Here is a 56,745-nt window from a genome sequence, read left to right as displayed (position 1 = left end):
CTTGCGCTGTAGGCGCGCGGCGCTGATGGCCTGCTGGTGGGCCATGAAGCGGTCCCAGCGATCCTGCTTGACGTCGTCCGGCACCGGCTCCAGGCCCAGGTCGTTGGCCGGGGCGCCGTCCACTGGGCTGTATTGGAAGCAGCCGACGCGGTCGAGCTGGGCTTCGGTCAGCCAGTCCAGCAGGTACTGGAAGTCTTCCTCGGTCTCGCCGGGGAAGCCGACGATGAAGGTGGAGCGGATGGTCAGCTCCGGGCAGATCTCGCGCCAGGACTTGATGCGGGCCAGGGTCTTGTCTTCGAAGGCCGGGCGTTTCATGGCCTTGAGCACTTTCGGGCTGGCGTGCTGGAAGGGGATGTCCAGGTACGGCAGCAGCTTGCCGGCGGCCATCAGCGGGATCACGTCATCCACGTTGGGGTACGGGTAGACGTAGTGCAGGCGCACCCACACGCCCATGCTGGAGAGCGCTTCGCACAGCTCCTTCATGCGCGTCTTGACCGGCTGGCCTTCCCAGAAGTCGGTCTTGTACTTCAGATCCACACCGTAGGCGCTGGTGTCCTGGCTGATCACCAGGATTTCCTTGACGCCGGCCTTGACCAGGCGCTGGGCCTCGGACAGCACGTCGCCGACCGGGCGGCTGACCAGCTTGCCGCGCATCGACGGGATGATGCAGAAGGCGCAGCTGTGGTTGCAGCCCTCGGAAATCTTCAGGTAGGCGTAGTGGCGCGGGGTGAGTTTGATGCCCTGCGGCGGCACCAGGTCGACATAGGGGTTGTGGTCGGCCTTGGGCGGGATGACTTCGTGTACCGCGTTGACCACTTGCTCGTACTGTTGTGGGCCGGTGACGGCCAGTACGCTCGGGTGTACGTCGCGGATGGCGTTCTCGGACACGCCCATGCAGCCGGTGACGATCACCTTGCCGTTCTCGGCGATGGCTTCGCCGATGGTGTCCAGCGACTCGGCCTTGGCGCTGTCGATGAAACCGCAGGTGTTGACCACCACGACGTCGGCGTCCTCGTAGGTCGGCACGATCTCGTAGCCTTCCATGCGCAGCTGGGTGAGGATGCGTTCGGAGTCGACGGTCGCCTTCGGGCAACCCAGGGAAACGAATCCGACTTTCGGTGTGGCGGTGGACATCGGCGGCTAACCTCAAACGGGCGCTGGGGGCGCCTCTGATCAAAAAGTGCGCAATTCTAGCGGCGAGTCGTGCGCTTGAACAGCCTGGCGACACGATAGAAAGCAGTGTGGTCGCTGCTGGCTAACCCTCAAGGGTTATTGGTCGGTCTGACGCTTGCCCGTAGGCTCGGTTGCCTAACGATAATCACAAGTAAAAGGTACTGACTCATGGCCGAGCTGGCAGAGCAGGGCGCATCGGCGCCGCCCACACATTCCCGCACGCTCATCGGTTGGGGCCTGCTGGCCCTGGCGGTGGTGTTTGCCCTCTGGATGGGGCCGGTGGAGCGCGGCGAGGCGCCTCATCTGGGTTGGATCAGCCTGTTGCCGACGCTGGCGGTATTGATTCTGGCGCTGAGCCTGCATCGCACCCTGGAAGCCCTGGTCGGCGGTTGCCTGTTCGGTTACCTGATGCTCGATGGCCCGGGCTTCCTGATCGCTTTCGCCGACACTGGCCTCAAGGTCATGGGCAACCCCACCATCGGCTGGATCATTCTGGTCTGCGGCTTCCTCGGCAGCCTGATTGCGCTGCTCGGCCTGTCCGGCGCCACCCAGGCGTTCAGCGAATGGCTGGGTTCCCGCGTCAAGGGGCGGCGCGGCACGCTGCTCAGCGCCTGGGCGCTGGGCCTGGTGATCTTCATCGACGATTACCTCAACGCCCTGGCGGTCAGCGCCTCGATGCGCAAGCTGTGCGACCGCTTCAAGATCTCCCGGCCGATGCTGGCCTACGTGGTGGATTCCACCGCCGCGCCGATGTGCGTGCTGGTGCCGATGTCGACCTGGGCCATCTACAGTGCCGGCCTGCTCGAAGGCAACGGCGTCGCTGCCCAGGGTGAAGGTCTGAGCCTGTACCTGCAGGCCGTACCTTATATGTTCTATGCCTGGATCGCGCTGCTGCTGGTGCCGCTGGTCGGCGCCGGACTGATCCCGCCGCTGGGCCCGATGCGCAAGGCCGAGCAGCGCACCCTCGACGGCACGGCGGTGATCGAGGACGGCGGCCTGGATCAGCCGTCCACCCAGGCTCGCCCGCGATTGATCAACTTCCTCCTGCCGCTGGTGGCGCTGATCGGCTTCACCCTGTACTTCGAGATCGATGCCTTCAAGGGCACGGTCTGTGCGCTGCTGCTGACCATCCTGCTGTACGCCGCACAGCGTCTGGCGAGCCTGCACGAAATCTTCGAATCGGTGCAGAAGGGCTTCCAGAGCATGCTGATGCCGCTGGGTATCGTGGTGACTTCCTTCGTGCTGCAGGACATCAACGACAAGCTCGGCCTGACGCCCTATGTGATCGACTCGCTGAAACCCCTGATGACCGGCAACTGGCTGCCGGCCGTGGCCTTCATCACCCTGAGCCTGATCACCTTCAGCACCGGTTCGTTCTGGGGCACCTTCGCCGTGGCGTTCCCCATCGTGCTGCCGCTGGCCGCCGCACTGGATGCCAGCCTGCCGCTGACCATCGGTGCCGTGGTGTCGGCCGGTGCCTTCGGCAGCCATGCCTGCTTCTATGGCGATGCCACCGTGCTGTCGGCCAAGGGCAGTGGCTGCACGCCGCTGGAGCATGCTCTGACCCAATTGCCCTATGTGCTGATCGCTGCCGCGCTGAGCACCGTTCTGTTCGTCGTTCTCGCCTAAGGAGTTGGTATGCGTCGTACTGCGTTTTTCAGCAAGGAAATCTGCTTCTGGCACGATCCGGGCCCCAGCGGCCCGTTCGACAAGCCGGGTGGCTTCATCCAGCCGCTGCCGGCCGCCGAGCACCCGGAAACCAAGCGCCGCATCCGCAACCTGCTGGATGTCAGCGGCCTGCTGGAGCAGTTGCAGCAACCGCGCAGCACGCCGGCGCGGCGCGAAGACCTTGAGCGCTTTCACACCACGCGCTACCTCGACTGGCTGGAGGCCGAGAGCGCCAAGGGCTTTGGCGATGGTGGCGACTGCGCGCCGTTCCGCCAGGATGCCTACCAGATCGCCTGTCATTCGGCCGGCCTGGCCATCGATGCGCTGCGCGCGGTGCTCAAGGGCGAGGCCGACAACGCCTACGCGCTGACCCGCCCGCCAAGCCACCACGCCGAGCGTGATCGTGGCCGCGGCTTCTGCCTGATCGGCAACATCCCGGTGGCGATCGAGACGGCGCGGGCCGAAGGCCTGGTGCGTCGCGTGGCGGTGGTCGACTGGGACGTGCACCATGGCAACGGCACCGAGCAGGCGTTCTACGACAACGGCGAGGTGCTGACTATTTCCCTGCACCATGCCAACAACTACCCGGTGGATTCCGGCGATGCGAGCGATCGCGGCGAAGGTGCGGGCCTGGGCTACAACCTCAACGTGCCGCTGCCGCCGGGCTGCGGTGGTGGTGCCTACCGCGAGGTGTTCGAGCGCCTGGTGCTGCCGGCGCTGGAGCGCTTCCAGCCGGAGCTGATTGTGGTCGCCTGTGGTTTCGATGCTGCGGCCTTCGATCCGCTGGGCACCATGCTGTTGAGCAGCGCCGACTATGCCTGGATGACCGGCCAGTTGCTGGCGGCGGCCGACCGGCTGTGTGGCGGGCGTCTGGTGATGACCCACGAAGGGGGTTACTCGGAAGGCTATGTGCCGTTCTGCGCCCAGGCCGTGCTGGAAACCCTGTCGGGCATCAGTACCGAGGTGCGTGATCCGGTGCTGGAGGATCTGCAGCGCTGGGGCGGTCAGGATCTGCAGCCGCACCAGAAAGCCCTGATCGACTCGCTGGTGCCACATCTGGACGCGATCAAGGCGGGCTGACATGCTCATCGCATGATGAGTCCGCTACCCGATCTGTCCCCGCTTGCGCCCCTGGTCGCCGCCGTGCGCCAGGGGCGTTTGCTCGAAGTGCTCGACCCCGCCTTGCGGGCCCTGTTTCCCGGTGTCGCCTACGCGCTGTTCCTGTTCCGCCCCGGCTGTCCGCCGATCTGCCTGCTCGACAACCTGGCCGAGACGCGCCGCACCCAGGTGCTCGACCCTTATCTGGGTGGCATGTACCTGCTCGATCCGCTCTACCACCATGCCAGCCGCGGGCCGCGCGAGGGCCTGGCGTCGCTGAGCGAGATCATGCCCGAGGGCTTTCGTCAGTCCGACTACTACCGCCACTACTACAAGGGCATCGCCTTGCATGACGAGTTCATGCTCTGCTGCAACCTGCCGGATGCCGTGCTGGTGCTGTCGATGGGCTGTTATGAGGGGCCGGGGCCGCGTCGCCTGCGCGCCCAGTTGGAAAGCCTGCAACCGCTGCTGACGGCTTTTCTCGTCGAGGGCCTGGGCCCGCTCAACCTGGCCCGGGAGCAGGGCGCCGCGCCGGAGCTGCTGGGTGATCTGGAGGGCAGCGAAGCACTGAGCCCGCGCGAGCAGCAGGTGGCGCAGTTGATCCTGCGCGGCTTCGCCGGCAAGGCGATTGCCCGGCAACTGGGCATCAGCCCGGAGACGGTGAAAATCCATCGCCGTCATCTGTATCGCAAGCTGGGCGTGGCCTCACAGGCCGAGTTGTTCAGCCGCTTCCTGCATAGCCGGGGTATCGAGCGCTAGCGCCAGCAGGGTGCGGTGTCAGCCCTTCAACTGGTTGGCAAACTGCCCCACGGCGTCGACCACACGCTGGGCGCCATCCTGAATCTCGACGATCACCGCGCCGGCCTGGTTGGCCAGGCTCAGGCCCTGCTCGGCCTGCTGGCGGCTGCTGGCCATGCTTTCCACCGCAGTCTGGGCCAGGGCCTGGTTCTGTTGCACCACGTCGACGATCTCCTTGGCCGCCTGGCTGGTGCGCGCGGCCAGGTTGCGCACTTCATCGGCAACCACGGCGAAACCGCGCCCTTGCTCGCCAGCGCGGGCTGCTTCGATGGCTGCGTTGAGGGCGAGCAGGTTGGTCTGGTCGGCAATGCCGCTGATGGTCTTGATGATCGAGCTGATCAGCTGCGACTGCTTGTCCAGTGCCTCGATGCCGGCGGCGGCTTCCTGCACCTGCTCGGTGATCTGGCGCATGACTTCGACGGTCTGGCTGACCACCGTCGTGCCTTTTTGCGCCGTGGCGTCGGTTTGCTGCGAAGTGCTGTAGGCGATGGTCGCTGCCTCGGCGACGGCTTCTTCCTGGTTGACCTGGTCGGTGATCACCGTGGCGAATTTGACGATCTTGTACAGCTGGTCGTGGGCATCGTGTACCGGGTTGTAGGACGCCTCCAGCCAGACCACGCGACCATGGCTGTCGAGGCGCTTGAAACGGCCGGCGACGAATTCGCCACGGTTGAGCTTGGCCCAGAAGTCGCGGTAGGCCTGGGAGTTGTACTCCTCGGGTTCGCAGAACAGACGGTGGTGCTTGCCCTGGATCTGCTCCAGGCGGTAGCCCATGCCGTCGAGGAAGCGCTCGTTGGCGGTGATCACCTCGCCGGCCAGGTTGAATTCGATGACCGCGGTCGAGCGCAACAGGGCGCTGATGATGCCCTGGTGCTCCTTGGCGGTTTCGATGGTGCGGGTCAGGTCCTTGGAGCACACGGTAAAGCCGATTAGCTCCTTGCGGCTGTTGTGCGAGGGTTGCCAGATGGTGCGCAGCCAGGCGTCATCGCCATTGGCCCGGTTGAGGTGAAACGCGCCACTGATGTGCCTGCCCTGTTCCAGCGCGTCCATCAGCGGCTTGAAGTTGGGGTCGCACTTGAAGGAGTCGGGGATCAGGCTGCGCACGTCGCGGCCGATCAGGTCCTCGCGGCGGTAACCCATCTCGGCCAGGAACAGGGCGTTCACGTTCGTGATATGCCCTTTGGCGTCGAGGTCCAGAACCAGCATTTCTTCCAGCAGTGACTCTTTGATCTGGCGCGTGCGCGCGAACTCTTCGCGCAGGCATTCCAACTCTTCCTTGAGACGTGAATTGAATCCGAGCATGTGGGCCACCATTGGGGAATGACTGCGTGTTCCAGCTTTTTCGGCGCAGTTGTGTGTTTCTGAAGGACTACCTGGAAATTTAGCCTAGCAGTGCTTCGTCATGCTGCTCAGTCGTGCCGTGTGCGCTTGAAACGCCCCGTGGGGCAGCCACAGGCTGCCAGTCGAGCGTGTTGGTCTGGCGCAGAGCAGGTGCCCGCTCAGAGCAGCGTGCGGTACTGGATGAAGCCGGAGCGCTCGGCGATGCGGTCGTACAGCTGGCGGCCAACGTAGTTGTCTTCCCGGGTCAGCCAGTGCACCCGTGAAGCGCCGGCGGCACGGGCCTGGGCGTAGACGTGCTCGATCATCCGCCGGCCGATGCCGCTGCCGCGCAGGTTCTCATCGACATACAGGTCCTGCAGGTAGCAGTAGTCGCCGCAGGTCCAGCAGGAGCGGTGGAAAATCCAGTGCACCAGGGCCACGGCGCGACCGTTCTGCCAGGCCAGGGCAGCGTGCATGGGCTCGGTGGGGTCGAGGAACCGTTGCCAGGTCAGCGCACTGGTCTCGCTGGCGATCTCGGTCTTGTAGAAGCGCTGGTAGCCCTGCCAGAGCGGCAGCCAGGCGGCGTGGTCGTCTGCCTTGACGGCGCGGATATCGAGTGGGCTCATGCGGGTTTCCTTGATCGATCAGATGTGCATGCGGGCGGCCAGCTCGCGGTCGCGTGCGTCGCTGCTGTTGAGCAGGGCTTGCTGCACGCCTTGCTGGTCGGCGGCGCTGCGGTTCTGGCCGAGCTTCCACTTGCCTTCCAGGCGGCGGATCGGCAGGGCGAAGCCGACGATGGCGCGCAGCATGCTGTCGAGGTACTCGCGCGGCGCGTCGTCCACTGACCAGGGTTTGGGCTGGCTGGCTTCGTGGCGGTCGCTGAGGCGGCTGACCAGGTTCAGCAGGCGCTGCTCATCATCGAAGATTTCCGCCTGGCCGTAGGCGTGAACGGCGATGTAGTTCCAGGTCGGCACTACCTTGCCGTGCTCGGCCTTGGCCGGATACCAGCCGGGGCTGACATAGGCATCCGGGCCCTGGCAGATCACCAGCACTTCTGTACCCAGAGCCAGCTCGCGCCAGTGTGGGTTGGCCCTGGCCAGGTGGCCGTAGAGCGTGCCGAACTCGCCTTCTTCCTCAACCAGCAGCAGGGGCAGGTGGCTGGCCTGCAGGCCGCTCGGGCCGTGGCTGACCAGGGTGGCCAGGCGGCAAGCGGCGATCTGCCGGTGCAGCTCGTTGAGGTCGTTCTGGCAAAAGGTGGAAGGCAGGTACATGCGGTGGTCCTCTGGCGTGGTGGTGCCATGCTAGGCAGGATATTGGCCTGCAAGAAGATCCATTTTTCGTGACTTCGATGGAGCCAATTCATGAGCCTGCCAGCCCTCTTGCCGGTCGACCTGTCCGGTATCCGCCTCGACCCTGAGCAGGGGCTGGCCCGCCAGCTTTACCAGGAATTGCGCGAGCGCATTCTCGATGGGCGTCTGGCGGGTGGTGCGCGCCTGCCGGCCAGTCGCGACCTGGCCAAGGTGCTGGGCGTTTCGCGCAACACAGTGGGCAGGGCGCTCGACCAACTGTATGCCGAGGGGTATGTGCAGGGCCGGGTGGGCGATGGCACCTATGTGATGGAACTGGCCGGGGTAACGCGGACGCCCCCGCTGGCAAGCCAGCGCCCGGCACATGGCGCGGCCTTGCAGCGGCTGCAGCAGCACCATCTGGCCGCCCCCCTGGAAGGTGCGCCGCGCGCCTTTCGTGTCGGTGTGCCGGCCTTCGACCTGTTTCCCTTCGAGACCTGGGCGCGGCTGTCGGCGCGCTTCTGGCGCAAGCCATCGCCGGCGCGCCTGGGCTATGGCGACCCGGCGGGTGATCTGCAGCTACGCGAGTTGATCGCCGCCTACCTGCGCAACAGCCGTGGCCTGCACTGCGACCCGGCGCAGATCGTGGTTACCTGCGGTGCCCAGCAGGCCATCAGCCTGTGTGCGCAGCTGCTGGTGCAGCCCGGCGACCGGGTGGCGGTGGAGAATCCCGGCTATCGCGCTGCCGGGCATGCCTTCGCCGTGGCCGGCGCCGAGTTGCAGGGCGTTGCCGTGGATGGCGACGGGCTGGATACCGCCGAACTGGAGCGGGCAGGGCGTTGCCGGCTGCTCTATGTCACGCCTTCGCACCAGTACCCCACTGGTGTCACCCTGTCGCTGGCGCGGCGCCTGGAGCTGCTGGACTGGGCCGAGCGCGAGGAGGCCTGGATCGTCGAGGATGATTACGACGGCGAGTACCGTTACAACGGCACGCCCCTGGCACCCTTGGCGGCGCTGGATCGCCAGGGGCGGGTGCTGTATGTCGGCACCTTCTGCAAGATCGCCTTTCCCGCCCTGCGCCTGGGCTATCTGGTGCTGCCACCGCATCTGGCCCAGGCCTTCGCCCGCCGCCGTGCGGTGGACATGCGTCATTCGGAAATCGGCACCCAGGCGGTGATGGCCGAGTTCATTGCCGCCGGGCATTTCCAGCGTCATATCCGCCGCATGCGCAGCGCGGCCCGCAACCGCCGTGATGCTCTGCTGGCCGGCTGGCCAAGCGCGGTGCCGGGATGTGCGCCGCTGCCGGCGGTGGATGCCGGCCTGCACCTGAGCCTGCGCGTCGAGAGTCTGGGCCGCGAGCGCGAGCTGATCAGCAGCGCCGCCAGGGTAGGCGTGGAGTTGAATGCGCTAAGCAGCTACTGGTTGCCGGGCAGCGTCACCGCAGAGGATGAGCGGGCAGGCCTGGTGCTGGGCTTTGCTGCCGTACCAGAGGCGGAGATCGGCGAGGCGCTGCAGAAACTGCGTCGCGCCTGGGCGACAAAGCCGGGCAACACCCAGCCGTAGGAGGGGCCTTGGCCGCGATGCCTTTGCGGCGCAGGTTGCGGTTAGGCAGGCACTGCCCATGGGTGTGGTTGCGCGCCATTAGCGTCGCAGGGTCAATAGGAGTCGTGCCAGAGCGTCGCGGCTGAAGCCGCTCCCACGCGAGTATGTCTGGGATTTTGTGGGAGCGGCTTTAGCCGCGATTACCCCAGTCAGCACCTGACCCTAGTAGGGGCCTTGGCCGCGACTGAGAGAGGGCCTGATCCAGGCAACTGCTCCACCAGCCTGTGCATCGATCAACGCTATTGTTTAGCAATGCTGCAACTGAACGTGTAAAAAATGCGATTTAACTGGCGCTAGAGGGCGTGCGAGTCTCTGTGCTCATGAGTGCTTCCCTTCACGATTCGCTTCGCGTCCGGCTCAGCCCCGGCCTTGGCGCGGCACAACCGCTGGCCTTCTGGGCGCTGTGGCATTGCCGTCATGCCCGGCCACCGGATAGCCGCGCTGTCCAGGCCTGATCAGGCCGCGCCGTCGATTTCGCCAGCCAGTGCTGGCCTTCACCCGGAATCTTCCGGGGTTTCATGGGCTGCCGTGCCCATGACTTCCAACAAGGAACACCTGCATGAATGCCGCCACCCAGCCAGTGATCGCCGCCGCCGAGCGCGCCAAGTCCTACTACAGCGCCACGCTCAACGAGGAAACCAACTACCCGACCCTGCAGGGTCAGGTCAGCGTCGATGTCGCGATCATCGGTGGCGGCTTCACCGGCGTTGCCACTGCGGTGGAGCTGGCCGAGCGCGGCCTCAAGGTGGCCATCGTCGAGACCCACAAGATCGGCTGGGGCGCCACCGGGCGCAACGGCGGCCAGGTCACCGGCAGCCTGTCGGGCGATGCTGCCATGCGCAAGCAGATGCGCAACACCCTGGGCGAGGAGGTCGACGACTTCATCTGGCACCTGCGCTGGCGCGGCCACGAGATCATCAAGAACCGCGTGCAGAAGTACGGCATCCAGTGCGACCTCAGGCACGGCCACCTGCATGCGGCGATGAAACCGGCGCATATGGACGAGCTGCGCGCCTCCCATGCCGAGGCCGTCGAGCGTGGCATGGGCGACGAGGTCAGCCTGCTCGACGCCGAGGGCGTGCGCAGCCACCTGGCCACGGATATTTATCTTGGCGCGATCAAGAACACCCGCAACATGCATCTGCACCCGCTCAACCTGTGCATCGGCGAGGCCAAGGCGGCCGAGAGCCTGGGCGCGCTGATCTTCGAACACTCCGAAGTGCTGGATATCGTCCAGGGCGCCAAGCCTGCGGTGATCACCGCCCAGGGCCGCATTGACGCCAAGCAGGTGCTGCTGGCCGGCGACGTCTACCACAAGCTGGCGCGTAAGCAGCTCAAGGGCATGATCTTCCCGGCCATGGGTGGCATCGTCACCACCGAGCCGCTGGGCGAGCTGGCCAAGGAACTCAACCCGCAGACCCTGGCGGTGTATGACTGCCGTTTCGTGCTCGACTACTACCGCATGACCGCCGACGGTCGCCTGCTGTTTGGCGGCGGCGCCAACTATTCGGGACGTGATTCGCGCGATATCGCCGGCGAACTGCGCCCGTGCATCGAGGCCACTTTCCCGCAGCTCAAGGGGGTCAAGATCGACTTCCAGTGGAGCTGTGCCATGGGCATCGTGATGAACCGCATCCCGCAGCTGGGCAAGCTGTCGGACAACGTCTGGTACTGCCAGGGCTACTCCGGCCACGGCATCGCCACCACTCACATCATGGGCGAGATCATGGCCAACGCCCTGACCGGCACCCTCGGCCACTACGACACCTTCGCCGCCTGCAAGCACATCAAGGTGCCGATGGGCGACGTGTTCGGCAACCCGATGCTGGCGGCCGGCATGTGGTACTACCAGATGATGGAAAAGCTGCGCTAAGCGCAAGCTGGCCGGGCGCCGACCCTAGTCCTGGAAGCCGGGATGCCGGCAACGCCGCTGCCGGATTGCATCCGGCTATGGCGCCGCTGTAGTCAGTCTGCCGGGCGAGGTACATCGAGCCCGGGTCTTTTTCACTGCCGCCAGCCTACGGCCGCAGCAAGGCGGTGAGTTATCCTAGGCGCCCCATGGCGCCCAGGATACCTAGCGATGAAAGCCCAGCTCCTCGAACTTATCACCCTGATCAGCTCCGGTTGCATGACCGACGAGGAAATCGCCCGCATCGCCGACGAAGCCTCCCAGGCCTATGCCGACGCCCAGGCCTTTCTCGCCGCCAACCCGGACATCAACTACGACGATGATTTCCCCATTCCCCTGGGCGAATGGGTGGTGGTCGGCAGCCTGCCGGATACCGTGCTGTTCCAGGCCGACAGCTACGAGCAGTTGCTGCAGCAGATCATCGATTCCTTCGGTCCGCAGGTGAGCTTCAACATCAAGCCCAAGCAGCTGCAGAAAGTGGAGCCACTCAAGGCGCTCAACCGCATCCAGGTGCAGCTCTCGGCGCTGTACAAGGAGAAGGGCGGCTACGTGCTGGTCGACTTCAGCGAGCCGCTGGATGACGAGCTGCAGTGCGTGTTGGTGTACACCAGCGACTTGCCGCGGGTGCTGGAACTGGCGGTGGAGGTCGGCATCTATGCCGCGCCGGCCTATGAGGCGCTGAAAGCCGAGTTGGAATAGGCTCGGTAACACGCTACTCAAGTGCTGTGTTACCCGGGCGGGGTAACTGCAGCGGCATCCGTATTGCGGGATTGAATGAGCCGCTGTATCAGGTGGCGGTAGCGTGCTGCCGTGCTCGTTCTGGCGGGCAGCCCCTTGCTGTGGGGCATGTGCAGAGCGAGTCACTCTTAGTAGTGATTGAGCGGATCATTCTTTCATCCGTTACCTGTTAGGAGATGTTTAATTAGTTTCTGCGGCTGTCCGACACACCCAACAAGGGATAGCCTCATGACTACAAAAACAACAGGGCGCACACACTTTCGCCTGCATGCACTGGCCGCAGCGGTGGCGCTGAGCGGCGCAGCCAACGTGCACGCTGTGAGCTTCAATATCGGCGATATCGAGGGGCAGCTGGACTCCTCGCTGTCCGTTGGTGCCAGCTGGTCGACTGCCAGCCCTGACAAGGATCTGATTGGTACCGCCAACGGTGGCACCGGCTTCACCCAAACCGGCGATGACGGACGCCTCAACTTCAAGAAGGGCGAGACCTTCTCGAAAATCTTCAAAGGCATCCACGACCTCGAGCTGAAATACGGCGACACCGGCGTATTTGTGCGCGGCAAGTACTGGTACGACTTCGAGCTGAAGGACGAGAGCCGCCTGTTCAAGGACATCGACGACCACAACCGCAAGGAAGCCGCGCAGTCCTCCGGTGCGGAAATCCTCGACGCCTTCGTCTATCACAACTACGACCTCGCCGATCAGCCCGGCACCGTTCGTCTCGGCAAGCAGGTGGTGAGCTGGGGCGAGAGCACCTTCATCCAGAACTCGATCAACTCGATCAACCCGATCGATGCCGCTGCCTTCCGCCGTCCTGGTGCAGAGGTCAAGGAAGGTCTGATCCCGGTCAACATGTTCTATGTCTCGCAGTCGATCACCGACCAGCTTTCGGCTGAGGCCTTCTACCAGCTGGAGTGGGATCAGACCGTTATCGACAACTGCGGCACTTTCTTCGCTTCCAGCGATGTGGCCGCCGATGGTTGTGACAGCAATTACAACATCCTCGATGCGGCAACTGTCGCCAACCTGCTGCCGTTCCAGTCGGTTGCGGCCTCGCTCGGTGTACAGGTCGAAGAAGAGGGGCTGATTGTTCCGCGTGGTGGTGACCGCGATGCTCGCGACGACGGTCAGTGGGGCGTGGCCCTGCGCTGGCTCGGTGATGACACCGAATACGGCGCCTACTTCATGAACTACCACAGCCGTACGCCCAACGCGATGTACCAGAACGCCAACGCGGCCGACATTGCCACTGCCTTCGGCGTGGCGGGTGGGGCACTGGCGCAGCCGATCCTGCTGGGGCGTGGTCAGTACTACCTCGAATACCCGGAAGACATCCGCCTGTACGGCCTGAGCTTCGCTACCACCCTGCCTACCGGCACCGCCTGGACCGGTGAAGTCAGCTATCGCCCGAACATGCCGCTGAGCATCAACGGTACCGACATGACCGCCAAACTGGCGACTACCGTTGCCGGTGGTTTTGCTGCTGGCGGCCTGGCGGGTGCACAGGCTCAGGCGGGTGTCGTGAGCAAGGGTTACAACCGCAAGGAAGTGACTCAGGCACAGACCACCTTCACTCACTTCTTCGACCAGGTGCTGGGCGCCTCGCGCCTGACCCTGGTGGGCGAGGCCGCGATCACCAGCATCGGTGGCCTGGAAAGCCGCGACGAGGTTCGCTACGGCCGTGATTCGATCTACGGCTCTCCCACCAGCGCACTGGCGCGCCAGGAGTACGGCACCCACGGTTTCTACACCAACACCTCCTGGGGCTACCGTGCGCGTGGCATCCTCGAATACAGCAACGTGTTCGCCGGGATCAACCTCAAGCCCAACGTGGCCTGGTCGCATGACGTCGACGGCTACGGTCCGGTGTTCAACGAAGGCTCCAAGGCCATCAGTGTCGGCGTCGATGCCGAGTACCAGAACACCTACACCGCCAGCCTGAGCTACACCGACTTCTTCGATGGCGATTACAACACTCAGACCGATCGCGATTTCGTCGCGCTCAGCTTCGGCGTGAGCTTCTAAGTACAGAGCGGACTTTAGGATGACTATGCAGATGAAAGCGAAAAATACCCTGTTCCAAGCCGGTGCTCTGGTTCTGAGCCTGCTGGCCACCAGTGTGGCCATGGCCAAGGTGTCCCCGGAAGAAGCCGCCAAGCTCGGCACCAGCCTGACGCCGATGGGCGCCGAAAAGGCCGGCAATGCCGACGGCAGCATCCCCGCCTGGACCGGCGGCCTGCCGACCAACGCCGGTGCGGTGGATGCCAAGGGCTTTCTGGCCGACCCGTTCGCCAGCGAGCAGCCCATTCTGACCATCACTCCGGCCAATGCCGAGCAGTACAAGGACAAGCTGTCCGCCGGCCAGCTGGCCATGCTCAAGCGCTACCCGGACACCTACAAGATCCAGGTCTATCCGACTCACCGTACTGCCGCGCTGCCGGAAAACATCTACAGCGCAATCAAGGTCAGCGCGGAAAATACCGAGAGCATCGATGGCGGTAACGGTCTGAAGAACTTCGGTGACAGCCGTTACTACGCCTTCCCGATTCCCAAGAGTGGCGTGGAAGTGGTGTGGAACCACACCACCCGTTACCGCGGCGGTAACGTCAAGCGTTACATGACCCGCGTGCAGCCGCAGGTCAACGGCGCCTTCAGCATGGTGCAGTTCCATGACGAGGTGTCCTACCCGAGCGAGTTGCCGGATCTCGATCCGAAGAAAGCCGAGAACATCCTGTTCTACTTCATCCAGAGCGTAACCGCGCCGTCGCGTCTGGCCGGTAACGTGCTGCTGGTGCACGAGACCATCGACCAGGTGAAAGAGCCGCGCATGGCCTGGCTGTACAACGCCGGTCAGCGCCGTGTCCGCCGTGCTCCGCAGGTGGCCTACGACGGCCCGGCCACTGCCGCCGACGGTCTGGCCACCTCGGACAACTACGACATGTTCAACGGCGCGCCGGATCGCTACGACTGGCAGCTGGTGGGCAAGAAGGAGATGTACATCCCCTACAACAACTACAAGCTCGACTCGCCGAGCCTGAAGTACGGCGACATCCTCAAGCCTGGCCACATCGACCAGAACCTGGTGCGCTACGAGCTGCACCGCGTGTGGGAAGTGGTAGCCAAGGTCAAGCCGGGCGAGCGCCACATCTACGCCACCCGTCACATGTACTTCGACGAGGACACCTGGCAGCTGGCGCTGGTCGACCACTACGACGGTCGTGGTCAGCTGTGGCGTGTGGGTGAGGGCTATGCCCAGCAGTACTACCACAAGCAGGTGCCTGGCTATACCGCCGAAGGCCTGTACGACCTGATTTCCGGTCGCTACTCGGTGCTCGGTCTGAAGAATGAAGAGAAGCAAGCCTACGAGTTCGGTGCCAAGGCTACCGCCTCGCAGTACACCCCGGCGGCCCTGCGTCAGGCCGGCGTACGCTGATCCAAACGCGCTACTCCAAGTCTTGAGCGGCCTTCGGGCCGCTTTTTTTTGTCGCTTCGTGGGCCTGCGCAGTCCGTCGCTGACACAGCGCCATGAAGCGTTTCACCTCGAATTCTTGGCTACAGCATTTGCTCGTCATGGGAGGCTCTGTAAGGATGACGGCATACAAACAAGAGTCGAGCAGTCACAACATGGCAGTCCTGCGTAACCTTCCACGTCCCCGTCTGAGCGATGCCCTGCTCGAGGCCGATTGCCGGCTGCGCCTGCTCTGGGCGCCGGCGGGCAGCGGCAAGAGTGCGTTGCTTGACGAGTGCCTGGCGCGTTGTCCGTCCGATACTCGGGTGGTGCGTGTGGATCTGCGCGGGCAGCCGCTGAGCGCCGAAGCGCTGCTGGTCAAGCTGGCCCGGGCGTTGGCTCTGTCGGTCGAAGAGCCGGCTCAGGTTCAGGAAACCCTGGTTTCGTTTAACCAGCCGCTGTGGCTGGTGCTGGATGATTATCCGCGCTTTCCCAACGAAGCCTTGGATCTGGCACTCAATGAGCTGATCCAGGAGTCATCGTCCTGTCTGCGCTGGTGGATTGCCAGTCGACGTCGGCCGCAACTGCAGTTGACCCGCTTGCTGCTCGGCGGCGAGTTGTTCGAGCTCGACGGGCGTGAGTTGGCCTTCACGGTCGATGAGCTGGGCGACTGGTTGAGGCTGGCCGGTTATGAGCTGCAGCGCCAGGAGTTGTTGGAGCTGCATCAGCGCTCGCTGGGCTGGTGTGCAGGCGTCCGATTGCGCCTGATCGGTAGCCGGCCAGGCCTGCCGCTACAGGCCGAGGGCAACGCCTCGCTGTTGCTCGATTACCTGCGGCGCGAAGTGCTCGACGAGTTGCCCGGCGACTGGCAGCTGGCGTTGTTTTCCCTGGCTCACTTTCCGCAGTTCGAGGCGCAACTGTGCGAGCAGTTGTTGGGCGCGGGGGAGGGCGCCAATTTACTGGAGCAACTCAAGACCTGTGCCCTGTTCGTGGTGCCCGTGGATCAGGATGCCCAATGGCTGCGTATCCACCCTGCGGTGGCGCCCCTGTTGGCCGAGCAACTGCCCTCCAGCATGGCCAAGGCGCTATTTCGCAAGGCCTGCCAGCATTACCTGGCCCAGGAGCAGGTCAGACCTGCCGTAGAGTTCGCCCTGCAGGCCGGGCAGCCGGAAGTGGCAGCCAGCCTGATGGAGCGTTACACCGAGGACCGTCTGCTGCAGGGGCGCGGCATTGCCCTATTGCTGGAGTGGCAGAGCGAACTCCCCGAGGACATGCTGGTCAGCACGCTACGCCTGACCCTGCTCAATGCCTGGGCCACGGTACTCAGTGGTCGCCTTGAGGAGACTCAGCACTATATCCAGGCGCTCGAGCGCTTCCTGCCGCAACCCAACGCCCGGCGCCAGTACGAGCTGATCGCCCAGCTCAAGGCGCTGACGGGCAAGCTGCACTTCCACTCCGGGCAGATCGAGGCCGCCGTGGTGCTGCTGAGCGAGGCCATCGACGAGCTGCCGGAACGGGCCTGGAGTCAACGCCTGCTGTGCCGCCTGATGCTGGTCGAGCACGCGTTGTTCAAGGGGCAGTTCGAGCAGGCCCAGGAGCTCAACCGCGAGTCCATCAGGCTGGCTCGTGAGCATGGCAGCCTGGCCTATGAAAGCCTGCTCACTCTGGAGCACGCCAAGCTGCTGGAAATGCGTGGCGAGTTGCTAAGGGCCGAGAGTCTGTTGCGCCGCCTGCATGTCGAGCTCACCCAGGCCTGGGGGACGGAGCCGAGCCCGATGCGGGGCCGTACGCAACTGCTGTGGGGCAGCTTGTTGTTGCAGCGCGGTCATTATCAAGAGGCCGAGGCCACCCTTCTGGCGGGCATCGAGGAGTCCCGGGTTTGCTCCGATCCGGCGTTGGTCTGGGGCTGCCTGGGCCTGGTCGAGCTGGACGCGCTGCACGGCGACTACGCTTCGGCCTTTGCCCGTATTGCCGATGCCGAGCGCGAACTGCAGTACCAGCACGTCGACCCCCAGCATTACCGGGGGGTGCTGCTGGCAGCTAAAGTGAGGCTCTGGCTGGCCCAGGGACAGCATGAGCCGGTGCAGAAAAGCCTGCAGCCGAGCCAGGAAGCGCCTTGCCATCTGGCCCCCTTCGGTGTGCCGGACCTGGATCTGCGGCTGAACCTGTTGCTCAACCTGGCGCGTCTGCAAGGCGAGGGGCGTGCCGAGGCCCTGTGTGCCTTGGAGCAGATGCATGCCGATGCACTCGCCGCCGGGCGACGACCTTTGGCGTGCGAGATTGGCTTCAGCCTGGCCGAGGGTCTGCATGCCGAGGGGCGTTACCCGCAGGCCAAGCAGGCCTTCCTTGATGCGCTGGCGCTGGCACGGCAAATGGGCCTGGTCAGCGTCGAACAGAGCCTGGCCCAGCGTAACCCGGCGATGATGCGCTGGGCGGTAGAGAGTACCGGCACGCTGAATGCGCAACTGGCTCTGCTGAGCAAACGCGAGCTGGATGTGCTGAAGCTGATTGCTCGGGGCCTGTCCAACCAGCAGATCGCCGATCAGCTATTTATCTCGCTGCACACGGTGAAAACCCACGCCCAACGCATCAACTTCAAGCTGGGCGTGGAGCGTCGTACCCAGGCGGTGGCGCGGGCCAAGGAACTGGGGTTGACTGACTAGCGAGCCAACAGCAGGCGTCTGCGTGCGCTGGGCGTCATGGCGAACCAGCGACGGCAGGCGCGGTTGAATACGCTCTGCTCGCTGTAGCCGAGCATGCCGGCGATCTGCGACATGGGGATGTCGCGCTCGGCCAGGTAGAAGTCGGCGCGCTCGCGGCGAATACCTTCAACCAGCTCATCGAACCTGTGTCCCAGCTCGGCCAGCTGGCGCTGAAGGTTGCGTTCGTGCAGGCCGAGCTGCTCGGCAACCAGGGGCAGGCGGCACTGCTGTACCGGCAGCAGGCGCAGCACCAGGCGACGGACCTGCTCCAGCAAATCCGGTGTCCCGAGCAGATGGGTCTGGCTGAGGTATTGCACCAGGGTGCGGTGCAGGACCGGGTCCTGACGTTCGATGCGCTGACCCAGTTGGCGCTCACTGAACACCAGGGCATTGCGTGCCTGGCCCAGGTAGACCTCACTGCCGAAATGGCGACGATAGCGCGCCATGGGCACCGTGCTGGCGCTGGCCAACTGTACTGCCTGTGGTGCGAAGGTCGAGCCGCACAGCAGCCTCATGGTCTTCAAGGCCACTCCCATGGCCAGTTCCGCCATCTGCCGCTGCGCACCGGGCAGGCGTAGCTCGATGACCAGACAGGGCGCCTGTTCTTCACTCAGGTCGAGATCCAGCACGATGCCCGAGCTGTGGTAACCGATGAAACGCACGATCTCCGCCAGGGCATGGCCGACGCTGCTGGCGTTGCAGGCGATCAGGGCGATGGGGCCGAGCACATGGAGGTTCTGGTAGTCGGCCATGCGCAGGCCGAAGTCCGGGCAGTCGAGTTCCTCGGCCACAGCCTCCAGCAGTCCTACCAGCGACCGGAAGGGGACACGTGCATCTTCGTCGTCGAGTAGTTCGGCGCGCACCCGGAAGCGCTCGAGGTAAGGCTGCGGGTCGGCGCCGAGCTGGCTGACCAGCTCGCGGAAACCGCCGAAAGAGGTGGTGCGGATGAAGGGTTCCATGTCGTCAAAGATCAAGTATGTGTCGTCAAAGATCAAGCCTAACCCGCCGTGGCTCGCCAACAATGGAGGTCTGAATCCAGATTCACTCCCCCCTTGGAGGATGCGATGCAGTTCGACTACGTGATCGTTGGTGCCGGCTCTGCCGGTTGCGTGCTGGCCAATCGCTTGAGTGCTGATCCGGCAGTTTCCGTGTGCTTGCTGGAGGCCGGTCCGGAGGATCGCTCGCCGCTGATTCATGCACCTGCCGGTGTTGCCGCCATCCTGCCGACCCGGCATGTGAACTGGGCCTTCGACACCGTGCCGCAGCCCGGTCTGGGGGGGCGCAAGGGTTACCAGCCGCGCGGCAAGACCCTGGGGGGCAGCAGCTCGATCAACGGCATGATCTATATCCGTGGCCACCACAGTGACTACGACGATTGGGTGGCGCTGGGTAACCAGGGCTGGGGCTTCAAGGATGTGCTGCCGTACTTCCGCAAAAGTCAGCTGCACCATCTGGGAGACAGCGAGTACCACGGTGCGGGCGGCGAACTCTACGTCGGCAAGATCGAGGCGCATGCGGCCACCCATGCCTTCATCGAGGCGGGCAAGCAGGCCGGCTATCGGCATAACGAAGACTTCAATGGCGCCGAGCAGGAAGGCATTGGCCAGTATGAAGTGACCATTCGCAATGGTCGCCGCTGGAGCGCCGCTGCGGCTTTCCTCACGCCGATTCGTGGCAAGCGCGAGAATCTCACTGTGCTGACCAATACCCTGGCCGAGCGCATCCTGCTGGAGGGTAAGCAGGCCAGCGGTGTGCAGGTTCGTCTCAAGGGGCAGTCGGTGGCCATCAAGGCGCGCAAGGAGGTGCTGGTGTGTGCCGGTGCCTTCGGCAGCCCGCACCTGCTGATGCTTTCCGGTATCGGCCCGGAGGCCGAGCTCAAGCCCCAGGGCATTGCCGTGCAGCACGAACTGCCGGGCGTGGGACAGAACCTCTATGACCACCCGGACGCGGTACTCAGCTACAAGAGCACCGACAACTCGCTGCTCGGCTACTCGCTGGGTGGCAGCCTGAAGATGGGCTCGGCGGCGCTGCAATACCTGGTCAACCGCCGCGGCCCGCTGGCCAGCAACTTCGCCGAGGGCGGTGGCTTCCTCAAGACCGATGCGAGCCTGGATCGCCCGGATATCCAGCTGCACTCGGTGGTCAGCATCCTCGACGATCACAACCGCAAGCTGCACTGGGGGCATGGCTTCAGTTGCCACGTCTGCGTGCTGCGCCCGAAGAGCGTGGGCAGCGTCGGTCTGCAGTCGGCCGATCCCAGCGCGGCGCCGCGCATCGACCCGAACTTCCTCGGCGATGAGCGCGACGTGCAGACCCTGCTCAAGGGCTACCGCATGACCCGCGAGATCGTCGGTCAGTCGGCCATGGCGGGCTTCGGCCTGAAGGAGATGTACGGCGTCGATGCGCACAGTGATGAGCAGTTGATCGACCTGCTGCGCCGCCGTACCGATTCCATCTACCACCCGATCGGCACCTGCAAGATGGGCAGCGACGAGATGGCGGTGGTCGACGGCCAGCTGCGCGTGCATGGCATGCAGAACCTGCGCGTGGTCGACGCTTCGGTCATGCCGACCCTGGTCGGTGGCAATACCAACGCGCCGACCATCATGGTGGCCGAGCGTGCCGCCGAGTGGATCGCCCAGGCCTGAGCCGGGCCAAGACAATAACAACGAGGACACATCGATGAATCGATACTTCAAGTGCCTGACCCGCGGCGGCGTGGCCGTGGCCCTGCTGGCCTCCGCCATCGCTCAGGCCGAGCCGCAACCGAGCAAGGCCGCCAGCGCGGCGACCGTGGCCGCCAACCAGGCCGTGCTGGACAGGCTGCCGTTTGCCGACAAGCGCGACTTCGAAGATGCCCAGCGCGGCTTCATCGCCAAGCCCGACAGCCTGACCATCAAGGACGCCAGCGGCAAGGTGGTGTGGGATCTGGAGAGCTATAAACGGTTTATCGGCCTCGATCAGCCCGCCCCGGACAGCGTCAACCCGAGCCTGTGGCGCAACGCCCAGCTGAATGTGCAGTACGGTCTGTTCAAGGTCACCGACGGCATCTACCAGGTTCGTGGCTACGACCTGTCCAACATCACCTTTATCGAAGGCAAGACCGGCTGGATCGTTTTCGACCCGTTGCTCAGTGCCGAACCGGCCAAGGCGGCCTACGAGCTGGTGAGCCAGCACCTCGGCGCCAAGCCCGTTGTAGCCGTGGTTTACAGCCACTCGCACATTGACCATTTCGGCGGTGTGCGTGGCATCGTCGACGAGGCCGACGTCAAGGCCGGCAAGGTGCGCATCATCGCGCCCGAGGGCTTCGATGAGCACGCCATCAGCGAGAACGTGATTGCCGGCAACGCCATGGCCCGTCGCGCCATCTACATGTTCGGTGCGCTGCTGCCGCGCAGCGAGCAGGGCAGTGTCGGTTCCGGCCTGGGCCTGACCGCCTCCAGCGGCACCATCACCCTGATCCAGCCCACCGAATTCGTCAGCAAGACCGGTCAGGAACTGACAGTCGATGGCGTGCGCATGCAGTTCCAGATCACCCCCGGCACCGAGGCGCCGGTGGAAATGAACACCTACTTCCCGGATCACAAGGCCATGTGGATGGCCGAGAACACCACCGCCGTCATGCACAACATCCTCACCCTGCGTGGCGCCCAGGTACGCGATGCCCTGCAGTGGTCGAAGTACATCGGCGAGACCCTCGCCCTGTATGGTGACAAGACCGAGGTGCGCTTTCAGAGCCATCACTGGCCGCAGTGGGGGCAGGCACAGTTTGATGACTACCTGAAGAAGCAGCGGGCCGTCTACAAGTACATCCATGACCAGACCGTACACATGATGAATCAGGGTCTGACGGGCGAGGAAATCGCCGAGGCGATCAAGCTGCCGCCGGAGCTGGAGTCCTTCTGGCAGGGCCGTGGCTACTACGGCACCCTCAAGCACAACGCCAAGGCGGTGTATCAGCGCTACATGGGCTGGTACGACGGCAACCCAGCCAACCTCGATAACCTACCGCCGCAGCCAGCGGCGCAGAAGTACGTCGAATACATGGGGGGCTCAGCTGCCGTGCTCAAGCGAGCCAAGGCCGACTTCGCCAAGGGTGAGTATCGCTGGGTGGCCGAAGTGGCCAAGCAGGTGGTGTTTGCCGACCCCGACAATGCCGAGGCCAAGAACCTGCTGGCCGACAGCTACGAGCAGCTGGGCTACCAGGCCGAGTCCGGCCCCTGGCGTTCGATCTACCTGCAAGGTGCCTTCGAGCTGCGCAACGGCAAGCCCGCAACCGGCGGCGCCGTGACCGCCAGCCCAGATGTGATCGGCGCCATGACCCCGGAAATGCTCTTCGACTACCTGGCCGTGCGCCTCAACGGTGAGCGCGCGGCGGGCAAGAAGCTGGTGCTCAACTACACCTTTAGCGACCTGGGCAAGAGCTATGCCCTGACCGTCGAACACGGTGTGCTGACTTACGAGCCCCAGGCCAGCGACAAGGCCGACGTCGTTCTGACAATGAAGAAGAGCACCCTGGAAGACATCCAGCTGGGCCGTGCCACCCTGGAGCAGAAGGTCGCCTCCGGCGAGCTGACGTTCGATGGCCGTCCTGCTGCTTTCGGCGAATTCATGGGCCTGCTCGATACCTTCGACTTCTGGTTCAACATCGTTACCCCCTGAGCACTGCACGGCAGTGTTCCGCCGCTGGCGGGCACTGCCCGATGGCCGAGGTCTAGCCCATGTTATGCACTCGATTGCGTCGCCAGACTCTGGCCGCTGTGCTGGCTGGAATGCTGGCAGGGCCGGCCGCGGCCTGTAGCTATGATGGCCTGGCCGTTGACCTGAGCCTGTCGCACCCTGCCTCTCTGGGGGTGGCGCTGGCGGCTCAGCAGGCATACCAGGACGGAAGCCTGGTACGTCCTTTGCCGTTGCCGGGTGGTTTCGGCATGCGCCGCACCTTGGCTTTGCTGGAGCAGCTACGGCAACGCCTGCCCGCCGACGCAGGAGAGTTTCAGCTGCTGCTGGTCGAGCCTGGGCTGTGGAGCCGTTTCGCCAAGCAGGGTGTGCAGATTCATGCGACGCCGCAGGAAGGCGCTGCACTGGTGGTGCTGAGCGAAGGGGCGCTGATCGCCCTGGAGAAAGGCCAACTGTCCGCCGATGCGGCGCTGCAGCAGGGCGTGCTGAGCCTGCAGGGCGCCGATCAGGCGGCGCTGGCCAGGCTCTGGCGCAGCGCCTACCCGGGCTCAGTTAGAGGGTGAAACCGCCGTCGATGGGGATAATGGCGCCGGTCATGTAGGCACCCGCCGCGCTGCACAGGGTGATGGCCAGCGCCGACATTTCTTCTTCACGGCCCCAGCGTTTCATCGGAATCAGCGCCACGTCGGCGGCCAGCGCCGCTTCGTCGTTGGAGATGAAGCGGGTCATCTTGCTCGGGAAGCGACCGGGGGCGATGACGTTGACGTTGATGTGCTCGTCGACCAGCTCGCGGGCCAGGTTGCGCGACAGCTGGTGCAGCGCGGCTTTGCTCGGGCCATAGGCGTAGGCTTCTTCGCTCATCGAGCTGATGCCGGCCACCGAACCGATATTGATCACCCGCGCCGGGTTCTGCGCGTTGCCTGCCTTGCGCAGCAGCGGCAGCAGCTGCTGGATGCAGCTGAACACGGCGGTGACGTTGAGCTGCATGACCTTTTCCCAGCCCTTGACCGGGTAGCTCTCCAGCGGCGCGCCCCAGCTGGTGCCGGCGTTGTTGACCAGGATGTCGAGCTGCTCAATGCGCTGGCCCAGTTCGGCGGCCAGGGCGCGGGCGCCTTCCTCGCCGGACAGGTCCGCCGCCAGACCGATGCACTCGCCATACTGGCTGAGTTCGGCGGCGGTCGTTTCACAGGCTGCGCCATCGCGCCCGCAGATGAACACCCGCGCGCCGGCTTCGAGCAGGCCCTGGGCAATCATGCGGCCGATGCCGCGGCTGCCACCGGTGACCAGGGCAGTGCGCCCGGCGAGACTGAAATAGCGATGCATGCTGGCAAATCCTCGTCGTGGTTGTGGCGCTAAAGCTAAACGAGGCGGGGCGGTGGCGGCTGCGTTATTGCGCGTGCAAATGCACCGGCATCAGCGTTTGCGCAGCGGCTCCAGCAAGGGCTTGAGACCGTTGTGGTCGATCTCCTGCATCAGCATGAGCAGGCGACCGATCTCGCCCTTGGGAAAGCCTTCTCGGGCGAACCAGTTGAGGTAGTGGCCGGGCAGGTCAGCAAGCAGGCGGCCCTTGTACTTGCCGTAGGGCATGGTGCGGGTGACGAGGAGCAACAGGTCTTCGGGGTTCATGGGGGAAATCGGCAACTGAGGAAGGCACAGTGTGCCCGCTGCCTTGTTCGGACAAAAGGCCGGCTTGTGGCGGCTTTCCGCCAAACCGTCGACGCGGCGGCTCGGTTATACTGCGCGGCGCTCGTCGCCAGGCGAGCCGCGGCCGACAGGCCCAGACGATGCCGCCGGACCACGAGCCCGGCGGATTTTCCGACAGACAGGTGAACCCATGCCTCGCACTTGCCTCGCCCCGCGTCCGATTCGGAGCGCCCGCTGATGTCCGAACACTTGCACACCGGCCCGCTCAAGCGCGGCCTGAAGAACCGCCATATCCAGCTGATCGCCCTCGGTGGCGCCATCGGCACCGGCCTGTTCCTCGGCTCCGCCGGGGTGATGCAGAGCGCCGGCCCGTCGATGATCCTCGGCTACGCCATCGGCGGTTTCATCGCCTTCCTGATCATGCGCCAGCTCGGCGAGATGATTGTCGAAGAGCCGGTCGCCGGCTCCTTCAGCCACTTCGCCCACAGCTACTGGGGGCCGTTCGCCGGCTTTCTGTCCGGCTGGAACTACTGGGTGCTCTACGTGCTGGTCGGCATGGCCGAACTCACGGCCGTGGGCAAGTACGTGCAGTACTGGTGGCCGGAAATCCCCACCTGGGTCACGGCGGCGGCGTTCTTCGTGCTGATCAACCTGATCAACCTGGTCAACGTGAAGGCCTTCGGCGAGACCGAGTTCTGGTTCGCCATCATCAAGGTGGTGGCCATCATCGGCATGATCCTGCTCGGCGGCTATCTGCTGGTCAGCGGCACCGGTGGCGAGCAGGCCAGCATCAGCAACCTGTGGAGCCACGGCGGTTTCTTCCCCAATGGCGTGTCCGGGCTGGTGATGATGATGGCGATCATCATGTTCAGCTTTGGTGGCCTGGAGCTGGTCGGCATCACCGCCGCCGAGGCCGACCAGCCGAAGACGGTGATCCCCAAGGCGATCAACCAGGTGGTCTGGCGCATCCTGATCTTCTACATCGGCGCGCTGACCATCCTGCTCTCGCTGCACCCCTGGGACGACATGGTCAAGACCCTGACCAGCGGCGGCGACGCTTACGCCAGCAGTCCCTTCGTGCAGATCTTCTCGCTGATCGGCGAAGGCACCGCTGCGCACGTGCTCAACTTCGTGGTGCTGACTGCCGCGCTGTCGGTCTACAACAGCGGCGTGTACTGCAACAGCCGCATGCTCTACGGCCTGGCCGAGCAGGGCGATGCGCCAAAGGCGCTGATGAAGGTGAATGAGCGCGGCGTACCGGTGCTGGCCATCGCCCTGTCGGCGGCGGTGACGCTGCTCTGCGTGGTGGTCAACTACGTGGTGCCGCAGAGCGCGCTGGAGCTGTTGATGTCGCTGGTGGTCGCCGCTCTGGTGATCAACTGGGCGATGATCAGCCTGGCCCATCTGAAGTTCCGCAAGGCCATGGTCGCCAAGGGCACGGAGCCAAGCTTCAAGGCGTTCTGGTTCCCCTTTGCCAACTACCTGTGCCTGGCCTTCGTGCTGTTCATTCTCGGCGTGATGCTGATGATCCCGGGCATCCAGGCGTCGGTGTACGCCATTCCGGTGTGGGTGCTGTTCATCTGGGGCTGCTTTCGCATCAAGACGGCGCGCACCGCGCAGATGACTCAGGCGTAAGCACGAAGAGCCCGGCGACTGCCGGGCTCTTCGTTTCAGGGGCGCTGGCTCAGGGTGTTGGCCCAGGCCAGGAGTGGCACTTCTTCTCGCTGATCCCAGATGCGCTGCCAGAGGGTCAGCAGCTGGGCGGGTTCGCCGCGGTTGAACGGCAGGCGTTCGACCCAGGGCAGGGCATGCCAGGCGCCATCACGCCATTCGGCCATGACGAAGCGAAACGGATGGAAACCGGTCATGCCCAGGCGCAGGTCGGTCACGATCAACTGATCGCCGACCCGGTCGTAACGCAGCACGTTGTGGGTGAACCACTGCAGGCGCTGATGTTGCGGCGAGTCGCGCAAGGCCTCGGCCAGCGCCGTGCCACGGGCGATGCGCACCAGCTGCGGCGGTTGCTGGTCGAACCAGCCGACCAGGGCTTCGTGATAGTCGTCGCCGTCCACCACGATCACCCGCCAGAGCAGGCTGTTGAACGGCGTTGGCGTGCTGAACAGGCTGTCGGCCTGGAGGCCGCGCGCGGCCAGCACGTCCTGCACGCGCTGCTCGGCCATCCATTTGCCGGCCAGGGTGCTGGCCAGGTAGACGCTGGACAGGCATAGCGCCGAGATCGCCAGCCACTGTGGACGCTCGCGCAGGCCGCGAACCAGGCCGACCAGCACCGCCACCAGCAAAGGCACGCTGTACAGCGGGTCGATGATGAAGATCGACGACCAGGCGATGGGTGGTGTCTGCAAGGGCCACAGCAGCTGGGTGCCATAACTGGTGAAGCTGTCCAGCAGCGGATGGGTGATCAAGACCAGCCATACCGCGAACAGTAATCGTCGCGTCGAGTAGGCCGGGTTGGGCTGCAACCTGCGCGCCAGCAGGGCGATTGCCACGGCCAGCAGGCTGAGTACCAGCAACGAGTGGCTGAATCCCCGGTGGAAGGTCATGTCGGCCACCGCATCGCCGTAGTCGATGACCACGTCGAGGTCGGGCAGGGTGCCGAGCATGGCGCCGTAGAGCAGGGCGCGACGACCTTGCCAGCGGCCGAGCAAAGCGCCCTGAATGCTGGCGCCGAGGACTGCCTGGGTAATCGAATCCATGGTGGAGCTCGCGAGAAAATTCCAGGCGGCTACGTTAGCGCCAGCGGCGGCGCAGCGGCAGCCGCTAAATTCCGACGAAAGATTTCAATCGCGTGCGGGGTTACAGTGTCGCAATAGCACAGTCTGAGGAGCCGATTCATGCATCCCCGCGTTCTCGAAGTCACCGAGCGCCTGATCGAGCGCAGCCGCGCCACTCGCCAGCGCTACCTGGCGATGATTGCCGCGGCTGCCGACCAGGGCCCCCAGCGCGGCAAGCTGCAGTGCGCCAACTTCGCTCACGGCGTGGCTGGCTGCAGTGGCGCGGACAAGCAGACCCTGCGCCTGCCGGACGCGGCCAACGTGGCCATCGTCACCGCCTACAACGACATGCTCTCGGCGCACCAGCCGTATGCGGAGTACCCGCAGCGGATCAAGGCTGCGTTGCACCAAGTCGGCTCGGTCGGTCAGGTGGCCGGCGGTGTGCCGGCGATGTGCGATGGTGTGACCCAGGGCGAGCCGGGCATGGAGCTCAGCCTGGCGAGCCGCGAGGTGATCGCCATGGGCACCGCCGTGGCGCTGTCGCACAACATGTTCGATGCCGCCCTGTGCCTGGGCGTGTGCGACAAGATCGTCCCAGGCCTGCTGATCGGCGCGCTGCGCTTCGGCCACCTGCCGATGCTGTTCGTGCCGGCCGGGCCGATGCCTTCTGGCTTGTCGAACAAGGAGAAAGCCGAGGTGCGCGAGCGCTTCGCCGAAGGCAAGGCCAGCCGTGACGAGCTGCTGGAATCGGAAATGAAGGCCTACCACAGCCCCGGCACCTGCACCTTCTACGGCACGGCCAACACCAATCAGATGCTGATGGAAGTGATGGGCCTGCACCTGCCCGGCGCCTCCTTCGTCAACCCGAACACGCCGCTGCGCGATGCCCTGACCCGTGAGGCGGCCCAGCAGGTGACGCGCCTGACCCGGCAGAGCGGGCACTATCGGCCCCTCGGGCAGATCGTCGACGAGCGTTGCCTGGTCAACGCCGTGGTGGCGCTGCACGCCACTGGCGGCTCGACCAACCACATCCTGCACCTGCCGGCCATCGCCCAGGCTGCCGGCATCCAGTTGACCTGGCAGGACATGGCCGAGCTGTCCGACGTGGTGCCAACCCTGGCCCACGTCTATCCCAACGGCAAGGCCGACATCAATCACTTCCACGCCGCCGGCGGCACCGCCTTGCTGATCCGCGAGCTGCTCGATGCCGGGCTGCTGCACGAGGATGTCGCCACCGTCGCCGGCCAGGGGTTGCGCCGCTACACCGAAGAGCCGTTCCTCGACGGCGAGCGCCTGGTCTGGCGCGAAGGCACTGTGGCCAGCCTGGACGAGAATATCCTGCGCCCGGTGGCGCGGCCATTCTCGACCGAGGGCGGCCTGCGCCTGCTCGACGGCAATCTTGGCCGCGGGGTGATGAAGCTATCGGCCGTGGCGCCGGAGCGCCATGTGGTCGAGGCGCCGGCACGGGTGTTCCACGACCAGGCCGAGTTGGCCGAGGCCTTCCAGGCTGGCGAGCTGGACTGCGACTTCGTCGCCGTGGTGCGCTTCCAGGGGCCGCGCTGCAATGGCATGCCCGAGCTGCACAAGCTCACGCCGTTCCTCGGTGTGTTGCAGGACCGTGGCTACAAGGTGGCGCTGGTCACCGACGGGCGTATGTCCGGTGCTTCCGGCAAGGTGCCCGCAGCGATTCATGTCTGTCCCGAGGCTTTCGATGGCGGGCCGCTGGCGCGGGTGCGCGATGGCGACCTGATCCGTGTCGACGGCCGTAGCGGAGAGCTGCGCGTGTTGGTCGACGCCGCCGAATTCGCCGCCCGCGAGCTTGTTGTCCCACCGCCTGCTGCGATCGGTAGCGGCCGCGAGTTGTTTGCGTTCATGCGCGCCAGCTTCAGCTCGGCGGAGCAGGGCGCCAGCACCTTCACGGCCAGCCTGAGTACCTTGCGATGATGCTGAACGAGCTGCGATTGCCTGCCGATGTGGTGGGGCGACAGCACGCCGATGCGTCGGCGCTGGCCGAGACCCTGGCGCAGCAGGTGGCAGAGGCTTTGCGTGCGGCCATCCAGGCGCGTGGCAGCGCGCTGCTGGTGGTCTCCGGTGGGCGCAGTCCGGTGGCGTTCTTCGAGTGTCTGGCGCAGGAGCCACTCGCGTGGCAGCAGGTGCGGGTCGGCCTGGCCGACGAGCGCTGGGTCGCGCTGGAAGATGCCAACAGCAACGAGGCGCTGGTGCGTCGGCATCTGCTGCAGGGCGCGGCAGCCGAGGCCCGCATGATTGGCCTTTACCACCCGGCGGCCAGCTTGGAGCAGGCTGCCGCACTGGCGGATCGGGCCATCGCCGGCCTGCCGGCCATCGATGTACTGGTGCTGGGCATGGGGGATGATGGTCACACCGCCTCGCTGTTCCCGCACAGCCCGCTGCTGGACGAGGCTCTGCGCCCGGACTGCCCGTGCGCGGTGCTGCCCATGCGGGCTCCTGTCGCACCGCATGAGCGCCTGTCGCTGACCCTGCCGATTTTGTCTGCGGCTCGTCTGAGCCTGCTGGCGATCCAGGGGGCGACCAAGCTGGCGACGCTGAGCCGGGCGCTGCAAGCGGGGGAGGCCCGTGAGCTGCCGATCCGCGCATTGCTCAAGGCGCCGCTACAGATTCACTGGTGCCCGTAGCCCGGATGTAATCCGGGCTGCGGGCTTTTCTCCTCCTCTTCCATTCATGGGAGAGGGGCCAGGGGAGAGGGTAATCGTCAGCCAAGCCTTCTCCCTAACCCTCTCCCGTAAACGGGAGAGGGGATATTCCAGCTAGCCCGCGGCCTGGGTGCAGTCCCAGAACGGTTGACCGAGCGGCTAAAAAATTCTGACCCCCTTGTCGATCTGCTTGACTGTCGTTCGCCCCATGGACAAACCCGCTGCTGTGGCGGGCGTCGATCCAGGGAGAACAACTCAAGGTCGCTGCCGATTCGCAGGCGACTGCTAAGCCTGATCAGCTCACCAGTTCCAGTGCTGTCGCGGCTTCGTTGAGGCCGACGGCGCCGAGGAAGTCGTCGCCCCAACGACGGATGTCGTTGAAGGTGACGATGTCGAACAGTTCGCGTAGCCGCGCCTGGGCTTCGGCCTTGGGCAGGTTGAGGGCCAGGTAGCAGGTCTGGGTCAGGTCCATCGGGTCGTGCGGGTTGGTCAGCAGCGCGCCCTTGAGTTCGGCGGCAGCGCCGGCGAATTCCGACAGCACCAGCACGCCACTGCCGCCGAGCAGGCCCTGGGCGGCGACAAATTCCTTGGCCACCAGGTTGAGGCCGTCGCGCAGCGGAGTGATCCACATCACGTCGGCCATGGCATACCAGGCGCTGACCTCTTCGAAGGGCAGGCTGCGGAAGAAGAACTGCAACGGCGTCCAGCCGATGCGGGCGAAGCGCCCGTTGATACGGCCCACGGCTTGCTCGATCTGGCTCTGCAGTTCGTCGTAGATGGTCATTTCCTTGGCTGCCGGCACGCACACCGTGACCAGGGTGACCTTGCCGAGCAGCTCGGGATTGTCCGCCAGCAGGCGCTCGTAGGCGTTGAGCTTCTCCAGGATGCCCTTGGTGTAGTCGAGGCGCTCCACCGAGAGGATCAGCTTGACCCCGCTGAGCTCCTCGCGCAGGCGCGCCATCAGTTCCTGAATCTTCGGCGCCTGCAGGGCACTGCTTACCCGCTCGATATCCAGGCCGACCGGGTGGGCGCCGAGCTTGACCGTGCGTGTGCCGGTGTCCAGGGCGGTGGTCATGCGTTCCAGGCCCACGGCGCAGCCGTAGGTAAGAAAGCGGGGCGCGCAGTTCTGCCGGTCGAGGGTCTTGAGCGGGAATACGCCGCGCGCCACATCGACGAAGTTCTCCACCTGGCGTGGAATATGGAAACCGATGTAGTCGCACTGCAGCAGGCTGCCGACGATCTGCCGGCGCCAGGGCACCACGTTGAACACATCGGCAGACGGGAAGTAGGTGTGGTGGAAGAAGGCGATGCGCAGGTCCGGCCGCAGTTCACGCAGGTAGGCCGGCACCATCCACAGGTTGTAGTCGTGCAGCCAGACCACGGCACCTTCGGCGGCTTCCAGGGCGGTACGTTCGGCGAAGGCGCGGTTGACCTCGCAGAACACCTGCCAGTCGTCCTCGTTGAAGCTGGCGCGCTCCCAGAAGGTGTGCAGGGTCGGCCAGAAGGCTTCCTTGGAGAAGCGTTTGTAGAAGATGTCGACCTTTTCCTTGCTCAGCGGCACCCGCGCGGCGGTCAGCTTCGGGTAGCGCTCGGCATCCACCGTGGTATGGGTGTCGAAGGTTTCCTGGTTGTCCTCTTCATGGACGGCCCAGGCTACCCAGGAGCCTTTGCGGCCGTCGGCGAAGAAACTCAGCAGGGTCGGGATGATGCCGTTGGGCGAAGTGGGGCGGCGGCGCTGCAGCTTGCCGTCCTTGCCACGGTATTCCTCGTAGGGCAGCCGATGGTAGACGATCACCAGGTCGGCCTTGCCGGGCTGTGCGGCCTGGCGTCGTTCGGCGGCGATGCCGTGCTCGCCAAGGAAGCCGAAGTGGGCGAAGGCTTCGAGAATGCCGCCACAACCCGTGCGAGTCGCGTGCAGGGTGCGCGAGTGATGACGGGTGGCTTGCAGCAGTCCGGGTTCGGAGGCACCGACGCAAACGCCCTTGAAGGTGGCGCTGAGCATGGACAGGTCATTCAGAGTGTCGCCGGCGGCCAGTACCTGGTCGTGCTCCAGGCCCAGCCAGTCGGCCAGCGCCTGGAGGCTGGAGCCTTTGTTCACGCCGCGCGGGAGGAAGTCGAGGTACAGGTCGGCGGAATACAGCAGGTCGCAGTCCAGTTCGTCGGCAATGGCGCGCAGGGCCGGGTCGGCGGCGCGCTGCGGGGTGCAGAAATACGAGCAGCGGCGGGCCTGGGGCACGTCCTGGCGTTCCAGGTCAGGGAAGTCGGCCAGGGCCTGGGCCACCTGTGACTCACCGGGCCAGCGTAAGTCGATCTGCCCTTGCAGCGGTTGCAGGGGCTGCAGGGTCTGGCCGTCGTAGAGGCTGGCGCCGACGTCGGCGATGATGAAGTCAGGTTGTGGCAGTGTCGGGTCGGCCAGTAGCGGTAGCACCGCTTCCAGGCTGCGCCCGGTGACGTAGGCGAGGCGGATTTCCGGATGGGCGACGATGGTCTGGTAGAGGCTGAGGCGGTCTTCCGGGGCGCCGGCGAGAAAGGTTCCGTCCAGATCGGTGGCGATTAGCATGGCGTGTTTCTCCAGAGTGGCCGTTGGGCCAGGTTCTGGCTGCTTGGGATAGGCTCCGGGCCTTGCCGAAGCAGCCTTAGGACGTCAGGGAGACGTGTTTTCGGGGTGCTCCTGTGGTGGGGCATCGGGCATCAGCTCGAGTACGGTCGGGCTGGTGCGTAGCATGGGCATGAAGTGGGCCTGTTCACCGCTGACCAGGTCGCTGACATGACGCATGCGGTACAGGGCATAGGCGGCCAGGGGGGCGAGGGACAGGGCGAAATACATGGGCAATGCCGGTGCGCCAAAATGCTGCATCAGCGCCCCGGCCAACAGCGGCCCACAGGCCGCGCCAATACCGTTGACCAGCAGCAGGCTGGCCGAGCCGGAGAGGATCTCGTCGGGTTGCAGTTGGTCGATCAGCAGCGCCACGCCCAGGGGGTAGATGGCGAACGACAGGCCGCCAAACAGGAAGAACAGGCTGATCAGCAGCTGGCCGGGGGCGAGCAGACTGATCGCGGCTGCGGTGACCACGGCCGCGCTCACCACCCAGAACAGGATCCAGCGCCGGTCGAGGCGGTCCGACAGCCAGCCGATCGGCCATTGCAGCAGGGCGCCGCCGAGAATGGTCATGGTCATCAATAAACCCACGCCGGCGGCATCGAAGCCGACCATGTCGGCATAGGCCGGTGCCATGCCCCAGAAGCCGCTGAGCGCCAGACCGGACAACGCCGAGGCGGTCAACGCCAGTGGCGCGATGCCGAACAGCTGACGCAGGTTGCTGTTCGGCGTTTCCGGCAGGCTGGGCTGCATCTGGCGGGTAAGGGTTACCGGCATCAGTGCCGAGACGATGAATATGCCGGCCACGGCAAACAGGGCGAAGCCGAGGGTGGGGTCGAAGCGCAGCAGCTGCTGGCCGAGGGCCAGGGCGCCAAGGTTGACGGCCATGTACAGGGCGAAGATGCCCCCCCGGTTTTCGCTGCTGGCACGGGCGTTGAGCCAGCTCTCGATGACCATGTACAGGCAGATCAGCGCTACGCCGTAGAGCACGCGCAGCACCACCCAGACCCAGGGATGGACGATGAGCACGTGGAGCAGGGCGCAGATGCACGCCAGTGCGGCGCAGAAGGCGAAGGCGCGGATATGGCCGACGCGGCGGATCAGCGGGCTGCCGACCCAGTTACCGATGAAGTAGCCGGTAAAGTAGCCGGACATCATCAGCCCGAGCAGGGTCGTCGAGTAGCCTTCGGCCGCCCCCTTCAAGGTGAGCAACGTATTGAGCAGGCCATTGCCGAGCAGAAGCAGTGCGACTCCGCTCAGCAGAGAGCTGATGGGTGCGATATGAGGCCACATACTTTTTTACCCTAGGGAAAGTAAGCCTTTATGGCAACCCTGGGTGCCGGATGGTTCAACCTAATTGTCTGATTTCAATCAACTAAATTAATTGCTTAGCTTTCGATTGTTTTTGCCGGGGTAGTGGGTCGAGGCGCGCATGATCGGCGTTATGCTGAGCGGGGTGTATTTGAGGTCTTTTCCATGCTGGTGATATCCAACAGCGTTCATTTGCCGGAAGCCGAGGTCGAGTTGACGGCCATTCGGGCCCAGGGAGCCGGTGGGCAGAACGTCAACAAGGTTTCCAGCGCCGTACATCTGCGTTTCGACAGCCAGGCCTCGTCCCTGCCTCCGTTCTACAAAGAGCGCCTGTTGGCGCTGCGCGACAGCCGCATCACCGAGGGTGGCGTAGTCATCATCAAGGCCCAGCAATACCGCACTCAGGAGCAGAATCGTGCCGATGCGCTGGAGCGCTTGGCCGAGCTGATCCGTGCGGCCGGCAAGACCGAGAAGGCGCGGCGCCCGACCAAGCCGACCCTGGGCTCGAAAAAACGCCGCCTGGAGGGCAAGGCCAAGCGTGGTGCGATCAAGGCCGGGCGCGGCAAGGTGGACTTCTAAAAGGCACCGGCATAGCCTCTGGCCATCACCCTCCTGTGGAACCGCTGGTATGCACGATCCCTTCCAGGCCGACAGTGCCGTGTACAAGACCCTGCTGGAATCGACCAAGGCCATTCCCTGGAAAATCGACTGGGCCAGTATGACCTTCGCCTATATCGGTCCGCAGATCGAACCCTTGCTGGGCTGGACCCAGCAGAGCTGGATCAGCGCCAATGACTGGGCCGAACGCATTCACGAAGAAGATCGCGAGCGGGTCGTGAATTTCTGCATCGCCCAATCGCAGAGCGGTATCGACCACGAGGCCGACTACCGTGCGCTGACCGCCGACGGCCGCTACGTGTGGATTCGTGACGTGGTGCATGTGTTGCGCAACGCCGCCGGCGAGACGGAGGCACTGGTCGGCTTCATGTTCGATATCAGCGAGCGCAAGAAAACCGAGGAGCAGTTGCTGGCCCTGCAAAAGCAGCTTGAGGAGTACTCCTACAAGGACGGCCTGACCGGCATCAACAACCGGCGCATGTTCGACTCGGTACTGGAGGTGGAATGGGCCAGCGCCCAGCGTAGCCGCCGCCCGCTGTCGCTGATCCTGCTGGATATCGACTTCTTCAAGCAGTTCAATGACCACTATGGCCATATCCAGGGTGACGATTGCCTGCGAAGGGTCGCCGAGGCGCTGGAGGCGGCGGTCGTCCGTCCGCGCGACTGCGTGGCGCGTTTCGGTGGCGAGGAGTTCGTGCTGGTGCTGCCGGAGACGGATGCCGAGTCGGCCAAGCAGATCGCCGAACGCTGTCGCAAGCTGGTCGGCCACCTGCGTATCCCTCATGAACAGTCCAAGGTGGCCCAGTTGCTGACCCTGAGTCTGGGTGTCGGCACCATCATTCCCGAAGCGCACGACTCACCAATGGCCTTCATCGAGGCGGTCGATCGCCTGCTCTATCAGGCCAAGCAGCAGGGGCGCGACCGTCTGTTGCAGGGGCACTGCAGTAGTGGGGAGGAAGGGGCCTGTCAGGCCTAGAGCGGTGTGCCTTCTGGCAGATCAGCGGGTACGCATAATGGAGTATCCGCGGGGCCTGGCTGCCAGCGAATGCTTGGCTGCTGGCAGGCAGGCCCCGAGCGGATACTTAACGCGGCGCTGGTCTTCCGAAAACTCGTCTGGAAGACTCACGCCTGGCACAACTGCGGCGCTCTTGGCGGCGCCTTGATGGTTCCCTCCCAGGAACAGCTCAACTCTTCTGCGGAGCCTTGATTCTTCCGTGTGCAACCGGTTTTCCCCGGCTGATTTGCACTTGTCGTAGCCCGGAGGTATCCGGGGGAGCGAAGCTGCCTGCTTCCCGGATTACATCCGGGCTACGTTGTTGAAGGGCGGGTGCGCGCCGCATACCCGCAGTCAGGCGGTGACTGGCTGGAAAGCGCGAGCAGCCTCGGCGCGGGGCAGCACATCGCGGCCTTCGAGGAAACGGCCGTAGCCCTGGACTTTGCCCAGGTCGTCCGGGTACTCCTGGCCGCGGCGGTAGGCGATGCGACCGTTGATCAGGGTCGCCTCGACCGCCGCGTCGTTGCGCTTGACCACCCGCTCCAGGCCGAGCACTTCCATGGGCGCCTCGCTGATCTCGTCCAGTTCGTCGGTGAGTCCCTCGGGGTTGATCAGCACCAGGTCGGCGCGGTCGCCGACGCGGATATAGCCGGCGTCGACGCCGATGAAGTCGGCCAGTTCGCCACTGCAGCGGCGCACTGCCTGACCCAGTTCCATAAAGGGTTCGCCAGCCAGTTGCGCGTCACGCACGTACTTGAGGAAGCGCAGCGGGAAGTTGTACTGGGCGATGGAGCGCAGGTGCGCACCGGAGTCGGCGAAGCCGGGGTGTGTCCACGGGCTGGACAGCAGCTTGTGCATCACCGGCAGGCGCTGGTTGCCGTAGCAGGTGGTCCACTTCAGTTCCTCGCGGTACTGGCAGGCCAGCTCGAAGTAGGCATCCACCGCGTCCAGGCCGCGAGCCTGGCCGAGTTGCTTGAAGTTCTTGCCGACCAGGCTGGCGTCCGGGCACTCGGTCACCCAGCAGTCGGAGAAGTCGCGGTGCCACAGGCCCTTGGTGAGGATGGCCTTGACCTGTTTCTTGAACAGAGCACGGAATTCCGGCTCCTTGACCTTGGCGTAGAGCTCGTCCGGGTCCTTGATATCGCGCAGGATCTCGCCGGCGCCGAACTCCTCGAAGGCGTTCACGTTGAGCCCTTCCAGGCGCAGGGTGAAGGGCGCCGGCAGGGTCTGCCAGCGGAAGTGCCCGCGCAGCACGGTGTTGGCCAGCCAGCCGGAGAGGCGGGTGAAGCGGTGCAGCAGCGGCTGCGACTTTAGGTCCAGCGCCGTGAGCATGGTGCACTTGAGCGGTTTTCTGAACCAGCCGTGGGCCTGCCAGAGGAAGGCGAACACGTTGACCTTGGTCACCGCGTTGGGCGCGCCCTGCAGCACTGCGCCACGGCGGCGGAGGATGGCAAACAGGCGCGAGAACTCCTTCCAGCTGGCGAAGGTCGAGGGCAGGGGGCTGGACCAGGCGCGGTCGCCATCCATCTTGTCCAGACGCGTGGTCATCACCGACAGACCGATGCAGCCGGCGTCCAGCGCCTCTTCCAGCAGCTGCTCCATGCGCTGCAGTTCCGCTTCGGTCGGCTTGATCTTGCTGGTGGCACGCTCCAGGCCCATCACCGCCACGCGCAACTCGGAATGGCCGAGGAAGGAGCTGACGTTGGGGCCCAGCGCCAGCTGGTCGTAGAACGCGCGGTAACCGGCGGCGTCGCGCCAGGTCTTCTTCTCCTGCAGGATCGGTAGCACGTATTCGCGCGGCACCGCCTCGACGCGGGTGAACAGATCCGAGCAGTCCTCGGCGTCGGCCAGCACCATGCTGATCGAGCAGGAGCCGATGGTCACGCTGGTGACGCCGTGGCGCACCGATTCCTTCAGCGCCGGCGCGGCGATCACTTCTGCGTCGTAGTGCGAGTGGATTTCCAGAAAACCCGGAGTCACCCACTTGCCGGCAGCGTCGATCACCTCGGGGCAGCCGCTCTCGTCCAGCGGGCTGAGGCTGAGTACGTCGATGCGGCCGTCCTTGATGCCGACATGGCGCAGGCTGCCGGGGGCGCCAGTGCCGTCGAAGTACAGGCCATTTTTGATGATGATGTCGTAGCTCATACGAGTCTCCAGGGGGCCAGCAGCAGGGTGCCGGTGACCAGCAGCAGGATGTAGATGGCGATACGGAAATGGCGCTCGTCGAAGCGCCGGTGCAGGCGCTCGCCCAGCCACACGCCGAGCAGCAGCAGCGGGGCGTAGGTCGCGACCTGGGGCAGGGCCGGCAGCAGGCGGCCGTCGAGCAGAAAAGCGATGGTCAGCAGGCTGTTGAGGGTGAACCACACCGTCACCAGGGTGGCGCGCAGGCGCGCCTTGTCCAGCGCGGTGCCGGCCAGGCCGTAGACCAGCAGCGGGCCGCCGGAGGCGAACAGGCCATGACTGAGGCCGGCGCCCAGGGTGATGATGCGGGTCAGCCAGGTCGGCCGTACCGGCAGTGCGCTGGCGTTGCGCAGCCGCCACAGCTCGCGGCCGGCGAACCACAGTACCAGCGCGCCGAAGCCGACCTTGAGCGCCTGGGTGTCCAGATGGGGCAGCAGCCAGTAGCCGAGCAGGGTGCCGGCGACCATGCCGGGCAGGATGGTGCCGAGCAGCAGGCGGCGGTCGATCATGCGCCAGTGGCGGCTGACCAGGTAGCCGGTCATGCAGATGTTCAGCGGCACCAGCACCGGCAGCAGCTGGTCGATCGGCAACAGCAAGGCACCCAGCGACAGGGCGATCACGATGCTGCCGAAGCCGGTGATGGCTTCCAGGGTGTAGGCCAGCAGGATGAAGCCGCCGAGGGCGTAGGGAGCGAATGCCATCACGAGCGGGCCTCTGCGTCACCCAGCGCCAGGGCGGCAGGCGCCGGCAGTTCACCGGCGAAACGCTGGCTCATCTTGCGGTAATACAGGCTCGGCGCGGCGCGCCAGAGCAGGCTGGCCAGCCAGCTGCCGCGATCCGGGAACAGGCGATCGCGGCGCTCGTCCAGGCCTTTGATGATTTCGCTGGCCATCCAGTCGGCGCCACGGATCTTGCCGATGGTCGAGCGTGCATGGCCGGCCGGCTTGCCATCGGCACCCAGGGCGTTGCGGTCGATGGGGGTGTCGAGAAAGCTCGGGTAGACCATCAGCGTGCCGATGCCGTCCTGCGCCAGTTCGGCGCGCAGGACTTCGAAGGACTGGCTCAGCGCGGCCTTGGCCGCGCAGTAGCCGGCGCGGCCGAGCACGGGCATCCAGCCGGCCATGGAGCCGATGGCGGCGACCTGGCCGCGGCTGGCGCGCAGCAGCGGCAGGGCGGTGAGGGTCAGCTCCAGCGGTGCGTGATAGTCCACCGCCATCACTTTGCGGAACACCGCAGGGTCGGTGTGCACGGTGGGCGAGCGGTGGGTGATGCCGGCGTTGTTGAGCAGCAGGTCGAGGCGGCCGAAAACGTTGCGGCAGTGGTCGATCAGCTGCTGGTGCAGTGCCGGATCCGTGATGTCGCCGGGGAGCGCCTCGACCCGGTCGCTGTTCAGTTCGGCCACCCGCGCGGCCAGGCCGCTGGCGTCGATGTCGGTCAGCAGCAGGGCGTCGCCACGGGCGTGGCAGGCCTTGGCCAGTTCCCAGCCGAGGCCACTGGCGGCGCCAGTGATCAGTACGGTGCGCATTATTTGTCTCCCACGGCGGCCAGCTTGCTGGCCGGGATATCAGTCGGACGGCGCGACCACAGCAGCGCCAGGGACAGGCCGCTGACCAGATGCCAGCAGCCCCAGAACGCAGCGATCAACAACATGCCGCTGGCCTGGGGGAAGAAGGTGAAGACGATGACCAGGCCCAGCGCCGAGTTCTGGATGCCGACTTCCAGGGTCACGGCGCGGCGATCGGCCACCGGCAGGCCGGCCAGACGCCCGCTGAAGTAGCCGCAGCCCAGGGCCAGAGCGTTATGCGCCACCACGAGCCAGAAGAACAGGTGGAAGTACTCCAGGAACTGCTGCCAGTTGCGGCCGAAGGCCAGGCCGACGAAGGCCAGCATCACCAGCAGGGCAAAGACGCGCAGCGGTTTCTCTACCTTGTGGGTCAGTTGCGGGAAGCGCCGACCGACGAACATGCCCAGCACCAGCGGTACGCCCAGCACCAGCAACACCATCAGCAGCAGGCTCAGTGGATCCATGGCGATCTCGGTGAGCAGCGGACGGGTCTGGGGGTTGAGCCAGGCGTACAGGCCGAAGTTGAGCGGCGTCATCACGCTGGCCGCGAGGCTGGAGACGGCGGTCATGCTCACCGACACGGCGACGTTGCCGCGCGCCATCCAGGTCATGATGTTGGAGAAGCTGCCACCCGGGCAGGACGCCACCAGCAGCATGCCCAGGGCCAGCTGCGGTTCGATGTCCAGCGCCCAGGTGGCCAGGCAGGTCAGCGCCGGCAGCAGGACGAACTGGGCCAGCAGGCCGATTACCGGTGCCTTGGGTTCGCGCAGCACGCGGCGGAAGTCGTCGGCGCGCAGCTCCAGCGAGACGCCGAACATCATCAGCGCCACGATCAGGTTGATCAGCACCAGGCTGGAGGGATCGAACTGCAGGTGTACCGCTTCCATTTCAGGACTCCCGCGCCAGTTGGCTCGACGCCGGGCTTGCCGGTACGTCGTCGAGCGCCCCACGTAGCTCCTGGATATGGCGTTTGATGGCGCTGCGGTAGCTGTCCTTGTGCACGTAGTAGGCCATGCGGTCGAGCTTGAGGTAGGCGAAGCCGCCGTCCAGACGCTGACCGGTCTGGGTCAGCACGGTGTCGCGGAAGCGCTTGGCCGCCAGGCTGGCGCACTGCTGGTGACGGATGGCCAGTGCCACCAGCTCGGCCTGCTCGGCGCGACCCTGCCAGCCGAGGCCGGAAGCCTCGACCATGCCGAGCATGAACAGGTCGTCGTGCTGCGGGTGGAACACGTTGAGGTAGAGCTGCGGCGCACCTGCGCCCTGCGGCCAGTTCAGTTCGGCGCGCTCGATAAAGGGGTAGTCGAGTTTGTAGCCGGTGGCCTGCAGGATCAGGTCGTAGTCGGCCTTGCTGCCGTTGGCAAAGGTCACGGTATGGCCGTTGACCGCCTGGATATCGCCGCGCGGCTGGATGTCGCCATGGCCGAGGTGATGCAGGACCAGCGAATTGAGTACCGGGTGCGACTCGTACAGCTTGTAATCCGGATCGGGGAGGCCGTATTGCGAAGGTTTGCCGACCAGTACGCGGACCAGCAGGCCGTCGACCAGCTGCTTGAGTTTGCGCGGCAGCTTCACCGCGCCGCCGAAGGTGTCGGTGGGCTTGCCGAGGATGAATTTGGGCAGGAAGTGGTAACCACGACGGACCGAGAGGTCTACCGACTTGGCACGGTGCACGGCATCGACGGCGATGTCGCAGGCCGAGTTGCCGCAGCCGACCACCAGCACGCGCTTGCCGGCAAAGATATCGGCGCTCTTGTAGGCGCTGGAGTGCATCAGTTCGCCAGCGAACTGGCCAGGTAATTCTGGCTGGTTGGGGCGATGCAGGGTACCGTTGGCGATCAGTACGCCATCGAACTGCCACTCGCGCTGGCGCCCTTCATGCTCGCTGACCAGGCGCCAGCCGCGGTCGAGGCGCTCGACCCGAACTACGCGGGTGTTGAATTGATAATGCTGGCGCAGGCCGAAGTGCTCGGCGTAGTCGCGAAAGTACTGGCCGATCTGGCTATGGTGTGGGTAGGGCGGCACTGAATCGGCCATGGGGAACTCGGCAAAGGCCGTGGTGCCCTTGGAGGAAATCAGGTGAGCCGACTCATACATGGTGCTGTGTGGATTGTTGATGTCCCACAGGCCACCGACATCGGCGTTCAGCTCAAAGCCGACGAAGGGGATACCGTAGCGTTGTAGCTGGCGGGCAGCTGCCAGACCCATGGGGCCGGCTCCGATAATGGCATGCATGCAAGGCGTCTCGATTGTGTTTCTATAGTTGTTCCGCAAGCATATGCAGCTCCGTCCGGGTCGTAACGGCTCAATCAGGACGCTTCCCGGTTAATTTAGGACCTCATGAGCAACACGCCTTCCGTCACCGTTCATTACGCCCAGGCCATCCTCCAGGCCGCCGAGCGCCTGGCCCTGCCGTTGCCCGAGACGTTGCGCGATCTGGCGCGCGAGGGGCGTATTCCCCTGGTTCGTCAGGACGAGCTGTGGGAAGCCTTCTGCGCCGCTGCCGCCGATCCGCTGATCGGCCTGCGCCTGGGTAATGCCCTGCAGGTTGGGCATCTGGACATGGTCGGCGCGCTGCTGATGAGCTGCGAGACCCTGGGCGAGGCGCTGGAAGCCCTGCTGGAGTACTACCCGATTGTCGGCGAGGGGGGCGAGTTCAGCCTGCGCGAGGGGGCTGGCGCGCTGTGTCTGGTGTATCAGCCGCGTTATGCGGTGCGCCGCGAGGAGCGGGTCGAGGCCGTCCTGGCCAGCCTGGCGCACATGACCCGCTGGATCACCGGCGAGCGTGCCCAGCCACTGGAACTGCATTTCGCCCACCCGGCGCGGGCCGATGAGGCGCGCTACATCGAGTTGCTGGGTTGTCCGTTGCAGTTTGCCTGCGGCGAGAACTTCCTGGCCTTCGAGCGGGATGAGCTCAACACGCCGCTGATCCAGGCCAACGCGCTGATGCGTGAGCATTTGCGCGGCCTGGCCGATGATCTGTTGCAACGGCTTGGCCAGCAGAGCCTGGCGGCGCAGGTACAGCAGCAGTTGCGCCAGCAACCGCGCTGGGGCAAGGAGCGCATTGCCGAACAGCTCGACCTCAGCGGTCGCCATCTCAACCGCAAGCTGGCCGAGGAAGGCACCAGCTTCAAGCTGCTGCGCGACCAGGTACTGCACCAGATGGCCGAGCAGTTGCTGCGTGATTCGTCGCGTCTGGCCGAGGTGGCCGAAGCGCTGGGCTTCTCCGACGAGAGCGCCTTCGCCAAGGCCTTCCGCCGCTGGACGGGCATCACGCCAGGGCAGTTCCGCCAGGGCCTGGGCGCATGAATCCGGAACTGGAAGAAGTGCTGCTGGAGGAAGTGCGCGACGCCTGGGGGGTGATTCGCGTGCTGGAGGTGGGCGACTACCGTTTCCTCGAATTTGGCGAGGCCATCGAGCAGAGCTGCACCTACACCCGTGACCCCAGCTGGCTGGAATATGACTACACCCGCGCCATGCTGGTTGGCGCGCTGTGCCATGCGGCGCCGGAATCCGCGCTGTTTCTCGGCCTGGGGGGCGGTACGTTGACCCAGGCCTGCCTGGAGTTTCTCGACCTCGATGATGTCGAGGTGATCGAGCTGCGCCCCGAGGTCCCGCGCCTGGCCATCGATCACCTGGGCCTGGCTGACGATCCGCGCCTGACCATCCGCATTGGCGATGCCCTGGAACTGGTGAGTACGGCGGAAACTTGCGACCTGCTGTTTGTCGATCTCTACACCGACACCGGCCCGGCTGCCGCGCACCTGGCCTGGAAGTTTCTCGAAGCCTGCCAGCAGCGCCTCAACCCGGGCGGCTGGCTGGTGATCAACCAGTGGGGCAATGACGACGGCAAGCCGCTGGGTGCGGCGCTGCTGCGCGGCCTGTTCCACCGCCATTACTGGGAAATCCCGGTGAAGGAGGGCAACGTGATTCTGCTGGTGCCGGCCGATCTCGATCAGGAGCTTGATTGGGCCGGGCTGCAAGCGCGCGCCGCAGCACTGGCACCGCGTCTGCGCTATTCGCTGCAGCCTTTGCTGGAAGTGCTGCGACCGGCCAGTTGAGGCTGCCTGTCGTCGGTTACATGGCTGCCTTTGGCAAAAAACTGCCATTTCGTCAGCTTTTTCCTGTATGATCCGCGCCCGGCCAAAACGGCCTCGTCAACTTTTACGAAGCTTTGCTTCGCTGCGGGTTCGCTCTGCGAACTACCCTTGACGTTTCATTCATCACGTTTTCGCAATTACCCGTCTATCGGCTGCCAGGGTGACCCAAAAGGTCCTTCAACGGCACGCGCAGCCATTGTTCCTGGGTCTTTGCGGATGCACATAGAGGCAGTCCCATGACTCAGGAAGTAACCGGCACTTTCGCCGATCTCGGCCTTCATCCTTCCATTCTCGCTGCGCTGACCGCAGTGGGTTACGAAGAGCCGTCCCCCATTCAGGCCCAGGCGATCCCGATGATCCTCGCCGGCCACGACATGATCGGCCAGGCCCAGACCGGTACTGGCAAGACCGCCGCCTTCGCCCTGCCGATCCTGTCCAAGATCGACCCGGCCAAGCGTGAGCCGCAGGCGCTGATCCTGGCGCCGACCCGCGAGCTGGCCCTGCAGGTGGCCACCGCGTTCGAAACCTATTCCAAGCAGCTGACCGGGGTCTCCGTGGTGGCTGTGTATGGCGGCGCGCCCATGGGCCCGCAGCTGAAGTCCCTGCGCATGGGGGCGCAGATCATCGTGGCGACTCCGGGTCGCCTGGTCGACCACCTGAGTCGCAACGACCAGCTGCTCAAGACCATCCGCCACCTGGTGCTGGACGAAGCCGACGAGATGCTCAAGCTCGGCTTCATGGACGACCTGGAAGTGATCTTCCAGGCCATGCCGGAAAGCCGCCAGAGCGTGCTGTTCTCCGCCACCCTGCCGCATTCCATTCGCGCCATCGCCGAGAAGCACCTGCGCGAACCCAAGCACGTCAAGATCGCCGCCAAGACCCAGACCGTCTCGCGCATCGAGCAGGCGCACCTGATGATCCATGCCGATCAGAAGATCAACGCCGTGACCCGCCTGCTGGAAGTCGAGGAGTTCGACGCGCTGATCGCCTTCGTGCGTACCAAGCAAGCCACCCTGGATCTGGCCGCTGCGCTGGAAGCCAAAGGCTACAAGGCTGCTGCGCTGAACGGCGATATCGCGCAGAACCAGCGTGAGCGCGTGATCGACTCGCTCAAGGACGGTCGCCTGGACATCGTGGTCGCCACCGACGTGGCCGCCCGTGGCATCGACGTGCCGCGCATCACCCACGTGCTCAACGTCGACATGCCCTACGACCCGGAGTCCTACGTGCACCGTATCGGCCGTACCGGCCGTGCCGGTCGCGATGGCCGTGCCCTGCTGCTGGTGACGCCGCGCGAGCGCCGCATGCTGCAGGTGATCGAGCGTGTCACCGGGCAGAAAGTGGGCGAGGTCAAGCTGCCCAGCCCGCAGCAGGTGCTGGATGCCCGGATCAAGAAGCTCACCACTGGCCTGGCGCCGCTGACCGCCGAGGCCGAAGCCAGCCATGGCGCGCTGCTCGACCAGCTGATCGCCGATATCGGTTGCAGCCCGCGTGCCCTGGCGGCTGCGCTGCTGAAGAAGCTGACCAAGGGTCAGGCTCTGGATCTGGCCAGCGTCGAGCGCGAGCAGCCGCTGGTGCCGACCGTGCGCGAACCGCGTGAGCGCCGTGAGCGTGATGGCGACCGTCCGGAGCGTTCCTACGACCGTGGCGAGCGTGGTGAAGTCCGTGAGCGCCGCCCGATGGCCGCGCCGAGCGAAGGCAAGGTGCGTTGCCGCACCGCCCTGGGCAACCGCGACGGCATCGCCGCGAAGAACCTGCTGGGCGCCATCCTCAACGAAGGTGGCTTGCAGCGTGACGCCATCGGCCGTATTCAGATCCGCGAGACCTTCAGCCTGATCGAGCTGCCGGAAGACGGTATCGATCGCCTGCTCGGCAAGCTCAAGGACACCCGCGTCGCTGGCAAGGCCCTGAAGCTGCGTCGCTACCGCGAGGATTGATCCTCGGCATGACCCAAAGCCCCGCATCTGCGGGGCTTTTTTCTGGGCGCGCGGTGGGGCTGCGTCCGAGTACCCGGATTCAGGCGAAGCTGTAGATATCCATGCCTAGCGCGCCGTAGGTGAAGCCGCTGTGCTCGACGCGGAAGGCGTCGCCGGCACCTCGGGCGAAGTACAGCGGCAGCAGGTGTTCGTCGCTCGGGTGGTTGCGCCGAGCATGGGGCGCCTGGACGCGGTAATCGAGCAGGGCGGCATCGTCGCTGGCCTGTAGTTTCTCCACCATCCAGTCGCGGAATTCGCCGGCCCACGGCGCGATGACCTCTGGGCCGGCGCGCCAGTCCAGTTCGCCGAGGTTGTGGGTGATGCTGCCGGAGCCGATCAGCAGCACGCCCTGCTCGCGCAGGCAGCGCAGGGCCTGACCCACGCGTTCCTGCAGGGCGGGCCCCTGGCGGCTGGGGAGCGAGAGCTGGATAACGGGAATATCGGCTGCGGGATACATCAGTGACAGCGGCACCCAGGCGCCATGGTCCAGAGGACGTTGTGAGTCAAGGTGCGCCTTGAGTCCGGCGTCAACGAGCAGCAGGCGGGTCCGTTCGGCCAGGGCAGGGTTTCCGCTTGCCGGGTACTGCACGGCATAGAGCTCGGCGGGAAAACCGCCGAAATCGTGCCAGGTGGCGGGGCGCTCGCCACTCGTGATCCGCAGCTCTTCACTTTCCCAGTGCGCGGATACCACCAGCACAGCCTGGGGGCGTGGCAGCTCGCGGGCCAGTCTGGCCAGTACCGGGCCGCTGGCGCCGGGCTGCAGGGCGAGCATGGGTGAGCCGTGGGAAATGAAGAGGCTGGGTAGCATGGCGTTCTCCTGTGAATGGCGCCATTTTCTCGCTTTAAATCTTCAGTGAATAACGCATGTTTTGCGCTGTTTTGATCGATAAATTCAATGTGGGTAGTCAGGGCAAATAATCGCCAAAGGCGCTTTCAATATTGATCCCCAGGCTGATGACGCCCAGCAGGCGCCCGTCCTCGGGGTCGTAGAGGGGGGCTGATGCCTTGCTCTGAAAGCTCTGCGTCGAGCCGTCGTACTCGATGTCGCTGATATACACCTGCTCAGGGGGAAGGCGCAGGGCCCGCTGGAAATCTTCTTCATCTCCCTGCCAGTAGTCACTGGTGACTTCGCTGATAGCGACCAGCTGACCACTGGTATCACTGACGAATATTTCGTTGAACAGTGGGTGGTACTGGGAGGCGATGCTGTTCAGCAGCCGAGAGGGTTGAGCCTTGAGCAGGCGTCTGATCAGGGGCTTTTCCTCCAGCAGGCGTTCGCGCATCCATTGACGATCCAGTTCGCGGATGCGCTCTTCACTGTTGCCGGCGCGCTCATCGCTGCGCAGGGCAGCCAGCAGGTCCGGGTGCTTGCCCCAGCGTGCCAGGTGGCGGTTGACCAGTTTGCGCAGGTAGCTTTGCTCGGCCGCGCTCAGTGGCGTGCCCTGTGGCGCGCAGCTCTCGACGTGGCGGTTGAAGGCTTTCAGGAAGTCCGGGTGCTGACTGAGAAACTCGTGGGAAAAATACACGCCCAGCGGGGAGTAGCGCACAAAGCGCTGCAGCAAAGGCTTCTCACGCGAGCTGACTTCGCTGAGGTTGCTCATCACGGTGCTGTCGGCCAGCAGCAGGTCGATGCGGCCACGTTCCAGCAAGGCCAGGAGCTGCTCCAGGCGAGGCACTTTCTGGGTGACCGGCAGCCCGCGGGATTCCAGCCAGGTCAGGCTATTGCTGCCGAGGACGCCGCCGATACGCAGCTCGCTGTCCCAGATGGGGCGGTTGAGCACGTGTGGATCCAGCGCATACCAGTACCATTTCTCGATCAGTAGGGGGGCGGAAAGCTGTGCATAGCCATCGACCTGGCTGTCCGGGGCAGAGCTGAAGAAGCCATCTGCAACCTGTTTGCTGACATTCTGCCGGGCGCGGCTAAAAGAGGTGAGGCGGATGCTGTAGGGCTGCTGCAACTGCTCGAAGATACAGCCCAGTACCGTTACTGAAAGGCCGCTCAGCTCGCCGTCGACCACGACCTGATAGGGCTCTTCGGCGCTGGTGTCGAGGCGGATGGTCGCCGCTTGGCTGGCGACTGGCAAAAGGCAGAGGAGCAGTAGGCAGAAACGCGAAAGTCTGGGCATGCCGGCCTCTTGTGAATGAGGTTCTTCAGCCAGTCTAGGCAATCGGTAGAGTCTCGTGCTGCAGAAACGACAAGGGCGGCCCGGAGGCCGCCCTTGCGTGGTTTGCTGGCGATCAGCGCTGCTGGCGCAGTGCCGCGATGCGGTCTTCCAGCGGCGGGTGGCTCATCAGCAGGCCGGCCAGGCCGTTTTTCAGGCCGCCGTTGATGCCGAAGGCGGTCAGGCTGTCAGGCATTTGCACCGGCACGCCCTGTTCGGCGCGCAGTCGCTCCAGTGCGGCGATCATGGCGCCGGCGCCAGCCAGGCGTGCGCCGGCTTCGTCGGCCTTGAACTCGCGTTTACGCGAGAACCACATGACGATGATGCTGGCCAGGATGCCCAGTACCAGTTCGGCGAAGATGGTGGCGACGAAATAGCCAATGCCGTGGCCTTCTTCGTTCTTCAGGATCACCTTGTCGACGAAGTTGCCGAAGATGCGTGCGAAGAACATGACGAAGGTGTTCACCACGCCCTGGATCATTGCCAGGGTGACCATGTCGCCGTTGGCTACGTGGCCGATTTCGTGGGCCAGAACGGCTTTCACTTCATCCGGTGAGAATCGCTCCAGCAGGCCCTGGCTGACGGCGACCAGCGCGTCGTTCTTGTTCCAGCCGGTGGCGAAGGCATTGGACTCGTAGGCGGGGAAGATACCGACTTCCGGCATCTTGATGCCGGCATCGCGCGACAGCTCTTCTACGGTCTGCAGCAGCCACTGTTCATGACGAGTGCGCGGCTGGGTGATGATTTCGGTGCCGGTGCTCATCTTGGCCATCCACTTGGAGAGGAATAGCGAGATGAAGGAGCCGACGAAGCCGAATACGGCGCAGAAGGCCAGCAGGCTGCCGTAGTTCTGGCCGGTAAAGCGGTCGACCCCGAGCAGCTTCAGGGTGACGCTGGCGATTAATAGAACCGCCAGGTTGGTGGCCAGGAACAATACGATGCGCATCATGGTAGGAAGTTTCTCCTCAGGCGAGAGACGGTCTAAGTATGCGAGCTATATAGGGGGCGCCCGTCCCAGCTTCAACCAAGGCTCTATTTCAAACTATGTCGCTGGCCGTATTTAGAGCGCTTTCGAATAGCAGTCGCGTGAGGCGGGCAACCTTTTCGCTGTTGTGTTGGCCAAGGGCCTCACGCAGTTGCCAGGCCAGGGTGGCACGCACCCTGCGCACGCTGGCGGGCTGTGCTTCACCTTCCGGCAGGGCGTGGGGAATGCCACGGGACAGGCGGATGAAGCCCTTTTCCGTGAGCACGGCCTGGTCCAGGGCGTCATAGGCAATGGTCGAGTCGTAACGGATATAACCTTCCTCGGCCAGCCACAGCAGTGCACCCAGGCAGGCCTGGTGGCGTTTGCTGGGCAGGCCGAACTCGTCCGGCTCCTCGCGGCCGATGAGGTCTTCCACGTACAGCGCCACCTTGCGTGGGAAGGCCTGGTAGAGCATCAGCATGCCGGCGGCGGCATCCTTGTAGAACTCGTCGATCTGCAGGTCCATGCGCTTACTGACGGTAGGTCTTGAGGAAGTTGCCGATGCGCCCGATGGCCTGCTCCAGGTCATCGACGCGGGGCAGGGTGACTACGCGGAAGTGGTCTGGCCACGGCCAGTTGAAGGCGGTGCCCTGGACAATCAGCAGCTTCTCGGAGAGCAGCAGGTCGAGGACGAACTTCTCGTCGTTGTGGATCGGGCAGACCTTGGGGTCGATCTTCGGGAAGGCATACAGCGCGCCCATCGGCTTGACGCAGCTGACGCCAGGAATGTCGTTGAGCAGCTCCCAGGCACGGTTGCGCTGCTCCAGCAGGCGGCCGTTGGGCAGGACCAGGTCGTTGATGCTCTGGTAGCCGCCGAGGGCGGTCTGGATGGCGTGCTGGCTGGGTACGTTGGCGCACAGGCGCATGTTGGCCAGAATATCCAGGCCTTCGATGTAGCTCTGGGCGCGGTGTTTCGGCCCGGAGATGGCCACCCAACCGGAGCGGAAGCCGGCTACGCGGTAGCTTTTGGACAGGCCGTTGAAGGTCAGGCACAGCACGTCCGGGGCCAGCGAGGCGGTGGAGATGTGCACCGCTTCGTCGTAGAGGATCTTGTCGTAGATCTCGTCGGAGAACAGCACCAGGTTGTGCTGGCGTGCCACCTCGACCAGCTCTTCCAGCACTTCTTTGGAGTACACCGCGCCGGTGGGGTTGTTCGGGTTGATCAGCACTAGGGCCTTGGTGTTCGGGGTGATCTTGGCCTTGATATCGGCGATGTCCGGGAACCAGCCGGCCTGTTCGTCGCACAGGTAGTGCACCGGCTTGCCGCCGCCGAGGGCCACGGAGGCGGTCCACAGCGGGTAATCCGGCGCTGGGATCAGCACTTCATCGCCGTTGTTGAGCAGGGCCTGCATGCACATCACGATCAGCTCGGACACGCCATTGCCGAGGTAGATGTCCTCGATGCCGACGCCTTCCACCTGCTTCTGCTGGTAGTACTGCATCACCGCCTTGCGCGCACTGAACAGGCCCTTGGAATCGCAGTAACCTTGCGCGGTGGGCAGGTTGCGGATCACGTCCTGGAGGATTTCCTCCGGCGCCTCGAAGCCGAACGGTGCCGGGTTGCCGATGTTCAGTTTGAGGATGCGCTGGCCTTCTTCCTCCAGACGCTTGGCGTGCTTGAGCACAGGACCACGAATGTCGTAGCAGACGTTGGCGAGCTTGTTCGATTTGCTGACCTGCATGATCCTGTATCCCGATGCGAATGCTGCGCGCCAGCCTGTAACGCTGCGGGCAGACTGGCGTCCAAAGAGGGACGCATGATACGTGCGGCCCGGTGCCCGGAAAAGGTACCGGCTGGGCATTTTTCTGCCGATGAGGAGTACGCCGTGGAAAAGATCGACAAACCCCTGGAAGCCTGGCGCGAAGAGCTTTCCGAGGCGCAATACCATGTCTGCCGCCTAGGCGGCACCGAGCGCGCCTTCACGGGCGAGTATCACGACAGCAAGGTACCGGGCATTTATCACTGCGCCTGCTGTGGTGAGGCGTTGTTTGACTCCGATGCCAAGTACGACTCTGGCAGCGGCTGGCCCAGTTATTTCCAGCCGGTCAACGATCAGGTGATCGCCGAAAAGGAGGACTTCAGCCACGGTATGCACCGCATCGAGGTCAAGTGCGCCAAGTGCGATGCTCACCTTGGGCACGTCTTTCCTGATGGCCCGCAGCCGACCGGGCTGCGTTACTGCATCAACTCGGTTTCGCTGAAACTGGTTCCACGTTGAGCGTCGTGTGAGGCTTGCCGTTTGGTGAGCCTCTTTTTTCATTAATTAAATTGCATGCAATTTAATTGCTCGCTATTTTTAAGCCTTCACTGACAGCGGAGCCGCAGGCCATGAGCGACAAGCTTTTCGATATTCCCGTCACCACCATCAAGGGCGAGCAGAAGACGCTGGCCGATTTTGGCGGCAAGGCCGTGCTGGTGGTCAACACGGCCAGCAAGTGTGGTTTTACCCCGCAGTACAAAGGCCTGGAGAGCATCTGGCAGCAGTACAAGGACAAGGGGTTGGTGGTGTTGGGCTTTCCCTGCAACCAGTTCGGCAAGCAGGAACCAGGCGATGAGGGCGCTATCAGCGAGTTCTGCGAGCTGAACTTTGGCGTCAGTTTCCCGCTGTTCAAGAAGATCGATGTCAACGGTAGTGATGCACACCCGCTCTATGTGCAGCTGAAAAAACGCGCGCCGGGGCTGCTGGGTAGCCAGGGCATCAAGTGGAACTTCACCAAGTTCCTGATCAGTGCCGACGGCAGTCAGGTCAAGCGCTTCGCTCCGACCACCAAGCCGGAAGAGCTGAGCAGCGAGATCGAAGCCCTGCTGCAATGAGCCTCGATAGCGATCTGTCGCTGCGCCTCGACGACCAGCTGTGCTTCAAGCTCTACGCCGCCTCGCGGGCGGTGACCCGGGCCTACAAGCCGATGCTCGATGAGTTGGGACTGACCTATCCACAGTACCTGGTGATGTTGGTGCTCTGGGAGTGGCAGGCCGAGTCGCCCGAGCAGGCTACCGTCAAGGCCTTGGGCGAGCGGCTAAGGCTTGATTCAGGCACCTTGACCCCTTTGCTCAAGCGCCTGGAGCAGTTGGGGCTGGTGCAGCGCCGTCGTTCAGTCACGGACGAGCGAGAGCTGCACCTGGCGCTGACTGCAGAAGGCGGAAGGCTCAAAACCTGTGTCCTACCGCTCAAGCGTCGCCTGCTGTGTGAGAGCGGTGTCGATCTGGAGCAGCTCGAAAGCTTGCGCGAGGGGTTGGAGCAGCTGTTGCAGTTGGTCAGCCCGCGCGCGTGAGGTGAAGCCAGTTGTTCAGCAGGCTGGCCAAATCCTCGCGGCGAAATGGCTTTGCCAGGTAATCGTTCATGCCGGCGGCCTGGCAGCGCTCGCGTTCGTCGGGTAGCGCATTCGCGGTCAGGGCGATGATCGGTAGCTCCGGCCAGCGCCCGCTTTGGCGAATACGCCGACTGGCCTCATAGCCGTCCATGATCGGCATGTTGCAGTCCATCAGCACCAGATCCACGTCATTGCGTTCCAGATAGTCGAGGGCCTCAGCGCCGTGCGCGGCGACGGTGACCTCGCAACCCAACTTGCCGAGCATGCCTTTGGCGACCAGTTGATTGACCGCGTTGTCTTCTACCAGCAGCACGCGCGCCTTGATGGCGTGCCCGTTGCTCGTCTGCGCAGTGTCCTGCGCGTGCTTGGGGAGCGGTGCCAGCAGCTCCTTCAGGGTCTGGTGCAGGGTGGCGCGGGCAAGGGGGCGGGCCAGTTGCGCAAAAGGTTCCAGCCTGCTGGCCTGGTCTGAATGGATGAAGGCTCCATAGGGCGATACCAGTAGTAGCGGTATCGACAGTTGTTGGCGCAACTGCGTCAGGCGTTCGGGACTGTCGCAGATCAGTAGATCGGCTAGCAGTTCGCTGGCGGGTGTATCCGGATTACGGTTCTGTTGCTGCAGGCCCCAGCGTGGTAGCCAGCAGGCCAATTGCTCTGCCAGACCACTCCCGGGGGCGCACAGGGTCAGCACGCGGCCCTCCAGTTGCAGCCAGTCAGTCGCCGGTGCATGGCTACTCAGCGGTAGTTCGGCGCAGAACTGGCTACCGAAGCCTTCCTGGGAGTTGAAGGTCAGCTCGCCCTGCATGGTTTCACACAGGCGACGAGTCAGGGCCAGGCCCAGGCCGGTGCCGCCGAACTGGCGGGTAATGCCTGCACCCGCCTGGGTAAAGGGTTGGAAGATGCGCTGCTGCGCTTCCTCGGGAATGCCAATGCCGGTATCGCTGACGGTGATGCGCACACCCTTGGTCGTAGGTTCGATCCGCAGGTCGACGCGGCCGAAACGGGTGAATTTGAGTGCATTGGACAGTAGGTTGCTGACCACCTGACGCACCCGAGTGGGATCGCCCAGCAGTTGTGCCGGTAGCCGCGGGTCGATCAGGCAGGTCAGCTCGACATTGCTGCCGGCGTTCTGTGACAGCAGGCTGGCGGTTTCTTCGGCCAGTGCTCCGAGGTCGAAGGGGATCTGTTCCAGCTCCAGTTGGCCGGCCTCGAATTTGGACAGGTCGAGGATGTCGTTGAGCAGGTCCACCAGCACTTTGCCGGAGTCGTGGGCAATGGAGAGCTGCTGGCGTTGCTCGCTGCTTAGCGGGCCATCCAGCGACAAGGCCAGCATACCCAGCAGGCCGTTGAGCGGGGTGCGAATTTCATGGCTCATGTACGCGAGAAAGGCTGCGCGCGCCTGGGCCATTTCCAGAGCGGTAGCACGTGCCTGTTCCAGTTCGCGGTTGGACAGGGTCAGCCGGGCGTTGGTGGCCTTGAGCTCGGCGGTACGGGCCGAAACGATGTTTTCCAGCTCGGCCAGATACTGAGTCAGACGGTCTTCGGCTTCACGGCGCTGGCTGATTTCCTGGTGGGTGTTGATCAATTGCTGATTGGTGACCGCCACCAGAATGCCGATTTCATCGCGCTCATGGCCGGGGGGGCAAGGCACTGGGGCGAGGTCGCGGCGTGGGTCGCGGTCGCTGAGGGCACGAATGATTTCGACCACGGGCTTGGTCAGCATGGCGTAGAACAGCACCAGCAGAATCAGCGACAGCAGCAGGCTGCGGGCGAAGCCGGTCACCAGGGTAAGCAGGGCGCGGCGCAGGAAATCGCTGCCGAAGGCGAAGGTGTCGACCTCCAGACGCAGCACGCCCAGGGGTTCGCTGGGGGCGTGATCGACGAACAGTGGATCTTCGAACTGGCGGCGTTCGCCGAATAACGCGTCGCTGAGAAAGCGATAGTCGCTTTGTGCGGCAGGGCGATCCACCGAGGCCAGCACCAGGCCGCTGTTGTCGATGATTTCGGCACGCATGACGGCGGGTGAGCGCAGCAGTCCCAGCACCAGTTCCTGGGCCAGTTCTGCGTCGATGTTGTAGGAAATACGGGCGGCCGGGTTATGGCTGATTTCCAGCAGGGAGTGGATTTCCCGGTCGATGGAGGCGTCTTCGCTGGCATAATCCACGCCGATCTGGATCAGGCTGAGCAGCATTCCCAGGATAAAGGCCACCAGCACCGTAAGACTGGCCTGTTTGAATGACAGGCGGTGGGTGAGGGATATATCCATGGGGTGGCGATCTGGTCCTTGATAAGGCGCCCGCCAAGCATAGCCCATCGGATACTGGCTCTGGCAGGGGCTGGCCAGATATGAGGAGTGATTCGTGGATTCCCAGTTGAACCATTTTTTGCAACGTGCCGAGGCGGCCTTGGTACGGATTGAGCCGCTGTTGCCGGCGGTGCGTGTGGCATTGGACTGGCAGCACGTCATCGCGGCGCGCTGGCAGCGTGAGGGGCGTGGTGGCTATCTGCAGCCGCTTCACGTCAGCCTCGATCTGAGTCTGGCCGACCTGGTGGGTGTGGATGCCCAGCGCGAGCAGTTGGCGCGTAACACCCGGCAGTTCGTCAAGGGGCTGCCGGCCAATCATGCATTGCTCTGGGGCGCGCGCGGCACGGGTAAGTCCTCGCTGGTGCGGGCGCTGCTGGCCGAGCATGCTCAGGCCGGATTGCGCCTGATCGAAATCGAGCGTGACCACCTGGCCGATCTGCCCAAGGTGGTCGAGGCGCTGGCCGGTCTGCCGCAGCGTTTCGTGCTGTTCTGTGACGATCTCTCCTTCGAGTCCGGTGAGGGCGACTACCGGGTGCTGAAAACTGTCCTCGACGGCTCGTTGGAGCGGGCGCCCGACAACCTGCTGCTCTATGCGACCTCCAACCGCCGCCACCTGGTGCCGGAGAAGGAAAGCGACAATGACAACTGGCAGAGGGTCGAAGGCGAGCTGCATCCGAGCGAAGCTGTAGAGGACAAGATTGCCCTGTCTGATCGTTTCGGGCTGTGGCTGTCTTTTTACCCTTTCACTCAGGACCATTTCCTGGCCGTCGTTCGGCATTGGATCGAGGTTCTTGCCGGGCAGGCGGGATTGCATTGGCAGTGGAGCCACGAGCTGGAGATTCTGGCCATCCGCTGGGCGTTGGGGCGCGGTAATCGTAACGGCCGCTGTGCCTATCAGTTCGCCCGTAGCTGGGTTGGTCAGCAATTGTTGGAGGTGGCAGGTGATTGATCTGCAGAGTGCTGGTCAGGGCCGCGAGGGCTATGCGCTGTTGACTGCACAGTTAGAGGCGCTGCTGGCGGATGAACGCGATTTCATTGCCAATGCTGCGCAGTTTGCGGCGTTCCTCTTTCATGAGCTGGGTGATCTGAACTGGGCGGGCTTCTATCTGGCGCGTGGCGAAGAGTTGGTGCTGGGGCCGTTTCAGGGCAAGGTGGCTTGTGTGCGTATTCCTTTTGGGCGCGGTGTGTGCGGTGCTGCGGCAAGTACGCGGCAGACGCAGCGGGTAGAGGATGTGCATGCCTTTGCCGGGCACATTGCGTGCGACAGCGCCTCCAATAGCGAGTTGGTAGTACCGCTGGTCAAGGGCGGCAGGTTGATCGCTGTGCTCGACCTGGATAGCCCTTTGCTGGGGCGTTTCAGTGCTGACGATCAGTTGGGTGTCGAGCGCCTGGCGGAAGTTTTCCTGCGTCTGACCGACTGTTGAGGCGTGGATTACGGAAAGGCCCGGCATTTGCCGGGCCTTTCCGTTTACGGCTGCTTCACGCCTTGGCGGTCATCTTGGCGATGACTTTGAGCTCGCCAGGCAGCACGCTCTGCACCGAGTCACGGCTCTTGACTCTGGCATAGTGGGCGGCGAGCGCGGGCCAGCGGCTGGCATCAACCAGTTCGCCGCCGTGCTCCATGTTCTGTAGCTGGCAGTAGACGGCCAGGTCAGCCTGGCTCAGCTCGTCTTCAACAAAATAGGTGTTTTCTCCCAGGCACTGTTCCAGATAGTCGAAATGCTTGGGCAGTTTGTCGTGCAGCGCTGTTCGTACGCTTTCTTCGTCGCAGACCTGGCCCTGCATAGGCTTGAGCAGGCGGTTGCGGAATACGCCAAAAGTGCACAGTGGTGCCAGTTCATAGTCGGCGTATTTCTCCAGCCAGCGAATCCGGGCTTTGCTCTCGGCGTGCTGGCCGAACAGGGCTGGACGTTCCGGGTATTTCTCTTCCAGGTACTGGCAGATCACGCTGGAGTCGGCCAGGGTGAAATCGCCGTCACGCAGGGCCGGGATGCGTCCTAGTGGGTTGAGATCGCGATACCAGTCGGGTTGACCGAAGGGGGTGACGATGTCCAGTTGGTATTCCAGGCCTTTCTCCAGCAGGCACAGGCGCAGTTTGCGTACGAACGGCGAGAGCGGGGCGCCGTAAACGATCAGGCTCATCGGGACTCCTTGTGTTCAGTCGTAGATATTCTTTTTCTTCCATTCGTTTTCTTCGAGCGACTTGAGTCCTTCGGTCAGCTCGCTGGGTTCGTCGTCCGCAGGTTTGGCTTTTTCCAGTACGACCGCGTTGGCGCGGGCCAGGAGCTGCTCGAATTTCTGCAGCTGCGCCTTGTAGCGCTCGGTGTCCGGTTGCTTGCGCAGGTATTGCACGCCGCGCTCGTAGGCCAGGCGGGCTTGCCCTGGCTGGTTTTGCTGCATGAACTGTTGCCCCAGATTGCTGAAGAACTCGGTATGCACCTGCACCAGCATGTGGCGAATTTCACCCAGCCAGCGTTTAGCATCGTTGGCTGGCAGGAGGTGTTCCTGTGCGGCGCGAGTGATTTGGCCGTGGAAGTTTTCCAGCAGGTAGCGGATGTCCTTGGCCATGGCCTCGGTCGTGATCTGCTGTGGCGGGTTGCGTACGGGGATGTCGTCGCCCTTGGCGACCCATTCGCGGAGTTCGGCGATACGATTGCGCAGGTTGGCGTTCTGTTTGTCCAGCGAGAGCAGACGCTCGCCGTGTTGCAGTTCGAAGCGGCTGAGCAGCAGTTTCAGCGCTGGTGTCATCAGCTGGCCTGGCATGTTCTCGGAAACATCGCGACTGCGACGTACCCGGTCATTCAGGTCTGCCTTGAGTCGGGCTTTCTCCAGTTTGCTGTTTTCCACCAGATGGTTGATGTAACCGATGGCGAACAGCACCACTATGCCGCTGATAATCAAGGCGGTGATGACGAGTGGGGACACCTGTGAATCTCCCGAACGCTATTTTTTCCCCGAGTGTAGTGCCTTGGCGCTCATGCTCATAGCATGCTGTCAATTTCTGTCCCGAAGTCTTTGATTTAAAAAAAGTTTTGAATGGAGGTTGACGCTCCTTGAAAGGCTCCATAGAATGCGCGCCACTTTCAGCGTATTGGCGCAAGCAAATAAGTTGAAAGCCGGAAAGCTGTTGTAAGCTCC

45 protein-coding genes and 5 pseudogenes (1 of these 50 only partly in view) are annotated in these 56,745 nt (G+C 64.3%); 26 read left to right on the top strand and 24 right to left on the bottom strand.

Going from position 1 to position 56,745, the window contains the following annotated elements:
* Positions 1–1,134, bottom strand: the 5' portion of a protein-coding gene (gene rimO, locus ACF8C6_RS13690; protein WP_392499797.1) for a 30S ribosomal protein S12 methylthiotransferase RimO. Its footprint begins 189 nt before the window's first position; only the first 1,134 of its 1,323 coding nucleotides appear in the window; it begins with the start codon at positions 1,132–1,134; its stop codon lies beyond the left edge, outside the window.
* Positions 1,135–1,341: 207 nt separating this feature from the next.
* On the opposite strand from rimO, the gene ACF8C6_RS13685 reads away from it, so the two are divergent.
* The 3 genes from ACF8C6_RS13685 to ACF8C6_RS13675 are packed head-to-tail and all read left to right on the top strand — an operon-like array spanning position 1,342 to position 4,698.
* Positions 1,342–2,802 carry a Na+/H+ antiporter NhaC family protein gene (locus ACF8C6_RS13685; protein WP_392499796.1) on the top strand — a complete coding sequence of 487 codons (1,461 nt, stop codon included), beginning with the start codon at positions 1,342–1,344 and terminating at the stop codon, positions 2,800–2,802.
* A gap of 9 nt (positions 2,803–2,811) precedes the next feature.
* Positions 2,812–3,921, top strand: a complete 1,110-nt coding sequence (locus tag ACF8C6_RS13680; protein WP_392499795.1) for a class II histone deacetylase — start codon at positions 2,812–2,814, stop codon at positions 3,919–3,921.
* A 12-nt stretch (positions 3,922–3,933) separates the two neighbouring features.
* The gene (locus ACF8C6_RS13675; RefSeq protein WP_392499794.1) at positions 3,934–4,698 is read left to right on the top strand and encodes a helix-turn-helix transcriptional regulator; all 765 of its coding nucleotides are present in this window, start codon (positions 3,934–3,936) and stop codon (positions 4,696–4,698) included.
* A gap of 18 nt (positions 4,699–4,716) precedes the next feature.
* Here ACF8C6_RS13675 and ACF8C6_RS13670 read toward each other — a convergent pair.
* The 4 genes and pseudogenes from ACF8C6_RS13670 to ACF8C6_RS13655 all read right to left on the bottom strand — a co-directional run.
* Positions 4,717–5,154: pseudogene (locus tag ACF8C6_RS13670) on the bottom strand (methyl-accepting chemotaxis protein); the annotation flags it as partial.
* A 102-nt stretch (positions 5,155–5,256) separates the two neighbouring features.
* Positions 5,257–5,943 (bottom strand): annotated as a pseudogene (locus ACF8C6_RS13665) (PAS domain-containing protein); the annotation flags it as partial.
* Between the two features lie 293 nt (positions 5,944–6,236).
* Positions 6,237–6,683 carry a GNAT family N-acetyltransferase gene (locus ACF8C6_RS13660; protein ID WP_392499793.1) on the bottom strand — a complete coding sequence of 149 codons (447 nt, stop codon included), beginning with the start codon at positions 6,681–6,683 and terminating at the stop codon, positions 6,237–6,239.
* A gap of 18 nt (positions 6,684–6,701) precedes the next feature.
* Complete coding sequence (locus ACF8C6_RS13655) at positions 6,702–7,328, bottom strand: FMN-binding negative transcriptional regulator (RefSeq protein WP_392499792.1); 627 nt, start codon at positions 7,326–7,328, stop codon at positions 6,702–6,704.
* Between the two features lie 90 nt (positions 7,329–7,418).
* Between ACF8C6_RS13655 and ACF8C6_RS13650 the strand changes: the two genes are divergently transcribed.
* The 7 genes and pseudogenes from ACF8C6_RS13650 to ACF8C6_RS13620 form a co-directional block, all read left to right on the top strand.
* On the top strand, positions 7,419–8,906 hold the full coding sequence (locus tag ACF8C6_RS13650; RefSeq protein ID WP_392499791.1) for a PLP-dependent aminotransferase family protein: 1,488 nt from the start codon (positions 7,419–7,421) through the stop codon (positions 8,904–8,906).
* Between the two features lie 598 nt (positions 8,907–9,504).
* Positions 9,505–10,818: an NAD(P)/FAD-dependent oxidoreductase gene (locus tag ACF8C6_RS13645; RefSeq protein ID WP_392499790.1), complete on the top strand. Its 1,314-nt coding sequence runs from the start codon at positions 9,505–9,507 to the stop codon at positions 10,816–10,818.
* Between the two features lie 207 nt (positions 10,819–11,025).
* The gene (locus ACF8C6_RS13640) at positions 11,026–11,553 is read left to right on the top strand and encodes a hypothetical protein (RefSeq protein WP_392499789.1); all 528 of its coding nucleotides are present in this window, start codon (positions 11,026–11,028) and stop codon (positions 11,551–11,553) included.
* Between the two features lie 267 nt (positions 11,554–11,820).
* Positions 11,821–13,617, top strand: coding sequence for a DUF1302 domain-containing protein (locus tag ACF8C6_RS13635; RefSeq protein WP_392499788.1), 1,797 nt, complete (start codon positions 11,821–11,823; stop codon positions 13,615–13,617).
* Between the two features lie 31 nt (positions 13,618–13,648).
* Positions 13,649–15,025, top strand: coding sequence for a DUF1329 domain-containing protein (locus ACF8C6_RS13630; protein ID WP_392499787.1), 1,377 nt, complete (start codon positions 13,649–13,651; stop codon positions 15,023–15,025).
* A gap of 92 nt (positions 15,026–15,117) precedes the next feature.
* Positions 15,118–17,412 (top strand): annotated as a pseudogene (locus ACF8C6_RS13625) (helix-turn-helix transcriptional regulator); the annotation flags it as partial.
* Between the two features lie 102 nt (positions 17,413–17,514).
* Positions 17,515–17,703 (top strand): annotated as a pseudogene (locus ACF8C6_RS13620) (response regulator transcription factor); the annotation flags it as partial.
* Here the strand turns inward: ACF8C6_RS13620 and ACF8C6_RS13615 are convergent.
* Positions 17,700–18,716 carry an AraC family transcriptional regulator gene (locus ACF8C6_RS13615; RefSeq protein ID WP_392499786.1) on the bottom strand — a complete coding sequence of 339 codons (1,017 nt, stop codon included), beginning with the start codon at positions 18,714–18,716 and terminating at the stop codon, positions 17,700–17,702. The pseudogene ACF8C6_RS13620 and the gene ACF8C6_RS13615 overlap by 4 nt on opposite strands.
* A gap of 90 nt (positions 18,717–18,806) precedes the next feature.
* Here ACF8C6_RS13615 and ACF8C6_RS13610 point away from each other — a divergent pair, with 90 nt between their 5' ends.
* The 3 genes from ACF8C6_RS13610 (at position 18,807) to ACF8C6_RS13600 (ending at position 22,982) form a co-directional block, all read left to right on the top strand.
* Positions 18,807–20,390 (top strand): GMC family oxidoreductase, encoded by a 1,584-nt coding sequence (locus ACF8C6_RS13610; protein ID WP_392499785.1) that lies wholly within the window; start codon positions 18,807–18,809, stop codon positions 20,388–20,390.
* Positions 20,391–20,424: 34 nt separating this feature from the next.
* Positions 20,425–22,404: an alkyl/aryl-sulfatase gene (locus ACF8C6_RS13605; protein WP_392499784.1), complete on the top strand. Its 1,980-nt coding sequence runs from the start codon at positions 20,425–20,427 to the stop codon at positions 22,402–22,404.
* 74 nt (positions 22,405–22,478) lie between these two features.
* Positions 22,479–22,982: a hypothetical protein gene (locus tag ACF8C6_RS13600; RefSeq protein WP_392499783.1), complete on the top strand. Its 504-nt coding sequence runs from the start codon at positions 22,479–22,481 to the stop codon at positions 22,980–22,982.
* Here ACF8C6_RS13600 and ACF8C6_RS13595 read toward each other — a convergent pair.
* Both ACF8C6_RS13595 and ACF8C6_RS13590 read right to left on the bottom strand, forming a co-directional pair.
* Positions 22,972–23,742, bottom strand: a complete 771-nt coding sequence (locus ACF8C6_RS13595; protein WP_392499782.1) for an SDR family oxidoreductase — start codon at positions 23,740–23,742, stop codon at positions 22,972–22,974. The two genes, ACF8C6_RS13600 and ACF8C6_RS13595, sit on opposite strands and share 11 nt — an antisense overlap.
* Positions 23,743–23,832: 90 nt before the next feature.
* Positions 23,833–24,045, bottom strand: coding sequence for a DUF3820 family protein (locus ACF8C6_RS13590; protein ID WP_068829778.1), 213 nt, complete (start codon positions 24,043–24,045; stop codon positions 23,833–23,835).
* A 252-nt stretch (positions 24,046–24,297) separates the two neighbouring features.
* On the opposite strand from ACF8C6_RS13590, the gene ACF8C6_RS13585 reads away from it, so the two are divergent.
* Positions 24,298–25,698, top strand: coding sequence for an amino acid permease (locus ACF8C6_RS13585; RefSeq protein ID WP_392499948.1), 1,401 nt, complete (start codon positions 24,298–24,300; stop codon positions 25,696–25,698).
* A gap of 35 nt (positions 25,699–25,733) precedes the next feature.
* Here ACF8C6_RS13585 and ACF8C6_RS13580 read toward each other — a convergent pair whose 3' ends face one another.
* Entirely contained in the window at positions 25,734–26,777 is a 1,044-nt protein-coding gene (locus ACF8C6_RS13580; protein WP_392499781.1) for a metal-dependent hydrolase, read from the bottom strand.
* Between the two features lie 138 nt (positions 26,778–26,915).
* Here ACF8C6_RS13580 and edd point away from each other — a divergent pair, with 138 nt between their 5' ends.
* Together edd and pgl are read left to right on the top strand one after the other, a co-directional pair.
* Positions 26,916–28,739: a phosphogluconate dehydratase gene (gene edd / locus ACF8C6_RS13575; protein WP_392499780.1), complete on the top strand. Its 1,824-nt coding sequence runs from the start codon at positions 26,916–26,918 to the stop codon at positions 28,737–28,739.
* Complete coding sequence (gene pgl, locus ACF8C6_RS13570; protein WP_392499779.1) at positions 28,736–29,449, top strand: 6-phosphogluconolactonase; 714 nt, start codon at positions 28,736–28,738, stop codon at positions 29,447–29,449. The genes edd and pgl overlap by 4 nt, the downstream gene beginning before the upstream one ends.
* 313 nt (positions 29,450–29,762) lie before the next feature.
* On the opposite strand, the gene ggpS is transcribed toward pgl, so the two are convergent.
* The gene (gene ggpS, locus ACF8C6_RS13565; protein ID WP_392499778.1) at positions 29,763–32,027 is read right to left on the bottom strand and encodes a glucosylglycerol-phosphate synthase; all 2,265 of its coding nucleotides are present in this window, start codon (positions 32,025–32,027) and stop codon (positions 29,763–29,765) included.
* A gap of 84 nt (positions 32,028–32,111) precedes the next feature.
* A complete protein-coding gene (locus ACF8C6_RS13560; RefSeq protein ID WP_392499777.1) occupies positions 32,112–33,359 on the bottom strand; it encodes an MFS transporter in 1,248 nt (415 codons plus the stop codon).
* A 183-nt stretch (positions 33,360–33,542) separates the two neighbouring features.
* On the opposite strand from ACF8C6_RS13560, the gene arfB reads away from it, so the two are divergent.
* On the top strand, positions 33,543–33,956 hold the full coding sequence (arfB, locus tag ACF8C6_RS13555; RefSeq protein WP_392499776.1) for an alternative ribosome rescue aminoacyl-tRNA hydrolase ArfB: 414 nt from the start codon (positions 33,543–33,545) through the stop codon (positions 33,954–33,956).
* 49 nt (positions 33,957–34,005) lie between these two features.
* Positions 34,006–34,971, top strand: a complete 966-nt coding sequence (locus ACF8C6_RS13550; protein ID WP_392499775.1) for a sensor domain-containing diguanylate cyclase — start codon at positions 34,006–34,008, stop codon at positions 34,969–34,971.
* Positions 34,972–35,343: 372 nt separating this feature from the next.
* On the opposite strand, the gene ACF8C6_RS13545 is transcribed toward ACF8C6_RS13550, so the two are convergent.
* Genes ACF8C6_RS13545 through ACF8C6_RS13525 form a run of 5 tightly spaced genes read right to left on the bottom strand, consistent with a single transcriptional unit; the run spans position 35,344 to position 40,966 of the window.
* Complete coding sequence (locus ACF8C6_RS13545; protein ID WP_392499774.1) at positions 35,344–37,134, bottom strand: amidohydrolase family protein; 1,791 nt, start codon at positions 37,132–37,134, stop codon at positions 35,344–35,346.
* Positions 37,131–37,871, bottom strand: coding sequence for a sulfite exporter TauE/SafE family protein (locus tag ACF8C6_RS13540; protein ID WP_392499773.1), 741 nt, complete (start codon positions 37,869–37,871; stop codon positions 37,131–37,133). Before ACF8C6_RS13540 ends, ACF8C6_RS13545 begins: the two co-directional genes overlap by 4 nt.
* Entirely contained in the window at positions 37,871–38,695 is an 825-nt protein-coding gene (locus ACF8C6_RS13535; RefSeq protein WP_392499772.1) for an SDR family NAD(P)-dependent oxidoreductase, read from the bottom strand. Before ACF8C6_RS13535 ends, ACF8C6_RS13540 begins: the two co-directional genes overlap by 1 nt.
* Complete coding sequence (locus ACF8C6_RS13530) at positions 38,695–39,621, bottom strand: bile acid:sodium symporter family protein (RefSeq protein ID WP_392499771.1); 927 nt, start codon at positions 39,619–39,621, stop codon at positions 38,695–38,697. Before ACF8C6_RS13530 ends, ACF8C6_RS13535 begins: the two co-directional genes overlap by 1 nt.
* Before the next feature lies 1 nt (position 39,622).
* Positions 39,623–40,966, bottom strand: a complete 1,344-nt coding sequence (locus ACF8C6_RS13525) for an NAD(P)/FAD-dependent oxidoreductase (RefSeq protein WP_277690241.1) — start codon at positions 40,964–40,966, stop codon at positions 39,623–39,625.
* A gap of 105 nt (positions 40,967–41,071) precedes the next feature.
* Here ACF8C6_RS13525 and ACF8C6_RS13520 point away from each other — a divergent pair, with 105 nt between their 5' ends.
* From ACF8C6_RS13520 to ACF8C6_RS13510, 3 genes and pseudogenes are all read left to right on the top strand, one after another.
* Positions 41,072–42,040: an AraC family transcriptional regulator gene (locus tag ACF8C6_RS13520; protein ID WP_392499770.1), complete on the top strand. Its 969-nt coding sequence runs from the start codon at positions 41,072–41,074 to the stop codon at positions 42,038–42,040.
* Positions 42,037–42,792, top strand: coding sequence for a spermidine synthase (locus ACF8C6_RS13515; RefSeq protein ID WP_392499769.1), 756 nt, complete (start codon positions 42,037–42,039; stop codon positions 42,790–42,792). Before ACF8C6_RS13520 ends, ACF8C6_RS13515 begins: the two co-directional genes overlap by 4 nt.
* A 241-nt stretch (positions 42,793–43,033) precedes the next feature.
* A pseudogene (locus ACF8C6_RS13510) lies at positions 43,034–44,768 on the top strand (DEAD/DEAH box helicase).
* A gap of 79 nt (positions 44,769–44,847) precedes the next feature.
* Here ACF8C6_RS13510 and ACF8C6_RS13505 read toward each other — a convergent pair.
* The 5 genes from ACF8C6_RS13505 to ACF8C6_RS13485 form a co-directional block, all read right to left on the bottom strand.
* On the bottom strand, positions 44,848–45,615 hold the full coding sequence (locus tag ACF8C6_RS13505) for a DODA-type extradiol aromatic ring-opening family dioxygenase (RefSeq protein ID WP_392499768.1): 768 nt from the start codon (positions 45,613–45,615) through the stop codon (positions 44,848–44,850).
* A gap of 97 nt (positions 45,616–45,712) precedes the next feature.
* Positions 45,713–46,933: a hypothetical protein gene (locus tag ACF8C6_RS13500; protein ID WP_392499767.1), complete on the bottom strand. Its 1,221-nt coding sequence runs from the start codon at positions 46,931–46,933 to the stop codon at positions 45,713–45,715.
* Positions 46,934–47,045: 112 nt separating this feature from the next.
* Complete coding sequence (gene htpX / locus ACF8C6_RS13495; RefSeq protein WP_277690246.1) at positions 47,046–47,918, bottom strand: protease HtpX; 873 nt, start codon at positions 47,916–47,918, stop codon at positions 47,046–47,048.
* Between the two features lie 88 nt (positions 47,919–48,006).
* Positions 48,007–48,459 (bottom strand): hypothetical protein, encoded by a 453-nt coding sequence (locus ACF8C6_RS13490; RefSeq protein ID WP_277690247.1) that lies wholly within the window; start codon positions 48,457–48,459, stop codon positions 48,007–48,009.
* Between the two features lie 4 nt (positions 48,460–48,463).
* Complete coding sequence (locus ACF8C6_RS13485; protein ID WP_392499766.1) at positions 48,464–49,675, bottom strand: pyridoxal phosphate-dependent aminotransferase; 1,212 nt, start codon at positions 49,673–49,675, stop codon at positions 48,464–48,466.
* A gap of 144 nt (positions 49,676–49,819) precedes the next feature.
* Here ACF8C6_RS13485 and msrB point away from each other — a divergent pair, with 144 nt between their 5' ends.
* The 3 genes from msrB to ACF8C6_RS13470 all read left to right on the top strand — a co-directional run bounded on the left by msrB (position 49,820) and on the right by ACF8C6_RS13470 (position 51,266).
* Complete coding sequence (gene msrB, locus ACF8C6_RS13480; RefSeq protein WP_277690354.1) at positions 49,820–50,212, top strand: peptide-methionine (R)-S-oxide reductase MsrB; 393 nt, start codon at positions 49,820–49,822, stop codon at positions 50,210–50,212.
* A gap of 110 nt (positions 50,213–50,322) precedes the next feature.
* Positions 50,323–50,808: a glutathione peroxidase gene (locus tag ACF8C6_RS13475; protein WP_277690249.1), complete on the top strand. Its 486-nt coding sequence runs from the start codon at positions 50,323–50,325 to the stop codon at positions 50,806–50,808.
* On the top strand, positions 50,805–51,266 hold the full coding sequence (locus ACF8C6_RS13470; protein WP_392499765.1) for a MarR family winged helix-turn-helix transcriptional regulator: 462 nt from the start codon (positions 50,805–50,807) through the stop codon (positions 51,264–51,266). The genes ACF8C6_RS13475 and ACF8C6_RS13470 overlap by 4 nt, the downstream gene beginning before the upstream one ends.
* On the opposite strand, the gene ACF8C6_RS13465 is transcribed toward ACF8C6_RS13470, so the two are convergent.
* Entirely contained in the window at positions 51,250–53,568 is a 2,319-nt protein-coding gene (locus ACF8C6_RS13465) for an ATP-binding protein (protein WP_392499764.1), read from the bottom strand. The two genes, ACF8C6_RS13470 and ACF8C6_RS13465, sit on opposite strands and share 17 nt — an antisense overlap.
* A 94-nt stretch (positions 53,569–53,662) precedes the next feature.
* On the opposite strand from ACF8C6_RS13465, the gene ACF8C6_RS13460 reads away from it, so the two are divergent.
* Both ACF8C6_RS13460 and ACF8C6_RS13455 read left to right on the top strand, forming a co-directional pair.
* Entirely contained in the window at positions 53,663–54,556 is an 894-nt protein-coding gene (locus ACF8C6_RS13460; protein ID WP_392499763.1) for an ATP-binding protein, read from the top strand.
* Positions 54,549–55,031, top strand: coding sequence for a GAF domain-containing protein (locus ACF8C6_RS13455; RefSeq protein ID WP_392499762.1), 483 nt, complete (start codon positions 54,549–54,551; stop codon positions 55,029–55,031). Before ACF8C6_RS13460 ends, ACF8C6_RS13455 begins: the two co-directional genes overlap by 8 nt.
* Positions 55,032–55,086: 55 nt before the next feature.
* Here ACF8C6_RS13455 and ACF8C6_RS13450 read toward each other — a convergent pair whose 3' ends face one another.
* Both ACF8C6_RS13450 and ACF8C6_RS13445 read right to left on the bottom strand, forming a co-directional pair.
* The gene (locus ACF8C6_RS13450) at positions 55,087–55,749 is read right to left on the bottom strand and encodes a glutathione S-transferase family protein (RefSeq protein WP_392499761.1); all 663 of its coding nucleotides are present in this window, start codon (positions 55,747–55,749) and stop codon (positions 55,087–55,089) included.
* A 15-nt stretch (positions 55,750–55,764) separates the two neighbouring features.
* On the bottom strand, positions 55,765–56,532 hold the full coding sequence (locus tag ACF8C6_RS13445; protein ID WP_392499760.1) for a hypothetical protein: 768 nt from the start codon (positions 56,530–56,532) through the stop codon (positions 55,765–55,767).
* Positions 56,533–56,745: the final 213 nt, after the last annotated feature.

This window comes from Pseudomonas sp. zbq_18 (genome assembly GCF_043102245.1).
Taxonomy (GTDB): domain Bacteria; phylum Pseudomonadota; class Gammaproteobacteria; order Pseudomonadales; family Pseudomonadaceae; genus Aquipseudomonas.
This window is presented reverse-complemented; position numbering and strand designations above follow the sequence as displayed.

What these genes read in the sequence shown, in the direction of transcription:
- ACF8C6_RS13635 (WP_392499788.1), top strand. Translation starts at nt 11,821, where the DNA reads ATGACTACAAAAACAACAGGGCGCACACACTTTCGCCTGCATGCACTG.
- ACF8C6_RS13505 (WP_392499768.1), bottom strand. Translation starts at nt 45,615, where the DNA reads ATGCTACCCAGCCTCTTCATTTCCCACGGCTCACCCATGCTCGCCCTG.
- ACF8C6_RS13640 (WP_392499789.1), top strand. Translation starts at nt 11,026, where the DNA reads ATGAAAGCCCAGCTCCTCGAACTTATCACCCTGATCAGCTCCGGTTGC.
- ACF8C6_RS13590 (WP_068829778.1), bottom strand. Translation starts at nt 24,045, where the DNA reads ATGAACCCCGAAGACCTGTTGCTCCTCGTCACCCGCACCATGCCCTAC.
- ACF8C6_RS13655 (WP_392499792.1), bottom strand. Translation starts at nt 7,328, where the DNA reads ATGTACCTGCCTTCCACCTTTTGCCAGAACGACCTCAACGAGCTGCAC.
- arfB (WP_392499776.1), top strand. Translation starts at nt 33,543, where the DNA reads ATGCTGGTGATATCCAACAGCGTTCATTTGCCGGAAGCCGAGGTCGAG.
- ACF8C6_RS13675 (WP_392499794.1), top strand. Translation starts at nt 3,934, where the DNA reads ATGATGAGTCCGCTACCCGATCTGTCCCCGCTTGCGCCCCTGGTCGCC.
- ACF8C6_RS13580 (WP_392499781.1), bottom strand. Translation starts at nt 26,777, where the DNA reads ATGGATTCGATTACCCAGGCAGTCCTCGGCGCCAGCATTCAGGGCGCT.
- ACF8C6_RS13560 (WP_392499777.1), bottom strand. Translation starts at nt 33,359, where the DNA reads ATGTGGCCTCATATCGCACCCATCAGCTCTCTGCTGAGCGGAGTCGCA.
- pgl (WP_392499779.1), top strand. Translation starts at nt 28,736, where the DNA reads ATGATGCTGAACGAGCTGCGATTGCCTGCCGATGTGGTGGGGCGACAG.
- ACF8C6_RS13520 (WP_392499770.1), top strand. Translation starts at nt 41,072, where the DNA reads ATGAGCAACACGCCTTCCGTCACCGTTCATTACGCCCAGGCCATCCTC.
- ACF8C6_RS13545 (WP_392499774.1), bottom strand. Translation starts at nt 37,134, where the DNA reads ATGAGCTACGACATCATCATCAAAAATGGCCTGTACTTCGACGGCACT.
- ACF8C6_RS13550 (WP_392499775.1), top strand. Translation starts at nt 34,006, where the DNA reads ATGCACGATCCCTTCCAGGCCGACAGTGCCGTGTACAAGACCCTGCTG.
- ACF8C6_RS13535 (WP_392499772.1), bottom strand. Translation starts at nt 38,695, where the DNA reads ATGCGCACCGTACTGATCACTGGCGCCGCCAGTGGCCTCGGCTGGGAA.
- ACF8C6_RS13470 (WP_392499765.1), top strand. Translation starts at nt 50,805, where the DNA reads ATGAGCCTCGATAGCGATCTGTCGCTGCGCCTCGACGACCAGCTGTGC.
- ACF8C6_RS13490 (WP_277690247.1), bottom strand. Translation starts at nt 48,459, where the DNA reads ATGGACCTGCAGATCGACGAGTTCTACAAGGATGCCGCCGCCGGCATG.
- ACF8C6_RS13465 (WP_392499764.1), bottom strand. Translation starts at nt 53,568, where the DNA reads ATGGATATATCCCTCACCCACCGCCTGTCATTCAAACAGGCCAGTCTT.
- htpX (WP_277690246.1), bottom strand. Translation starts at nt 47,918, where the DNA reads ATGATGCGCATCGTATTGTTCCTGGCCACCAACCTGGCGGTTCTATTA.
- ACF8C6_RS13540 (WP_392499773.1), bottom strand. Translation starts at nt 37,871, where the DNA reads ATGGCATTCGCTCCCTACGCCCTCGGCGGCTTCATCCTGCTGGCCTAC.
- ACF8C6_RS13660 (WP_392499793.1), bottom strand. Translation starts at nt 6,683, where the DNA reads ATGAGCCCACTCGATATCCGCGCCGTCAAGGCAGACGACCACGCCGCC.
- ACF8C6_RS13475 (WP_277690249.1), top strand. Translation starts at nt 50,323, where the DNA reads ATGAGCGACAAGCTTTTCGATATTCCCGTCACCACCATCAAGGGCGAG.
- ACF8C6_RS13595 (WP_392499782.1), bottom strand. Translation starts at nt 23,742, where the DNA reads ATGCATCGCTATTTCAGTCTCGCCGGGCGCACTGCCCTGGTCACCGGT.
- ACF8C6_RS13605 (WP_392499784.1), top strand. Translation starts at nt 20,425, where the DNA reads ATGAATCGATACTTCAAGTGCCTGACCCGCGGCGGCGTGGCCGTGGCC.
- ACF8C6_RS13450 (WP_392499761.1), bottom strand. Translation starts at nt 55,749, where the DNA reads ATGAGCCTGATCGTTTACGGCGCCCCGCTCTCGCCGTTCGTACGCAAA.
- ACF8C6_RS13530 (WP_392499771.1), bottom strand. Translation starts at nt 39,621, where the DNA reads ATGGAAGCGGTACACCTGCAGTTCGATCCCTCCAGCCTGGTGCTGATC.
- ACF8C6_RS13515 (WP_392499769.1), top strand. Translation starts at nt 42,037, where the DNA reads ATGAATCCGGAACTGGAAGAAGTGCTGCTGGAGGAAGTGCGCGACGCC.
- ACF8C6_RS13685 (WP_392499796.1), top strand. Translation starts at nt 1,342, where the DNA reads ATGGCCGAGCTGGCAGAGCAGGGCGCATCGGCGCCGCCCACACATTCC.
- ACF8C6_RS13630 (WP_392499787.1), top strand. Translation starts at nt 13,649, where the DNA reads ATGAAAGCGAAAAATACCCTGTTCCAAGCCGGTGCTCTGGTTCTGAGC.
- ACF8C6_RS13650 (WP_392499791.1), top strand. Translation starts at nt 7,419, where the DNA reads ATGAGCCTGCCAGCCCTCTTGCCGGTCGACCTGTCCGGTATCCGCCTC.
- ggpS (WP_392499778.1), bottom strand. Translation starts at nt 32,027, where the DNA reads ATGCTAATCGCCACCGATCTGGACGGAACCTTTCTCGCCGGCGCCCCG.
- ACF8C6_RS13525 (WP_277690241.1), bottom strand. Translation starts at nt 40,966, where the DNA reads ATGCATGCCATTATCGGAGCCGGCCCCATGGGTCTGGCAGCTGCCCGC.
- ACF8C6_RS13500 (WP_392499767.1), bottom strand. Translation starts at nt 46,933, where the DNA reads ATGCCCAGACTTTCGCGTTTCTGCCTACTGCTCCTCTGCCTTTTGCCA.
- ACF8C6_RS13610 (WP_392499785.1), top strand. Translation starts at nt 18,807, where the DNA reads ATGCAGTTCGACTACGTGATCGTTGGTGCCGGCTCTGCCGGTTGCGTG.
- ACF8C6_RS13485 (WP_392499766.1), bottom strand. Translation starts at nt 49,675, where the DNA reads ATGCAGGTCAGCAAATCGAACAAGCTCGCCAACGTCTGCTACGACATT.
- ACF8C6_RS13645 (WP_392499790.1), top strand. Translation starts at nt 9,505, where the DNA reads ATGAATGCCGCCACCCAGCCAGTGATCGCCGCCGCCGAGCGCGCCAAG.
- edd (WP_392499780.1), top strand. Translation starts at nt 26,916, where the DNA reads ATGCATCCCCGCGTTCTCGAAGTCACCGAGCGCCTGATCGAGCGCAGC.
- ACF8C6_RS13680 (WP_392499795.1), top strand. Translation starts at nt 2,812, where the DNA reads ATGCGTCGTACTGCGTTTTTCAGCAAGGAAATCTGCTTCTGGCACGAT.